Below are 54,341 nucleotides of genomic sequence, written 5' to 3' on the forward strand. Positions count from 1 at the left end.
GCAGATAATGCTGCACAGCGCCATAGCCGAGGAAAAAAGGCTTTTCGGCATAAAAGAGGTGGCCCTCTCTATCAAAGACAAGATGATAAGAAGGCATCCCCATGTTTTTGGCGGCAAAAAGGTGTCGGGCATAAAAGAGATCTGGTCTAACTGGGAAGAAATAAAGAAAAATGAGGCTGTTGCCCGCTCTATCCTCGACAGCATCCCAAAGGCCCTTCCCGCGCTTTACAGGGCGGAAAAATCTCAGAAAAAGGCTTCCAGGGTGGGCTTTGACTGGGACTGTGCGGCAGGGGCCTGGGACAAGGTGGAAGAGGAGCTGCTCGAGATAAAAGAGCTTCTGTCTAATAAAAAGCCGAACAAAAAAAGGCTTGAGGAAGAGATCGGGGACCTGTTGTTCTCTGTGGTCAATGTCGCAAGAAAGACGGGCATCAGCGCGGAGAATGCGCTTCACGGCGCAGTGAAAAAATTCTCAAAAAGATTTTTTCATATGGAAAAATTAGCAGCAGAAAAGAACAGGAAACTTGCTCAGATGAGCTTTGAGCAGCTTAATGCGGAGTGGGAAAAGGCAAAAAAGCACCACTAGGCGGCTTCACACAGATGGCCTGCATTTGTTGTATAATTGGGTTAAAATCATGAAAGACAATTGGAAGAACATCCTTATTTATGGAGCAGCCGCTCTTCTGCTTATCCTTTTCCTGTCGCCATTTTTCGGAGGAGCCAACAAGCAAAAGGAAATATCTTTCTCCGAATTCCTCAACAAGGTTGACGGAGGCACCGTAAAACAGATCACTATTTCCGGAGAGATGATCAACGGGCGCTCACTTGACGGCAGCACATTCAAGACCAGGGCGATCAATTATCCAAATCTTGTCCAGAACCTTAGGAACAAGAGCGTAGAAATAAAAGTCGAGCCTCCGGCAGAGTCCGGATGGTTCGTCAATCTCCTGGTGCAGATAGTGCTTCCTCTGTTGTTCTTTGCAGGGCTCTGGTGGCTGCTTATGAGGCAGGCCCACGGCGCCAATTCGAGCGCCTTGTCCTTTGGCAAGGCCAGAGTAAAGCCCTTTGAGGGCGGACAAAAGGCCACCTTTGCCGATGTGGCCGGCATAGAGGAGGCAAAGGAGGAGCTTAAAGAGATCGTTGAATTCTTAAAAGTTCCGCAAAAGTTCCAGGAGATAGGGGCCAGGATACCGAAAGGCGTTTTGCTGATGGGAGCTCCCGGGACAGGAAAAACGCTTCTTGCCAGAGCTATCGCCGGAGAGGCCGGGGTGCCGTTCTTTTCGCTTTCGGGTTCCGATTTTGTTGAGATGTTCGTCGGGGTCGGCGCTTCAAGGGTAAGGGACCTTTTTTCGCAGGCAAAAAAAAGCTCTCCATGTATTATCTTTATGGACGAGATAGACGCCGTGGGAAGGCACCGCGGAGCCGGACTTGGCGGAGGGCATGACGAAAGAGAGCAGACCCTTAACCAGCTGTTGGTTGAGATGGACGGGTTTGACCCCAAGACGAATATAATCGTGGTTGCTGCTACCAACAGACCTGATATACTGGACCCGGCTCTGCTAAGACCCGGCAGGTTTGACAGGCAGATAGTTCTGGACAAGCCGGACATAAAGGGGCGCAAAGATATCCTGAGCATCCATATCAAAGGCGTAAAATTGGAGTCCGGAGTGGATGTTGAAGTTCTTGCCAGAAGGACCCCGGGTTTTTCCGGAGCGGACCTGCAGAACCTGGTGAATGAGGCCGCTATACTTGCAGCAAGAAGGAACAAAAAGAAGGTTTCCATGGCGGAGATGGAAGAGGCCATAGAGAGAGGGATCGCAGGGCCAGCAAAAAAGAGCAGGGTCATCAATGAGAAAGAAAAGGATATAATAGCCTACCATGAGGTAGGCCATTCGCTGCTTGCCAAGCTGCTGCCCAATTCGGACCCGGTACACAAGATATCCATACTGCCACGGGGCTTTGCCCTGGGCTATACTCTGCAGCTGCCGCTGGAGGACAAATACCTTGTCACAAAAGAGGAGGTCCTTAACCAAATAACCATTCTTTTGGGAGGCCGCGTGGCCGAGGACATGACCTTTAACGAAATGACCTCCGGAGCGCATAACGACCTTGAAAGGGCCACCGAGATGGCCAGAAAAATGGTGTGTGAATACGGGATGAGCGGTCTGGGGCCCAGGACCTTTGGAAAGCCCCAGCACCAGGTCTTTTTAGGAAGGGACCTTGGGGAGCTCAAGGACTACGGTGAGAACACGGCCAAGAAGATAGATGATGAAGTGGACGAGATCATAGAGTCCTGTTATTCAAAGGCAAAAAAACTTATGGCAGACAACAGGGCAAGACTGGATCTGATAGCTAAGCAATTGAGAGAAAAAGAAACACTGGAAGGAGAAGAACTGAACAGGCTTTTTAACTGGGCAAAAGAGAAACCGCAAAAGACGGGACAGGAAGAGGACAAGACCCAGGAGGCCTTATTCTGATGGAAAAGATAATAGAGTGCGTACCCAATTTTTCTATCGGCAAGAACGAAGCTGCAGCGGAGCAGATAATTAGTGCTATTAAGTCGGTAAGCGCGGATGTGCGAGTTCTGGATCATTCTTATGATCCAGACCACGGCAGGCTGGTTGTCACCTATATAGGGGACGGGGACACCTTGAGGGATGCTACTTATCAGGGAGTGAAAAAAGCCGTTGAGATCGTTAATCTGAATTATCACGAAGGGGTGCACCCTTATATAGGAGCAGTGGATGTAATACCCCTGATCCCGCTGAGAAAGGCCACTTTTAACGATTGCATCAAGATAAGGAACGAGCTGTCAAAAAAGATCTCCGATGAGCTGGCTATACCTGTGTTCATTTATGGAAGCATAGCCAAAAAGCCGGAGAGGAACGAACTTTCTTCCATCAGGAAAGGCGGCATAGAGGGAGTATCCGGAAGGATGGCGACCCCCGAAGGCAGGCCGGATTTCGGGCCCGCCAGGCTGCATCCCACTGCCGGGGCGGTTGCGATAGGGGCAAGGGAGATACTGATAGCCTTTAATGTCAATCTTGATTCCAGGGATATTGAGGCCGCAAAAGGGATAGCTGCAAAAATAAGGGCAAAAAACTCGGCGCTGCGCGGGGTCAAGGCCATAGGAGTGGAGCTGTCAAGCAGAGGCATGGTCCAGGTGGCCGTTAATATAATGCATTACAAGTCTGCTTCGATAAAACAGGTTTTTGATGCAATAAAAAAAGAAACAGCCGAAAGGGAGATACCCATACACAGCAGCGAAATAATAGGGCTTATCCCCAAAGATGCTTCTTTTGAAGGAATGAAGGAATACCTGAAACTGGATAATTGGGACGGAAGCAGGATCCTCGAAAACTTTTTATGACAACTGAGCTTCCCAAAGCTTATTCCCACAAGGAAGTGGAAGAACCTCTCTATCACACCTGGGAGCAGAAAAGCTACTTCTCGCCCGACGGACTAAAGGGAGGGACTTTTTCTATTGTTATCCCTCCTCCGAATGTCACCGGCTCCCTTCATATGGGGCATGCTCTTGATAACACTCTTCAGGACATCCTGGTGCGCTACAAGAGGATGAAAGGTTTTAAGTCCCTCTGGGTCCCGGGAACGGACCACGCGGGCATAGCCACCCAGAATGTCGTCGAAAAAGACCTCGCAAAAGAAAAAAAGAGGAAAGAGGACATAGGCAGAGAACAGTTCCTTGAGCGGGTCTGGGCCTGGAAGGAAAAATTCGGCGGGGCCATCACGGGGCAGCTGCGCAGGCTGGGCGCCTCGTGCGACTGGAAGAGAGAGCGCTTTACGATGGACGAGGGCCTTTCAAAAGCGGTGCGCAGGGCCTTTGTCCAGCTCTACAAAGAGGGCCTTATCTACAAGGGCAAAAAAATAATAAACTGGTGCCCCAGATGCAGCACGGCGCTCTCTGATATCGAGGTTGAACACGAGAACCAGAAGGGAAAGCTCTACTTCATAAGGTATTCCAAAGATATCGTTGTTGCCACCACAAGGCCCGAAACAATGCTGGGAGATACGGGTGTGGCGGTGAACCCGAGCGATGAGCGGTACAGAAATCTTATTGGCAAGGTGCTTGAACTGCCTCTTGTGGGCAGAAAGATCCCTGTCATAGCAGATGAGCTGGTAGATCCTTCTTTTGGGACCGGTGCGGTAAAAGTTACTCCTGCCCACGATGCCGCGGATTTTGAGATGGGGGAAAAGCATAACCTTCCAAAGATAAATATCCTTACAAAGAACGGGAAGATCACGCTGGAAGAGCTCGAGAACTTAGAAAAGCAGCGGCTTATCGGATATGTTGGCCTGGACAGGTTCAAGGCAAGGGAAGCAATAGTTGCCGACCTTGAGAAGAACGGGTTTCTTGAAAAGACGCAGGATTATGACAATTCTCTCGGCAAATGCTACAGATGCAAAACCGTGATAGAACCTTACAATTCGGACCAGTGGTTCGTAAAGATAAGGCCGCTGGCGGAGCCGGCCATCAAGGCCGTTGAGGACGGCAGCATCAGGTTTGTCCCCGAAAGATGGGGCAAGGTCTACCTTGATTGGATGATAAATCTTAAGGACTGGTGCATCTCGAGGCAGATCTGGTGGGGCCACAGGGTCCCTGTCTGGTACTGCAGTTGCGGGGAAGTGATAGCGGCGGAGCGCCCCCCCCTAAAGTGCCCGGGCTGCGGGTCAAAGAACCTGCGACAGGACGAGGATGTCCTTGATACCTGGTTCTCTTCTTCTCTCTGGCCATTTTCTACCCTGGGCTGGCCGGAAGAGACGGCGGACCTCAAAGAATATTACCCCACTTCGGTACTTATTACCGGATATGACATAATAACTTTTTGGGTGTCCAGAATGATAATGATGGGGCTCAAGTTCATGGGCAAAGAGCCCTTTAAGACGGTCTATATCCACGGACTTATCCGTGACATCTCGGGCAAAAAGATGAGCAAATCGCTGGGCAATGTTATAGACCCGATAGGTGTTATTGACAGGGTGGGGGCCGATGCCCTCCGGTTTTCGCTGTCCTCTCTGGTCACTGCCGGCGGACAGGACCTGAAACTGTCGGAAGAAAAAATAACGGAGGGCAGGAACTTTGCCAACAAGATCTGGAATGTGGCAAGATTTGTTCTTATGCAGGAGGCCCAGGGACAGAGGACTGCAGACCGGGGACAGGGAACCGCTGACCGTATAGAAAAAGAAGTTCTTGCTTTGGCTGATAAATGGATATTGAGCCGGTTGAACCTTACGATAGGGCAGGCAACTCAGATGCTTGATTCCTATCAATTCGGGGAAGCGGCCAAGAGATTATATGAATTTGTGTGGAGCGAGTTTTGTGATTGGTACATTGAAATGTCAAAACCCCAATTACTCAATAACAGCGAGCCTACCCTGAAAGTGCTGAACCAGGTCCTTTTGACAAGTTTAAAGCTGCTGCATCCGTTCATGCCGTTTGAGACGGAAGAATTGTACGGGAAATTTCCAGTTTTTAGTGACAAATGTCCAAACGGAGAGCAGACGATAATGCTGGCCGAGTGGCCGACAGCAGATGAGTCCTTGATAGATGAAAGCGTTGAGAAGAAAATGGGGCTGGTCTTTGAAGTTATAAGGGCTATAAGGAATCTCAGGGCGGACATGAATATCCAGGCAGGCAAGCCGGTTGAGGTGTTTTTGGAAGCAGGGGAGATGGCCGGGGACCTTTTGGAGGCAGAAGAGTATATCAAGGCGCTTACCAGGTCCGCCAATGTCAAAATAGAAAAGGCTATAGCCAAAGTCCCGCCAAAAAGCGCAAAGACGACCACCGAAAAAATAAACATCTATATCCCTCTGGAAGGCCTGGTGGATTTTGAAAAAGAAGCCTTAAGGCTTAAAAAAAGTCTCGAAGACCTGTCGGCAGCCGCCAAAAAGATAGAGAGCAAACTGGCGACGCCTTCTTTTACCGAGAACGCAAAGCCAGAACTGGTGGAACTGGAAAAACAGAAACTGAAGGAATATCTTGAAAGAAGGAAGGTCCTTGAAGAGAGGATCTCTGTCCTGACCAAAAACTAGTCTATGACCCTATTTATCCTTTCGATCTTAAGAGCCCTGCCGCTTTCCTCATCTATCTCCAGGTAGACCGCATTAAAAATTAAAGGCCCCTTTGATTCCACCTCGAACCTGTGAGGCATCTGCGAGATAAAACGCTGGATTATAGCGTTCTTGTCCACGCCAATGACCGAATCATACGAGCCGCACATCCCGACATCGGTGATGAACGCTGTGCCCTGAGAAAGTATCCTTTCGTCCGCGGTCTGTACATGGGTATGTGTCCCAAGTACAGCGCTTGACCGGCCGTCGGAAAAGTGGGCAAAAGCCGTCTTCTCCGAAGTCGCCTCAGCATGAAGGTCAACCACAATGACCCTGGTTTCCTTTTTCAACTCGCCCATCAAGACTTCCGCGCATCTGAAAGGGCAGTCCAGTTCTTTCATAAAGACCCTGCCCAGGAGGCTGATCACTCCTATGCCTTTGCTGATAAGGCTCCCCCGGCCCGGCGCTCCAGGGGGATAATTGGCCGGACGCACAAAAGCCGGGCATGAGTCTATCTCGGAGGCAAAGTTCTTGCAGTGCCAGACATGATTGCCGCCGGTCACAACATCGATGCCGAGGGAGGTCAGTTCATCGTACTTCTTTTTGTTTATCCCCATGCCTCCGGCGCAGTTTTCCCCGTTGGCTATTACAAGGTCGGGACAGTATTGGGACCTTACGGAAGGGAGAAGTTTTTTTACGGTCTCCCTTCCGGGCCTGCCGTTTATGTCGCCTATAAAGATTATTTTTTTCACTACTTTGCCGTGTCCGAAGCCCGGGTTTCCCTTATCACGGTAACCCTTATCTCGCCGGGGTATTCAAGCTCGGCCTCGATCTTTCTTGCAATGTCATAGGCGAGTTTGGGGGCCGTTGAATCATCTATTTTATCGGGTTTGACCGCTATCCTGATCTCTCTTCCGGCCTGGATGGCGTAGGCCCTTTCCACCCCGGCAAAGGAATTTGCAACTGCTTCCAGTTTTTCAAGCCTCTTTACATAGGCCTCAAGGGTGTCCCTTCTTGCTCCCGGCCTACCAGCAGAGATGGCATCAGCCACCTGAACGATGATCGCCTCGATCGTCTTAGGTTCCTCGTCGTTGTGGTGCGCCGCTATTGCGTGCACGACCTCGGGAGATTCTCCCGCTTTTTGGGCGAACATGGAACCCAGACGCGGATGCGTCCCTTCTATTTCCTGGTCTATGGCTTTTCCTATATCGTGTAAAAGCGCAGCCCTTTTGGCCAGCCTGGCGTTGACCCCGAGTTCCGAGGCTATCATGCCGGCCAGTTTGGAGGCTTCCACGCAGTTGGTGAGCACATTCTGTCCGTAGCTGGTCCTGTAATGGAGCCTGCCCAACAGCTGGATAAGTACGGGAGGAAGATTGTGGACATCGGCGTCGAGAGCGGCTTTTTCTCCGTATTCCCACATGGCGACCTTAACTTCCTGCTTTGACTTTTCGTACATTTCTTCGACCCGCGAAGGATGGATCCTTCCGTCGGAGATCAGTTTTTCAAGCGTAAGGCGCGCTGTTTCTCTCCTCAAAGGATCAAAGCTCGCAAGAATAACGGCCCCTGGAGTGTCGTCAACTATCAGATCAACCCCGGTCGCGTTCTCAAAAGCCCTGATGTTCCTGCCTTCTTTGCCGATGATCCTGCCTTTGAGGTCATCGCTGGGCAGCTCAACAGCCGTAACGGTAGATTCTGCCACATGCTCCACCGCGCACCTTTGTATGGCCGTTATGAGTATCTCCCTTGCCTTGCGGTCGCCCTCTTTCTTTATCTGCTCCTCCTTGTTCCTGATAAGGATGGAGGCCTCTTTTTCTATGTCCTTTTCCAGGTTGGACAAAAGGATGCTCTTGGCCTCGTCCTGGGACAACTTTGCGACCTTTTCCAGCTCCTCGATGTTCCTTATCCTGGCTTTGTCCAGTTCCTCCTTTATTTTGGAGGCCTCTTCGGCTTTTGCTTTGAGAGTTTTTTCCTCGTTTTCCAGCTGTTTTTCTTTTTCGTCAAGATGGTCCTCTTTTTGCCCCAGCCGTCTTTCCAGGTTCGAGAGTTCGGCCTTTCTCTCTTTGTATTCCTTTTCAAATTCCGAGCGCAGGCGCAGTGATTCGTCCTTGGCCTCTATCAGCGCTTCCTTCCTTTTTGTCTCGGCTTCCCTTTTTGCGTCCTCAACGATCTTTTTTGCGCTTTCCTCCGCTATCCTGACCTTTTGGTCCACGGTCTGGCGCTTTATCAGCAGATACGCCACGGACAGCCCGAATACGATGACTGCCGCAAGAACAAGATATATGAACAACATGAGCTCCATTTTAATACCTCCGTTTAATAGCCCGGCTAAATGCCTTTAAGGCCTTACTATTTCTTTTTTTTGGGTTCTTCCTTCTGGTGTTTTGCCCCGGGATTCTGGGCGTCTATCACCTTTCTCACTGCATTTTCGATCTTCACAAAAATGTCCTTATGGTCCTTAAGATACTGTCTGGAATTGTCCCACCCTTGGCCGAGCTTTTCTTCGCCGAACAGATACCAGGCCCCGCTTTTCTGGACAATGTTGTAGCTTACCGCAAGGTCCAAAAGATCGCCTTCTTTGTTGATGCCCTCGCCGTGGATAAGCACAAAGCTTGCTTCCCTGAACGGGGGCGCGACCTTGTTCTTGACCACCTTGACCCTGACCCTTGAGCCTATTATTTTATCCGCCTCCTTTATCTTTTCGATCACCCTTACATCAAGCCTGACCGAACAATAGAACTTGAGCGCTCGTCCTCCCGGGGTCGTTTCCGGGTTCCCGAACATGACCCCGATCTTTTCCCTCAACTGGTTGATAAAGATAACAATGGTCTTTGACTTGCTGATAACTCCGGTGAGCTTTCGCAGAGCCTGGGACATTAGCCTTGCCTGCATGCCCATCTGCATATCGCCCATGTCGCCGTCAACCTCGGACTTGGGTACCAGAGCGGCCACGGAATCGATAACGATCACATCCACTGCCCCGCTGCGGACCAGCGTTTCGCAGATCTCAAGGGCCTGCTCGCCGTAATCCGGCTGCGAGATGAGCAGATTGTCTATGTCCACCCCCAGCTTTTTTGCATAGACAGGGTCAAGCGCGTGTTCGGCGTCTATGAACGCGGCTATGCCCCCTTTTTTCTGCGCCGCCGCTACCACATGCAGCGAAACCGTGGTCTTTCCGCCTGCCTCAGGACCGTATATCTCTATAACCCTTCCCCTCGGCAGACCCCCGACGCCTAAAGCCGCATCAAGGGATATGGAACCCGTGGGGATGGACTCTACCGTGAACCTGGTGGAATCCCCCATCTTCATTATCGAGCCCTTGCCGTAATTCTTCTCGATCTGCGAGATCGCCAGCCCCAGAGCCTTGGTCTTTTCGTCAGCCATATCGTTTCCCCTTTCTTTGGTTTATATGTTCTTTACAGCAATTTCGGCGCCACCTCGACTCTGGTTCGACTCGGGCACTTCGTTCCCTCGCTCACCATTCGCTCGGTGCAAGCATCATTTTCCGTCCATTTGCTGACCTGTAACATGTAGCCACAAAAGGCCCATCGCGGCCTGAGAGGCCTTTTCCCTTATCTCTTTCCTGCTTCCGGAGAGCTTTAACTCCCTGCATTCGGTCCCCTTGTCGGAGGAGATGGCCACATAGGTCAGTCCCACCGGTTTGGGAGGGGTTACCGTGGCGGGTCCGGCCACTCCTGTTGCCGAAAGCCCTATCATGGTCTTGAATTTCTTTCTTATATTTTCGGACATTGCCCTGGCAGTTTCTTCGCTAACGGGCCCGGAATTAGCTATTATGGAAGCAGGAACCCCGAGTTCGAGCACTTTTACTCTGTTGGTGTAGCAGACAAGGCCTCCCACAAAATACTCCGAGGCCCCGGCCACTGCTGACAGCCTTTCGCAGATCAGTCCCCCTGTCAGTGATTCCGCAACGGAAACTGTCAATCTTTCTTTTTTCAGGGTCAGGGCTATCTCGTCATCTGTTATCTTCCCGATAGCCGATAGTATTTTTGTGTGAAAGTCCTCAAATGCCGAATTCTTGAGCTCTTCAGCCATTATCTGGCCCTCCGAAGGGACCTTCTATCTGAGAATAGAAACCTTTAAAATAGTCCCAGCCGGAAACAAGGCAGAGCAGAAATGAGACCCAGAAGAACAGATATCCAATACCCCAGTTAAGGACCAGGAAAAAGACAGAGGCCATCTGAAAAGCGGTCTTCCATTTTCCCATCGGGGAGGCCGCAATTATGCGTCCTTCTTTTGCCGCCCAGGTCCTGATCCCCATAACAAGCAGGTCTCTTGCTATTATCGCCAGGACCACCCACGAAGGCAGCTTGCCAACCTCAACAAAGACCAGAAAGGCTCCCAGGACAAGTACTTTATCGGCAAGGGGGTCCAGCAGTTTACCAAGTTCGGAGACTTGGCCTGTTTTTCTGGCAAGGTGTCCGTCAAGCGCGTCGCTGAGGCACAATGCCAGGAAAAGAGCGGCGGCAAGATAAGGGCTCCAGGTCAGCGTTTGGGCAAGCAAAAGGTATACGAACAGGGGAATTAACAGGAGCCTTGTCAGAGTTATCCTGTTAGGTAAGGTCAAATCCCGCAGCCCGGCCGCAGTTATTTGGTGGAACGATTTTTACCGTTCTTTCGGCAAATTCCAAGGCCTTTATAATTCTCATATATGTTATCCCGTTATGAATTCCACCATGAACAAACAAAAAACTTATCCTGTTATCCCCTTGATCACAGGTATGAATTTAATGCTTTAATCAATTATAGCATTTTGGGCGTAAAATTCAATGGGACAGGGGGCTTAGCGGTAGTTGACAAATTGCAGTTCTATGGGCAGGGAGGCCTTCCTTAGCGAAACGATGACCGTTTGAAGATCGTCCTTGTTCTTTCCCGAGACCCTTATCTGGTCCCCCTGGATCTGCGCCTGCACCTTCAACTTGAGGTCTTTGATGAGCTTTATTATGTCTTTGGCCCTGTCCTGAGGGATCCCCTGCTTAAGCTTTATCTCCTGTTTGGCAGTCCCGCCCAGGGCGGATTCTATCTTGCCGTATTCAAGGAATTTGATCGAAATCCCCCTTTTTATCAGTTTGTTCTGGAGTATGTCGTTTACGCTTTTAAGCTTGAACTCATCTTCAGATACCAGTTTAAGGACCTCTCCCTCAAGTTTTGCCTCGCTGATGGAGCCCTTAAAATCGAACCTCTGCCTTATTTCCATCATGGTCTGGTTAAGGGCATTGTCCAGCTCGGGCATGTTTATTTTTGACACTATGTCGAATGAACTGTCTTTTGACATGGCAAAATTATAACACATGCTAGCTGCGCCCATGCGGCCTATTGCCCGTACGGGACCTCATGATGATATAATAATAAAAGGAAACAGAATGGCATTAATAGTTCAAAAATACGGGGGGACCTCTGTCGGCTCTGCCGAAAGGATACAAAAGGTTGCGGAAAAGGTCGTAAAGACCAAACGGGCCGGCAACGAAGTGATCGTTATAGTGTCCGCGATGGGGCATACCACGGACGAACTGGTATCCCTGCTAAAAAAGATCACCAATAATCCCGATCCAAGGGAATACGATATGCTGCTTTCTACCGGAGAACAGGTATCCGCGGCTCTTCTTGCTTCGGCGATCATTGAACTTGGCGAAAAGGCCGTGTCCTTGACGGGCGGTCAGGCGGGGGTCATTACGGAGGACATCCCTTCCAAGGCCAGGATAAAATCCGTTAAATTTGACAGGCTCAAAAAAGAGCTGGCACAGGACAGGATCGTGGTGGTCACGGGCTTTCAGGGGATAGACAGCAAAGGGGACATCACAACCATTGGCAGGGGAGGGTCCGATACCTCTGCTGTTGTTATAGCGGCCTCTCTTAAGGCCGATGTCTGCGAAATATACACGGATGTGGACGGGATCTACACCACAGATCCCAGGGTGGTGCCGCAGGCAAGAAAACTTGAGAGGATCTCCCACGATGAGATGCTGGAAATGGCCTCGGTGGGGGCCGGAGTAATGCATCCCAGGGCCATAGAATGCGGAAAGATCTACGGCATAGACATACATGTCCGCTCAAGCTTTAATAACAAAGAAGGCACTATAATCACAAAACTTTCCGCCAAGGAGGTCAAGGAAATGGAAAAAAGAGGCCTGGTCACGGGCATTGCTTTTGACAGTGATGTAGCCAAGATAGGGGTGCTTCAGGTTCCGGACCGTCCAGGAATAGCTTCGAAGGTGTTCTCTGCGCTGGCGCAGGAGAACATAAGCGTTGACATGATAATCCAGAGCATTCACGGGGGCAATGTTGCAGACCTTGCCTTTACCGTTTCGGGCGGAGAGGTAAAAAGAGCCCTTCAGGTCATCAAGGCGGCAAACGAAAAGATCGGAGCAAAAGTAATAGTGTCCGATGACAGCGTAGCAAAGATCTCCCTCGTAGGGGTGGGAATGGTGGGAGCCCCGGGGGTGGCCGCAAAGATGTTCGATACTCTGGCAAAGAACGGCATAAATATACAGATGATAAGCACTTCCGAGATCAGGATCTCCTGTGTTGTCGACGGCAAGCAGGCCAAAAAGGCCGTGCAGGTACTGCACGAAGCATTTGAGCTGGCTCAATAAAGGACAAGGACGAGAACAAGGGCAAAACGGGGTGTAGCGCAGCTTGGTAGCGTGCACGGTTCGGGACCGTGAGGTCGTGGGTTCGAATCCCACCACCCCGAGATCTGGTGTTTTATGAAAAAAGACTATTTTACTATAATCCTGATCCCGCACTCGTCGGAAAAGGCGACCTACTGCCTTAAAGTCCCCAGATGGCTGATCCACGCAGCGCTGTTTATTTTTGTATCCTCTTCGGTCATCTTTACAGCTTCTTTCTTGTATTCCACAAGGGTTACCAGAAAACTTGTCTCCTATGAAGTGCTCAAGGAGGAGGCAAAGGGACAGGACAAAAAGATACAGCATGTTTCAAAACAAGCTGATATCTTAAAGACAAGGCTTGAGGAACTTACTTCAAAAGAAGAGCAGATACGCAGAATGCTGGGGTTGGGCAAAAACAGCAGAAAAGAAAAGGGCCTGCCGGAGGAAAAGGAAGGGACCGTCAACGAAAAACTGGACCGCCTTAACAAAAAAGTCTCTCAAAGGAGCACCAGCCTGGACGATCTCAGGCGTTCGGTAAAAGAGCTCAGAGAAAGATTTTCGAACACTCCGTCCGTCTGGCCGTCGTGGGGCAGGATAATGTCGACATTCGGCTACAGGTCGTTCCCCTGGAGGGGCTTCCATTCCGGCATCGACATCAATGCCTCGCACGGCTCGCCGATAAGGGCCACCGCTGACGGGACAGTGTCCCTTTCTTCCTGGAAGACGGGATATGGAAAAACAGTGATCCTGGACCACGGGTACGGCTTCCAGACCCTTTACGGACATTGCTCATCACTTTTGGTCGGCGCCGGACAAAAAGTAAAGAAGGGGCAGCTGATAGCCAGGATCGGCTCTACAGGCTATGCAACGGGCCCGCATGTCCACTACGAAGTCATAAAGAACGGCAGAGCAGTGGACCCCTACCCGTACCTTAACCTCAACTTTATGAGCGCCGGAAGACAGCAGTAAGGAGGGACCAATATGGGATTCTTTGAAAAGCCGGGCAGGGAAAGAGTTCCGGGCATCATAGAGACCATAATAGGAAAGAGCGCGTCTTTGAAGGGCGAGATAGAGACCAAAGGCTCCATCAGGGTTGACGGAACGCTTGACGGCAGCATTGCCGCAGAGCAGGAAGCGATGATAGGGGAAAGCGCAAAGGTCAAAGGCAATGTCAAAGGACTGCGCGTTATAGTTGCGGGCGAGGTCAACGGCAATGTCAGCGCAAAAGAAAGCGTGGAAATTAAAAAGATGGGCAGGGTGTTCGGGGACATTTCCGGCAACACTCTGACCGTTGACGAAGGCGCCTCCTATAAGGGGAAGGTCACCATGGGGATCGCCAAAGAGATGGAGGATGATCCCAAAGATGTGTTCTCGGACAAGGTCAAAGAGATAATCGGCCTTTGAACATGGCAGGCAAACTCTTTGTCGTGGCCACTCCCATAGGCAACCTGAAAGATATTACTTTTAGGGCGATCGAAACGCTCAAAGCATCGGACCTGATAGCAGCGGAAGACACCAGACAGACAAAGATACTGCTTGATAATTACGGCGTAAATGTTCCCTGCACTTCCTACCACAAGTTCAACCTTGCACAAAAAACAAGGTCGATCATTTCTCAGCTGACACAAGGAAAGGCCGTATCCCTGGTTTCTGATGCCGGCACCCCGGGGATATCGGACCCCGGGGAAGAACTGATAAAACAAGCCATAGAAAGCGGCATCGAAGTGGTGCCTATCCCCGGGGCTTCGGCCGCCCTGACCGCGCTGTCGGTATCAGGATTTTCGACAAAAAGATTTGTGTTCGAAGGCTTTCTCCCTCACGAAGGCAAGAGGCGCAGAAGGGTCTTGCGGAAACTGGTCGAAGAAGACAGGACGCTGGTCTTTTATGAATCACCGCACAGACTTTTAAGATCCCTGGATGACATGCTTTCTATACTTGGGGACAGAAAGCTCTGCATAGCAAGAGAACTTACTAAAAAATTTGAAGAGATATTCAGAGGCACAGTAAAAGAAGCCATCTTTCATTTTTCTTCAAAAGAGGTTTTGGGCGAGTTGACAATCGTGCTATAATCCCATTTGCGTACAGGAAAAGGGAAGGTCGTGCAAATCGGCCACACTCCCGGTGCTGTAAGCGGGGACGAACCTGTTAAACCACTGTCCATCGACAGGCTCAGGACGGGAAGGAACAGGGGAGAAAGATCCGCGAGTCAGAAAACCTTGCCTGTATAGTACTGTTTCCCGAATGCCCCGAGGTAGGGCAAGGAGGGCTGCGATGAAGAGATTTGCCGCGCTTGTGTTCCTCGCTTTGATGGTCGTCCCCGCAGTTTCGCTGGAGCCCGAGGTCTATTACGGAGAGCTGGTGGTGGTGACCGCGCTTAAGAGGCCTGTTCCGTTATCAAGGCTCATGGAAAACATTTCCATAATAGATTCCAAAGAGATAGAGCTGTCCGGAGCAAAGAACGCCGCGGATATTTTGAAGAACCGGTCCATAGTCTATGTGAAGAGCATGGGCGACCTTTCGGGCATGAGCTCGCTCAAGATAAAAAGCGCTTCGTCCGAGCAGGTTCTTGTTCTTTTGGACGGAGCAAGGCTTAATTCCTCGCTGCTTGGCATGGCTGACCTTAACAATATCCCGGCCTCCTCTATCGAGAGAATAGAAATAGTTGCCGATCCCATGTCCGGTATCTGGGGCGCAGATGCCATGGGAGGTGTGGTCAACATAATAACAAAGCGCTCGCAGGATAAGCCCTTGCATGTTTCTGTTTCGGCAGGAAGTTTTGGCCAGGTGGATTCTTTTATAGCGGCTTCCGCCAAAAGCGGACCTTTCAACTATTATCTTTCCTACGGATATCTAAAGTCTAACGGATGGCGCGTTAACAGCGATTACTCCGGAGGGAACCTTTCGCTGGATATAAATGCCGGAGAGACCGCATCGCTTAATTATTCGGTCTCAAATTCGCAAAGAGGCAATCCGGGGGTCCCGTCCTCGGACACCGATCCTTCTTCCGCCTCGACCCCCAACGACCGGCAGTCGGACCTCATCTCAAAACTGCTGGTAAAATTGGACCCGGGAGCAGGAAAAGAGGGCTTCCCGGTCATAAATATCTCTCAGCTGGAGTGGCAGCAGAAAAGCCATTATGCGGACTGGTTTGTTCCTACTGTTTTTTATGATGACACCTATTTAAGCAGGATCTCGCAGGCCGAGCTGTATACCACAATAAGCGCGCCGGCAGGCTCCAAGCTGACCGGAGGAGTTGAGTTCAGAAGAAATCTGGGGGAAAGCTCAAAAACACCGAACCACGCCATTGATAACGGGGCCGTCTATGTTAACGGGCAGACAAGGGAAGGGCTCCCGGCGGCCATCAGCTACGGACTGCGCTACGACATGAATTCCTCGTTCGGGAATGTGCTGACCCCGAAGGTGGGATTGATAATGGGGGCGGGTAAAGACACCACATTCAAAATAAATCTGGCCACGGCCTTCAGGGCGCCCACAATAAACGAGCTCTATTGGAACGATCCTTCTTTTTTCACTTTCGGAAATCCCAACCTTAAGCCCGAAAACTCCAATTCGGCCGGTATTACGCTGGAGCAGAAACTCTTAGGCTTTCAGGCGGACTTCAACTACTACTACACCAGGATACGGGACATGATCAAATGGTCGCAGACCGGCCTGATGAGCTGGCAGCCTGTCAATCTTGACAGCGCCAGGGTCGAAGGTTTTCAATTGGGCCTAAGGAGAGAATTATTGGAAGGGCTGCAGTTTAGTGCAGGCTGGAACAACGAGGTCTGTGCCGACGAAAGCACTCAAAAAATACTAACTTACAGCCCCAGGAATAAGATAAACGCGGCGCTGGAGTACAGCGCCGGCGGCTTTTGCGCAAGAGCGGCTTACAGGTTCGTTTCGGATGTTTATACCAATGCCGCAAATTCGGCCTCAATTCCTGCCTATCAGACAGTTGACCTTGGGCTTTCCAAAAAACTGTTTGGCGCGGCGGTCTCGCTTACCGTTGAGAATCTTTTTGACGAAAGCTACTGTGAATCGGTCGGGACCAGCCCGGTGGACTGGAAAGAAAGGGGATATCCCATGCCGGGCCGCAGGATAAGCGCCGGCATCAAGATATAGTGTTGACCGGCAGGGTTTTGTAGAGTAAAATTTTAAAAGGAGAAAAAAATGAGATACAGAGAAAGAAATTCCGGTTTTGGCCTGGTATCGCTTTCCGCCGTTGATATGACCACGATCTTTGCCATGTTCCTTTTTGTCATGCTTGCCTGGGGAGTCGCAAAGATGGAAAGGAACCTGGTCAGGCCGGAGCCCGTTACGCCTGTTTTTACTATAGCGGACAGCCTGATAGTGTCCCCCGTGGTAGAGCCAAAGAGCGCAAAAGACGCCGCCAGGGTGGGCAGTTTTGTAAGCCTGGGCAAGGCCAAGGAAAAGACAGCCGCCAAGCAGGCTGCCTCGGCCAGGACCAATGACGCGGTCCTGTCAAAGATAATCCCTGATGCGATGCTTCCTTCAAACACCTCTCTGGGTGCGCCCAAGATCATCTACAAGACCATGCCCGATTATCCGGTAAAGGCGGTGGAGCACGGAATCTCGGGCCTTGTCACCGTGCGCGTCTATATCCTTAAGAACGGCAGGGTGGGCGAAGCTATGGTAAAGCATTCCTCGGGCCACGAAATGCTGGACAGGTCCGCGCTTTCGGCGGTTTCCCAGTGGGTCTTTGCGCCGGCCTTGGTCAATAAGGAATCAAGCGAGGCCTGGTTCGAGGTCCCCGTCAAGTTTGAGCTGCTAAGGTCATAACTTGGACCGGCGGCTCCGCACGGATGAGTTTGATTATGTTCTTCCGGAAGAACTGATAGCCAAGGAACCGGCCTCCAAAAGGGAAGGCTCAAGGCTGATGGTGCTTGACCGGGATGCTGGAACTCTTGTCAACAAGAATTTTTTTAACCTCCCATCATATTTAAAAAAAGGCGATGTTCTTGTCCTGAATGACACAAAGGTTATACCTGCCCGCCTGAGCGGGATAAAAACCAAAGGCGGCTCTTCAAAAGAGGGAGAAAAAGGGGCAAGGGTTGAGGCTCTTTTTCTTAGAAGACTGACCCAGAACACCTGGGAATGCCTGGTGCAGCCTGCAAAGAGGATAAAAAAAGGCTACGAAATAGAGTTTGACGGATTAAAAGGCCGTGTTGTCGAAGAACCAGATACCCAGAGAAGGATCATCGCGTTTGAGCCCGGAGCGGATATCCTTTCCCATCTCAAGTCCAGGGGCCAGGTCCCTCTGCCTCCTTATATAAACGAAAAACTTGGAAAGGACGCGGACAAGGAAGAATTGGCGCGCCGCTATCAGACAGTATATGCAAAAGCGGAGGGCGCCTCTGCCGCTCCCACCGCCGGGCTCCACTTTACCCCGGAACTTCTTAAGGAACTTGAGGACAAAGGTGTCAAGGTCTGTTATATCACGCTCCACACGGGAGCGGGCACCTTTAAACCGGTTTTTTCGGAGTTCGTGGATGAACACACTATGTTCTCGGAAGAGTATATTATTCCTGAAGGGACGGCATATGAAATAGCAAGGGTCAAGCTTGCGGCGAGCGGAGTCGAGCCGGGGCAAGGGTCAAGCTTGCGGCGAGCGGAGTCGAGCCGGGTCAAGGGTGGCAGGGTGGTGGCAGTGGGGACAACGGTCACCAGGACCCTGGAGGATTGTTTTTTGAAGCACGGAAAGATCACTGAGGCCAAAGGCGAGGCCGGCCTGTTCATCTATCCTCCTTTCAAGTTCAATGTAGTGGATGCCTTAATAACCAACTTCCACTTTCCAAGATCGACCCTGCTGATGATGGTGAGCGCATTTGCCGGCAAAGAGTTCATCCTTAACGCCTACCGGGAAGCGGCAGAAAAAAAATACAGGTTCTTCAGCTTTGGAGATGCGATGTTTATTGTATAATTACTGCATCATGTTCAAATTCGAGATCCTCTCCCGCTCAAAAAAGTCAAAGGCCCGCAAAGGAAAACTTACTACTCCGCACGGCATTGTCGAGACCCCGAATTTTGCTCCGTGCGGCACACAGGCCACCGTAAAAGCGATGACCCCGAAGATGCTGAAAGAGATCGGTACGCAGATGATCCTTGCTAATACATACCATCTTTTTCTGCGTCCCGGACAGGAACTTATCAAAAAAGCGGGCGGGCTCCACAAATTCATGGCTTGGGACGGCCCTATCCTGACCGACAGCGGAGGCTTTCAGGTCTTTAGCCTCTCGGGCTTGCGCAAAATATCGGAGGACGGGGTCATGTTCTCGTCCCACATCGACGGCTCCAAGCATTTCTTGAGCCCGGAAACGGTTGTCGAGGCCCAGCTTGCTTTTGGCTCCGACATAATGATGCCACTGGATGAATGCCCCCCATATCCCTGCGAACATTCATCAGCGAAGAAGGCAGTGGAAAGAACAACGAGATGGGCTGTTAGAGCCAAAGATGCGCAACACAGAGCACGGAGCACAGAACACGGAACACAGGGCGTATTATTTGGTATCGTGCAGGGATCAACATTCAAAGATCTAAGAAAACAGTCGGCGGAAGAGATTTCGGCCCTTGGATTTCCAGGGTACGGGATAGGAGGGCTCAGCGTAAGAGAGCCCAACGAGGTCATGTACGAAATGCTGGAGCATCAACTGCAATATCTGCCGGAAGAAGCCCCAAAACATCTTTTGGGGGTAGGCTATGTGGAAAACATAAGGGCAGCCGTGAACATGGGGGTGGACCTTTTTGACTGTGTGGAGCCTTCGCGGCTTGGCAGGCACGGGGCCTTTCTTTCCGGTGAAGGCAAAGGGGTCATCAGGAACGCAAGATACGCAAAAGACCTTTCTCCTCTTGTTGAGGGCTGCGACTGCTATGCCTGCACCAACTTTACCAGGGCCTACATAAGACACCTTTTTGCCGCCAACGAACTATTGGGGGTCATGCTGCTGACCATCCACAATCTGAGGTTCATGGCAAGGACAATGGAAGAGATAAGAAGTGAAATTTCTGGCTGACTTCCACATACATTCCAAATACAGCAGGGCTACATCAAAGGACATGGACCTTGCCCATATATCGGAGTGGGCCGCGCTGAAGGGGATAGACCTGGTGGGTACAGGGGATTTTACCCATCCGTTCTGGCTGTCGGAGCTCAAAAAAAAACTTAAGGATGACGGCAGCGGCCTTTTTGAACTGAGCGGCACAAAGTTCATGCTCACGACCGAGATCTGCAATATCTTTCACCATGACGGAAAGCTGCGAAAGGTCCACACGATGATCTTTTCCCCGTCATTCAAAGATGTCGACAGGATAAACGCGCAGCTGTCAAAATTTTCGGACCTGCTTTCCGACGGCAGGCCGGTCTTTACCATCCCCGCCAAAAAAACGGCGGAGATGATCTTTTCCGCCTCAAGCGAGGCGATGATAGTGCCGTGCCACATCTGGACCCCGTGGTTTTCCGTGCTGGGCTCTTCCGGCGGCTTTGACAGCGTGGAAGAGTGCTTTGAGGAATACACCAGGAATATCTATGCCGTTGAAACCGGGCTTTCGTCGGACCCGGCAATGAACTGGCGCGTTTCCGGCCTTGATAAGTTCAGCCTGATCTCCAATTCGGACGCCCATTCACCTTCAAAGATCGGAAGAGAGGCCAATATTTTTGACGCTCAACTTACATATAAAGGCATCTACAGGGCTCTAAAAGAAAAAGAAACCGGCAAATTGGTCTCAACCGTTGAATTCTTCCCTCAGGAGGGTAAATACCACTTTGACGGCCACAGGAACTGCAAAGTGTGCTTATCCCCCAAGGAGACCAAAAAGAAGAGAAAAAAATGCCCGAAATGCGGCAAGCCGGTCACCGTAGGGGTCATGAACCGGGTGGAAGAATTGGCTGACAGGGAGGAAGGCTTTATTCGAAAGAACGCGGTGCCTTTTAAAACCCTGGTGCCGCTTGGCGAGATCATCGGACAGGCCTTGGGCAGGTCAAGCGAAAGCGCGGCGGTGCAAAAAGAATATGCAAACCTTGTCTCGAGGTTCGGCAGCGAACTAAACATACTGCTTGATAAGCCGGCGGAAGAGTTGTCCGGGTTTGTTGGCGAAAGGACGCTGGAGGGGATACTCCGCGTCAGGAACAAAGAGATTAAAATATCTCCCGGCTATGACGGAGAATACGGGACCATAAGTATTTTTGACACATCAGGTCCAAAGACCAACAGGGAGCAGATAGGGCTGTTCTAGCGGCTCATCTGCGCAAGCAGCAATATCGCCACTTCCTGTACCAGTTCGTTGTAGCCGCCCTGCTTCACAGGCCCGCCTATCTCTCCGGCTAGGTTCCTGACGCACAGGCCTGCGGCCGCTGTCGCATACGCTGCAGCCTCCAGAGGAGACCTTCTTTCGGCGATCGAAGATAGGATCCCGCCGGCAAAGACATCTCCCGCGCCAAGTCCGGAAACAACGCCCTGCTCCCTTATGTACTCTGAGGACGGCACATAGAACAATCTGCCGGTGTAGCCGCTCTTTGGAAATACCAAGTCATTGCCGATGTACCAGTAAGAACCCTCCGCTCCGTCGGTCACTACAAGATTTCTAAATCCCTGCGACATGAGAGCGGACACGCATTCTGTTACATGCGCCAGACTATCCACCCCATCCATCGGTCCCACGCCGGATATCCCGGCTGCTTCTTCCCTGTCCATGACGAGCAGATCGATAACTCTGGCGGGATCGTTCCCCAATTTCCATTGTTTGAAAGGATCGCTTTCGTCATGGTGAACGGTGTTGAGAACTGTGGTCAATCCATGTCTTTTTGCGGAGGCCATGAGGGATATAACCCCGTCCGGGTGCAGACCCTGCATCAAAAAATTGCCGCCCACGGCGAACACCCCGTCGCGGGCCCACGGCTCCGTAAAAACGCTTTCCGGAAAATGAGGAACGCCTACGATACTATTGGCCCCGGGTTCATGCAAAAAGGTCCTTGACTCGGCCGCACCTCCCGACCCATTCTCGAATTTTTCGTTGATGACAAGAGTGTATGAGGTGGGAACTCCGCTAAGCTTTAGCAGAGTGGAAGGGTCCATATTATAGCGCCGGTATTCTGCGGCCAGGACGCTGCCGATGTCATCATTTCCGATAGCCCCGTAAAACCGCACCTGTCCTCTGTCGGGCAGCAGGGTCTGGAATGCCGCGCGAAAGCTCGAAGCTCCCGGGCCTCCAATGCTGCCCGGAAGACGGCTGACCGGGCCCCAGCCGTTCTTTTCGGACACATCGTTAATAGAAAGGCCGTGGTTTTCCCTGAGCCAGCCTGACAACCGAAGTTCTCCTCTGCTCAGTCCATTTATGCCGGCAACGCAGTTTTGGGTTGCTCTTGCCTGATGAGCAGAAAGCGCCTTTCCCGCAGTGGCCGAAAAGTCATAGCAAATATGTCCCAGTCCAAGCACGGTCCTTCCCATTGTTTTCCCCTTTCCTGATCTTATAATGCTGACAGGCAGTTGTCGACGGGAATACTATAGGATTTCATGGGATCTTACGAAAGAGGGGAACAGCTTTGATGTCAGGGCATGCTGATATGATGGGACAGCCTTCTGTAAAGTTCTGTTCCTGTATCTCCCAGAGCGGCTATTTGTCCCATTATGTCGAACAGCTTGTTGACCCCTCTTCTTTCGGCCATTTTAGAAAGGATCTCGCCGAGCGGGGAGTAATACCAAAGAGCGTCCTTTTCGGGAAGCAGCGGCACCGGCTCCAGATTTCTGGAGTAAAGAGCATCCTCCAGAAGAAAACCGTGAAGTCCCTTGCTCAAGTGATGGTCAAGAGCCGTGATAGGGTCTTTGTCAAGATAAAAAGGAAGCCTCGCAAGAATTTTTGCGCAGTAATCGGGCTTGATGTCGCCCAGATGGTCATAGTACAGCCAGGCGGGCATGCGGGTACAATTAAAAGACATTCCGGAAAGCACGGAAGCCATCACAGTTCCAAAACCCGGCTGGGTTACGGCAACATCGATGAACAAAGGTTTTGAAAGACGGGACATTACGGAAAAGCTGCTGACCGCTTGCACGGTCAGGCCGACAATGGTTTCAAAGATGTCCTGTCTTTGTGCGGGCAGATCGTTCCTTACATATCTGTCCGCCCAAATCCCGGCCTTGAACATATTCCTGTAAATGCCAATACCTTCTCCTGGCAGATGGGACGGGATGGGCACATGAATGCGTGTTGTCATATAACGCTCTATTAAACTATCGTCAAATTGCGCGCTTGATTTCAAATTGCCGCGGTATCAAGTATAAGCGGTTGTAATAAGGCGGGCTAGAATATATAATAAGAAAATCATGGGCGAGAACCTTATAAAAATCAAGATACTGGGAGGGCTTGCGCTTGTTGCCCTTTCTATACTCATAATATACAACCTTCCTTTAACGCTGGGGCTGGATATTCAGGGCGGCACCAGGCTTGTGCTCGAAGCGCGGTCAACAGAGTCTGTAAAGGCGGGGGATGACGCAGTTTCGGGTGTTATGGCCGTGGTGCGCAACAGGATAGATGCCCTCGGAGTTACGGAGCCGATAATCCAGAGAAAAGGGGCTAACCAGATAGTGGTGGAACTGCCCGGCGTAAAGAACCCGGAGCATGCTATAAAAGTCCTTGGCGAAACGGCTCTTTTGGAATTTGCCGAAGCCGAATGGTCCCCCGGCGACGAAAGCGTGCTGACTAAGGAAAAAGTGGAGCAGGTCTACGGCAAAGGCGCAAGGTTGGACAAGGTCATCTCCTATAAGAACGGGGAGCCAGAGAGCGAAAGGCCCATCATAATCAAGAACACCGTTCTTACCGGGGCCGACCTCAAAGGCGCCTGGCCCAGCGTGGACGAATACGGAAATCCCGTGGTGGACATAGAGTTCAACGCCAAAGGGGCCGGCATCTTTGCAAATGCCACGGAGCGCAGCGTGGGAAGGCCGATCGCCATACTCCTTGACAAAAAAATAATCTCGGCCCCGACCGTAAGAGAACCCATTCCTTCAGGCAAAGCGCAGATCTCAGGCAACTTTACCATAGAAGAAGTGCAGGACCTTGTGGTCCAGCTCAAGGGAGGGTCCCTTCCGGTCCCTGTTGATGTGGTCGGCACCAAGATAGTAGGCCCTACTCTGGGCAGAGATTCTCTGGATAAGAGCAAAGTTGCGGGCGCGGTTGGTTTTTTGGCTATAGTGGTCTTTATGATATTGTATTACAGGCTACCTGGTGTCTTGGCGGTCATATCGTTGCTTATCTATTTCTTTTTAACCCTGGCAGTCCTTTCAGTTCTGCGGACCACGCTCACTCTTCCCGGCATAGCGGGTTTTCTGCTGTCTATCGGCATGGCGGTGGATGCCAATGTGATAATTTTTGAAAGACTTAAAGAAGAGCTTCAACTGGGCAAAAATCTCAGGATCGCGGTGGATGTCAGCTTTAAAAGAGCTTTTGCCGCTATTTTGGACTCAAATGTGACAACAGTTATCGCTGCAGTAACCCTCTTCTGGCTGGGCACCGGGACCATAAAGGGCTTTGCGGTAACGCTTATCGCGGGTATTGCGGTCAGCATGTTCTCCGCCATCGTTATAACAAAATTCATTATGGACCTTATGATCGACTGGAAAATGGTTGATTCGGCAGATTCAGGTCTTCTTTACAGAGGCTTTGGAAAAAAATGAACATTATAGGAAAAAGAAATCTGTGGTTTGTAATATCCGCGGTCCTTATAGCCCTGGGCATTTTCGGGTTTTCCTATAACATCCTTGTCCGCGGCCAGGCCATGAACTTTGGCATAGACTTTACCGGAGGATCGATCACAACACTGAGGTTTGAGCAGAACGCAACTGTAACTTCGAGGCTCGCGGAGGTCCGCGGGGTCCTTTCATCATTCAAGTTCAAAGAGAGCGTCATTCAAAAAGAGGGCGATAACGACATCAGCATAAGGACCGAACCTCTTGACGCGGATGTGCGGGCTCAGATGATGACAGAACTTGAGAAGACCTTTGGCCGGGTCGAACTTCTGGAGGCGGATACAATTGGACCAGTAATAGGAGCCGAACTGCGTTCGCAGGCTTTTTGGGCCCTCCTGATAGCCACCATTGGTATTTTGATCTATGTTTCTTTCAGGTTCGAGTTCAAATACGCAGTTGCAGCTGTTATTGCCCTGTGGCATGATGCTTTCATAACAGTAGGACTCATAGCTCTTCTCTATAGGTCGGTTGATACGGCCTTTATCGCGGCGATACTAACTATAATGGGGTATTCCATCAACGACACTATCGTGATTTTTGACAGGATAAGGGAAAATATCATCAATCAGAAAAAAGGCAAAGTTTCCTTTGCCGAGATAGCCAACACAAGCGTCCTTCAGACCATGGCAAGATCGATCAATACGGTTATCACCGTCCTTTTTATGAACATCTGCCTCTTTTTATTCGGAGGGGCCACCCTCAAAGATTTTGCGCTCACGCTCCTGATAGGTTTTACACTGGGAGGTTATTCTTCCATCTTTATTGCTAGCCCGGTCCTTGTGATGCTGGAGGGCTCTCTTGGCAAGCCAACGAAAAAACCGTCGTGAGCTGGATGGCCACAGGCACAGCGCCGGCGGCATACTGATAATAGCGCTTGCCCTTTATATCCTGCTTGCCACGGTCTCTTCCACGACCTCTCCCGCTTGGACAGGTTATCTGGGCCTTTATATAGTCAAACTGCTTCTGGAAAAGACATTCGGGTTCGGGGTTTTCCTTCTCCCGCTGCTCTTGACCTTTATGGGGGCGATAATGCTGACCAGGCAGGAGCCAAAATCTCTTAAGATACGGCTTTCCGGGTTCATCATCTTTTTTCTGACCTTTATCTGTGCCTGCCAGATGTTTTTCCCCAATTATTACCTGAAAGCCGAATTATTCTGGGTAAAGGGCGCCGGAGGAGCGCTCGGCTATCTTCTTAATTTTGTTCTTTCTTCCCTTGTCGGCGCTGTAGGTACAGTGATAATACTTTCCGCCTTTCTTGTGATCTCCATGATACTGGTCTTTAATATTACTTCCTTTGAGGCTTTTGAGGAATTGTTCGACAGACTGCTCCCAAAAAAGGAGGCAGCTTCTCCAAAAAGGAAACCAAGAAAGGTCAGCATCCAGGGGATCCCTTCCGAGGACAGTTTTGACAAGAGCATTGCCTCGCAGCTGTCGATGATCAAGGAGATAAAACCGCCTGAAGAGGCGGCGCCCAAGGCAGAAGAACCGGTAAAATTTTCGGAGCCTAAAGAGGATAAGCCTGTCAGGCAGTACAAACGCCACTCCTACAAGCTTCCTCCGCTTGATCTTTTGAACACGCTTACCGAAAAGGAAAAACAAAAGGCCATGCGCCTGAGGGAACTGACGGAGCAGCGCAAGAACGACCTTGAAAGGGTGCTGCAGAGCTTTGGGGTGGCCGCTCAGGTGGTCAACATCAGCATAGGGCCGGCAGTTACCAGGTTCGAGGTCCAGCCGGAGCCCGGGGTCAAGGTCAGCAAGATAGCCAATCTTGCCGATGACATCGCCCTTAATCTTGCCTCCGGAGGGGTAAGGATGGAGGCTCCCATACCCGGGAAATCGGTCGTGGGGATAGAGGTCCCGAGCCAGGCGGTCACTCCCGTGCATCTGGGCGAGATCGCAAGAACGGTGGAGTTTTCGCAGAACCCGTCAAAACTGATGATAGGCATAGGTAAAGACATCGCCGGGACCCCGATATTCGGCGACCTTTCAAAAATGCCGCACATACTGATAGCCGGGACCACGGGCTCGGGTAAAAGCGTTGCCATAAATTCGCTCATCATCAGTATTCTTTTGCGCGCAAGGCCGGATGAGGTCAAGTTCATAATGATAGACCCCAAGATGGTGGAGCTGTCGATATACGAAGACATTCCCCATCTGATGGCGCCGGTAGTTACCGACCCCAAAAAAGCGGCCGCCACTTTAAAAGAATGGGTAATAAGGGAAATGGACAGAAGGTACAAAGAGTTCTTTAATGCCGGCGTCCGGAACATAGAGGCGTTCAACAAAAAAGTCGACAAGTTCGAGGGCAGCGGCAAAGAGGACGAGTTCATCCCCGAAAGGCTCCCGTATCTGGTGGTCATTATCGATGAACTGGCGGACATGATGATGGTGGCGGCGGCCGATGTTGAAACCACCATCTGCAGGATAGCCCAGATGGCAAGGGCAACGGGCATCCATCTTGTGGTGGCCACCCAGAGGCCGTCGGTTGATGTCATAACCGGGCTTATCAAGGCCAACATACCTTCGAGGATCTCGTTCGCCGTGGCCACACAGATAGATTCCAGGGTCATCCTTGACATGAGCGGGGCCGAAAAGCTCCTTGGCAAAGGCGACATGCTTTATTCCCCGATAGGTTCCATGAAGCCGATAAGGGTGCAGGGCTCTTATGTGAGCGACGAAGAGATAGAAAAGATCACCAACTTTGTAAAAGCGCAGGCCTCCCCTGAATATTCGGAGGAGATCTTGAACATCAAGGCCAACGGCGATAAAAAGCCGGTAGGCGCATCGGAAAGGGACGAGCTGTTCGGCGAGGCGGCAAAGATAATAATCGAGAGCGGACAGGCTTCGACCTCGCACCTGCAGCGCAGAATGAGGATAGGCTATAACAGGGCCGCGCGCCTTATGGACGAGATGACCGATGCGGGGGTAGTTTCCCAGCCCGAAGGAGAGAACAAGCCGAGAAAGATACTTATGACCCTTGCGCACCTTTCCGAGATGGGGTTTTCAAACGGCGAGGCAAAGCCCGACTTCCCAAAGTTCTAGGATGAAAAAAGCATTCCTTTTTCTGCTGATATTGCTGTTGTCGGCCCCGTGCCTTAGCATCCCGGTTTCCGTTAAAGACGAGGACGGGACCGAGTTCTTTTCTATTTCCGCGCCAAAGAGGATCATCTCCACAATGCCCAGCAATACCGAGATACTGTATGCTCTGGGGCTGGGCAAAAGGGTCATAGCGGTCAGCGACAGGTGCGACTTTCCCCCTGATGCAGCCAGAAAGAAAAAAATAGGTTCCGTCAGCCTCAATGCGGAAGAGATCATCGCTCTTAACCCCGACCTTATAGTAATGCTTGGCAGCGCCCAGAGAGCCCAGATAGAAATGTTGAGAAAGTATAAACTGCCTATCTTTGTGATAGATCCGCGCTCTCTTGAAGAGCTTGCCTCATCAATCCTGCTCCTGGGAAAGATAACCAGGGCCGAGAACGCTTCCAGAAAGATAGTCTGGGACCTGAACAATAAGATTGGCTTGATAGAAAAAGCAAGGGACCCCGAGCGCAGGCCCAGTGTGTTCGTGGAACTGTGGCACGAGCCGGTAATTACGGCTGGGAAAGGGACTTTTATATCAGATATTATCTCGGTATGCGGAGGCGTCAACATCGGGGACAAGGCCGGGGAGGGATACCCCTCCTTTTCCATAGAAAGCCTTGTTGTTGAAGACCCCGATTACATAATTGTCGCAGGCAGCTCCTCTTCGGACATTAAAAAGATCAGTTCCGACAGGCGCCTTGCAAAACTGTCGGCAGTAAGGCATAACAGGATACTTCTTATAGATGCTGATATTATAACCAGGCCGACCCCTAGGCTTGCCTCGGCGCTCGGGCTTATCAATACTTTTATAAGCAGGGGCCATGAATAACCGGAAGCAGACTTTCTTATTCATTACTTTACTCGTTCTTTTGTGCGGATCGGTTTTTCTATCCCTTGTTTTAGGAACGGTCTTTTTGAACCCTTTTGACGGCTCGCCTCTTGCTGGCACGGTACTATGGCAGGTCAGGTTTCCCAGGATCATCCTCTCCGGCCTTGTCGGCGCGATGCTTGCGGTGTCGGGAGCAGTGCTTCAGGCGGTCCTTAAGAACGATCTTGCTGACCCTTATATACTGGGAATTTCTTCGGGCGGAGCCCTGGGAGCGGCGCTGGCCATTGTATTGAGCCTTCCTCTGGCTCTGATATCATCAGCCGCCTTCCTTTCGGCTTTTGCCGCGGTCCTGACAGTGGCATTTATCTCAGGAGCGGGAGGCCGTCGAGACCCTTCTTCCCTGATACTTGCCGGAGTTGCAGTTTCGTCCTTTTCAGGGGCGGTCCTTGCGCTTATGATAGGGGCTTCGGACAAATTAAGGTCGGTATACTTCTGGATTCTCGGGAGTTTTTCATTTGCGGGTATGGAACAGATCTATGTATCGGCAGTTTGTCTTTTTGCAGGGCTTTTTGCCGCGGTCCGGTTAAGCAGGCAGTTGAACGCTTTTCTTTTTGGGGAAGAAGAAGCAAAGTCCCTTGGAGTTGATACCGTTTCGGCAAGATGGGGCCTGCTTTTGGCGGCATCTTTGATGTCCGGGGTTTCGGTGGCCTTTTGCGGAGTGATAGGGTTTGTCGGATTGATGGTCCCGCATATGGTAAGGACCATCTCAGGTCCAAACCATCAGACCCTGATACCATATTCTGCACTGGGGGGAGCCATTTTTATGGTCCTGGCCGATACTGCCTCAAGATGCCTCTTTGTCCCGTCGGAAGTCCCGGTGGGGATCATAACTGCCCTTGGGGGGGCTCCATTCTTTATCTACCTGCTTGTAAGAAGCAAGAGGGCGTCATGAGCCTGTTAGAAATAAGAGAATTGTCGTTTGCCTACAAAAAGGACCCGGTACTGAAAAATATATCTTTTTCTGTCGAAGAAGGGCAGTTTATCGGGCTGCTGGGCCCCAACGGGGGAGGTAAAACCACCCTGCTGCGGGCAATAGGAGCCCTGGTCCCCGTCAAGGCAGGCCGGGTTTTTATCGCTAAAAAGGATGTAAGCGCCATCAAAAGGAGCGAGACAGCCAGGCTTGTTTCATATGTTCCGCAATTGTCAGCCCCTGTCCCCGGATTTACCGTTAACGAAACGGTCCTTATGGGAAGAACTCCCTATCTTAAAGGCTTTTTTCAACCTTCTAAACGGGACCTCCTGGCAGTAGAGCAGGCCATCGAAAGAACGGGACTAACCCCTGTAAAGGAATGGGAGGTTTCTTCCCTTAGCGGAGGTCAGTACCAGAGGGTCCTTATAGCAAGGGCCTTAGCGCAGGAGACCCCGCTGCTTCTGCTGGATGAGCCCACGGCTCACCTGGATATCAGGTTCCAGTCGGAAGTGCTTGCCCTCGTCAAGAGCCTTAAAGAAAAAACGGTCATGGCTTCTTTTCATGACATCTCTCTTGCAAAAAAATATTGCGGCAGGGTCCTGCTGCTTGACCGCGGCTCGGTCGTTGCCGACGGGGAACCCTTAAAGACCCTTTCCGGCCAGACAATAAGGTCCGTTTTTAGCGTAGAACCCTGACCTATTTTCCCCCCTACTTGCCTGATATCTCTGTCCAAAACTGACGATAATACTAATAGAGGGGATTTGCGATAGTTCCCGCAATGCAAAAGGAAGACCATGAATAGAGCAAATTATCTTGGATTTGTTTCCTGCGGAGCGCTTGGCTCCAGCCTGATGCATACTGCGGTCTTTAGAGAACTGCGGAGAGCATTTCCGGATTCAAATATCGGGATCGCTTCTGATCGCAGAGGGGTGGAACTGTTCAGGCACAATCCTTATGGTATAAAAGTATTTGATGTGATGGGGCCCGCCGCACAGCTTGACCGCGATTTTTTTGAGACTTTAGTCCGTATCAAACAGGAGGATTATAACACGGCTTTGGTCTTTAGTCTGAGCGAACCTTATTACATGAGGGTCAGCCAGTATCTGGGCGGATTTGAACACAGGGTCGGGCAAAACGGCGGCGACACGGTAATACTTAATAACTATTACGACAGATTTCTTAACACGCCCGGATATGAGCAAAAGTTTCTGGAAAAATTTGGTTTCACGGACGCTGCTGCTGCGGCCTCCGACTCTTATTTCGGCAGATATAATCTTTCATTCCTTGAGCCTCTGGGGGTTAAAGCGGAGGAACTGTCCTGTCGTCCAGAGATCTGGAGCAGCGCAGATGACAGAGAAGCCGTTGAAAGCCATTTTCGGGAGTTGGGGGTGCAGGAAGAAGACCTTTTAGCGGGCGTCAATATAGGCGGGCGTCAGGGGAACAATTTGTGGAACACCGACAATTACAGCGAATTGATAAAAGGGATGTTTTCGGAATCCGGAGGGCTTGTGCGCGGAAGAGCTCTAAAGGTCATGATCAATTATGCTGCCCACGAGATGTATACATTCACTGACATAATAAGATCTTTGCCAAGGACTCTGCCGGTGTACGGAGTTCCCAAAAATATGAGCACAGGTCAGCTTGCCGAGGCCGTTGGGAGGTGCAATTTCTTCATTTCCACAGATACCGGCGCTGCGCATGTGGCGCAGGCAAGAAAGGTGCCTTCGCTTGTATTATACCCGGATGAACCAATGAGAAAAAGATGGATGTGCCCGGATGCGCAGGTGCTTCCTCTTACCGGTAAAGGCCATGTGAACGATATAGCCGTGAATAAAGCCCTTTTGGCATCCCTTAATGCGATCCTTCAATGGGCGGTGCTGGGATCGAACCAGCGAGCTCCTGCGTGTGAAGCAGGCATTCTACCACTGAACTAACCGCCCGAAGATGGTGGTGGTAAGAACGGATCTTCGAACCATCTCATTGATTATACCTAATACTATTCACGGCTGCAAGAAAAGGGATATCGGCAGGCTTTAGCTTTCAACGGAATATGGTGTGAAAAGCTTCCCTAAACCGGAACTAAGCCTATATAGGCTACCAGCGCGCCATACCGCCTGCACGCACAGCCACTTGTAAGGCGCACCTTCCTTTTTTATTTATTATTTCCATTGGACCTGTCCATTAAAAAATATGTACACATTAATATTTGCACGCGCACTGCACGCACATCGCACATATTAACGCTTTACATAGGATCTTTGTATGATCGCACACAGCCACCGGATAGATGTATTTTGTACGGCACATCACTAACTTTTAGACAGAAAGACAAGGCTTTCTATTTAGGCGCAAAAGACAACGATGAACATTAAAAAACTCTGTAAATACGCTCATTTTAGCTCTAAGAATGTCGCTCCGCTCTTTATTTCTTCCACATCCTAAAGTCCTTATCTTCGTTCAATGGCGACTGCCAATCCACCTAAACCCGCCACCGCCTACGGCGTCGGCTTGGTTTTTCCCCTCCGATACAATTTGCCCTTTTTATTCTTGCCATCGAGATTTTATTCCGGCGGGCGCGTACCTTAGCCCCAATAGAATAAATTCGCGCCCGCCGAGCAGAAAACACTTGATTGTTTATGCCTTTTATTGGTATGATTTAGGCAATTAAAGCTATGGCAAAACTATTGTTCGTTCTTGTAATGCTTCTATTTGCTCCGATATGGCTTCCTTTAATGGTCGTGTACGGAATGATAATCGGGCCGATAGGATATGCGATCCTTTTTTACCAGAAATTCTATGAAGACTATCTGCTCGAGAAAAAACTTTACAAGCATTATCTTGTTTTGAAAAAAGTGGGAAGATGGGAGGATGAGAGAAGAGATCCTTATACCGGATCACGGGAAAAGAATGTGCCTCCTTCTTCTCCGAGAAAAGCCGCTTTTGATGTGGCAATATTAACCGCCCTAATGTTCGTAGTCATGTTCCTGTTTGGTGTTATTGCCGGACCAATAAAAGCGATCATACTTTTCTGCCGCCGGATGTATTTCATGGCTTTCCCAGATGAGATACTTGTAAGGAGAAAAAAGAATGTTTAAGCCTTTGATACTTGTAGTCGATGATGAAAAAGATTTTGCAGATCATTTGGCCGAAACTATCCGCGGTTCGGGGAAATACGATGCAAAAATCGCTAATTCCGCTAAACAGGCATTCATGGAGATTGAAAAGAATAAATGGTTCCTTGATATTCCAAAGAATCGAATAGCCTGCATAATCCTTGATATAAAAATGCCGGAGATGGACGGCATGCAGTTCCTGGAAAAGCTTTGGGAGATAAGGAAAGAAGAATACGAAAAGAGCAGTTCCGAATTAAATCTGGATAAGATGAAGTCTTTCATCCCGGTTATAATTCTAAGCGCCTGGGAAGACGATGAAAAGTGGAAACGGACACCCCGCAAGCTCGCTTATCTAAGAAAACCTGTTAAAGAAGAAGAATTGTTTGCAGCTCTCGATAGAATAACTATCGGGGGTGAGCAGGAAATAGAAAAAATGAAGATCGAAGTGCATGATAAGGGCAAAGAACGAGGCTTTTTGAAATAGCTCAACTAAACTGCCGGAAGTATTATCTTGAATATCGAACCCTTGCCTACCTGGCTCTGAACTTCAATCCTTCCTTTCAGCTCTTCGATGATCTTATAGGAAATACTTAAGCCTAGGCCTGTTCCATTTTCCCAGGTGCTGAAGAACGGATCGAATATCTTTTCGAGGTTTTCCGGCGTTATGCCGGTCCCTGTATCGGAAACCTCAATAACAACCTTTGCGGACCCATTTTCGTTCGTCTCATATGTCTTTAGCATCAAATTTCCGCCATCCGGCATGGCTTTTATGGCATTGCTTGTCAGATTGATCAATACTTGATGAAGATCGTCTTCTATCGCCGATATATCAGGCACAGGTTTAAGGTCCGTTGAAATATTGACATTTTTAGAAGAAACAATACCGATGATATATTGTTTGATCAGGTCATTAACATTAAATACCCTATTTACGGCCTCTTTTGCTTTTGATAAGTGCAGCATCTTATCGATTATGTCAGCGATCCTATCCACATGCTTTATATGCAGGTCCCTCCACTCCTGCAAGTACTTAGCATCTCTAGGTTCTTTTGCCATGAGATTCATTCCCATTCTTATTACGCCTAAAGGATTTCTTATTTCATGCGTGACTCCTGCTGTGAGAGTTCCGAGCGAAGCCAATCTTGCCGATCTTCCAAGCATCTTTTCGGTTTCAAACAGTTTTTTCTGTGTGGAATCAAAATCATGCTTAATCTTTTCGAATGGTTTGATCCGCTCAATAACCGTCGCGATCTGCGGAGCAAGCACTTTAAAGACCGCGATTTCATCACTGCTGTAAGTGTTTTCCGAAAGTTTTCGGCCTATATAAAGCAGTGCGATCAATTTATCAGCGGAATATGAGGGAGCAATATATTCAACATTCTTTTGCAGAGTTTCTTTTAAACCTTTTGGAAGTCTAGAAATCTCGGCAATGAGCTTGTTTGCAAAAAAGTATTCTTTAAGGGGATCATTTGAAAGATGAGCAATGTTGCTTTTAACGCTTTCGTTTGATGGATAACCCTCAAGTAAATGCAATTCCAGTAATGTTGATTCAATATTATTGACCCGGATAGATTCCAACGCGCTCGACAAAGCGTCAAGACTTACGATAGAAGATAACCTTTCAGCCACATCAGCGCTTGTTTTGGCGAGGTCGAATCTCCCCTGTAAGAATAATTTATCAGAAGAGGTTTGGATGAACATTCTCATTCTTTCGAACGCAAAGCCTACAAAAATGCCATAAGCGATGGTCATCGAGACAAAGCCGATATCGATATTTTGTGAGATGAACATTCGATAGGAGGTTACAAGCGCAATATATGATATGCCCAAAATCAACATAGCAGTGCCATAGGCGATGGATTTGCTGACAATGACCGAAATATCCAAAAATTTGGTTTTTGTTATCGCGTAAGCCAGAACCATTGTAAAAAGCCAGGTGAAGCAGTTTGCATAAGGAAATATCGGTATTCCATACACGGGTAAAAACGTCGATGAGCTTCCAATCACTCCGATAACGGTGCTTACAAATAACAATATCAGCCGATCTTTTTTGTTTCCATTTTCATTTTTGATGTTTATCGCTAGCCAGTAAATTGGAAGCAAAAAACAGATAAAATATTCCGCCAAATAGAAAACGTAGTATTTGCCGGCCATGGGGAAGAAGGCGAATCCTGAAATTGGTGACACAGTGGCAATGAAGTCACGCGAGAATATGTTTAAATAAACCAATAACAATGCGAGCGCAAACATTATTCCGGTAAAATAACGACGCGAAATCCCAAGCATGCTCATAACAAAGAGCATATAAAACGGCGGGATCAATATCGCGAAGCCATGAAGAACAATGGACCAATACATTGCCCCGTTGTAAGTTGTAGAGAGGGTATGTTTATAAAGGCCGAATTGCCAGGCTGCCGTTATTAACGACATAACCGAAAAGCTTATGTTTGCTTTTTTCCTTAAGCCTCCCCCAGCCAATAGAAGAAAGGCCAATGCTATACAGGCGACGGAGGTCCATAAGTTTATGTATGCGTAAATTTGAAGATTCATTTTTTCAGGCTAAGGAACCAATAGTTTCCACCTTCATGGGTTTGGAAAATAGAGCTCTCAGAAATATCCGGGAGATTCTTTGTCCACCTCATTATTTGATCTTTCTTTCTGTATATTAAAATCCAATCCCCAAGGAAATCATAATAGGCTCTGTGGGAGCTGTATTCTTCTGAAGCATTGCAAATGATCAATTCGCCGCCCGGCTTTACAAATGAAAAAAGAATCTTTAGTAGGCGTTCGCTTATTCTTTCACTAAGGTAATCAAAAAGGCCGGAGCAATATACGAAATCCTGACCGCTTAGCCTTTCTTGCATATTTTTATCTTTTATGAGACCCATTATATCCGCTCTGATCATTTCGAGCTTTATACCTTTTAAGTCATTTTTTTTAATCTGATCTTCTATATAATCAAATACCTTTTGCTCAAAATCAAAACATGTGAAAGTTATTCCTTGCGGGATATCGTATTGCCGGGTTGCCTCGAACAGCTCTCTGATAGAGCCGCACGCGATGCTTGCGATATTGCGCCCACCTTGCTTGATAACGCTGTAAAGTTTTTCTTTGAGGAACTCTTTTCTTTTTATATTGGACATAGAGATTGGAACGTTACAGCTATATCTATTTACCAGCATATCAAAGGTACTTTCCCCAAGGAATTTTCCCGTTGTTGGGTTGTAATCATACATATAATTCATGACAATGAAATCACCCGGATATCCCAGGGGCTTTTTATTTATTTGGAAATTTACTGCGGGGCTTAATAAGAACTTGCTTAGTTTGTCGTAGTAATAACTTTTATACCCATTAAATGTTTCTAGACTATCCGACAATCTCTCTTTTGTAATAAACTTCCATATTTCTGAAAAGTGCAAATCAAAGACTGCGGAAACGGATTCAAATATCTTAAGGACTCTCTCTTGCCTGGTTTTGATCGACGGGTTATGGTCGTCAAATGTGTTGCATTCAGATTGCAAAGTCTTAAGAAAGGAATAAAACGTTTCTGTTTTTTCTGTGAACCAATTATCTATTATTGCCATAAACGATAATTCTGCCTTTTCACGTTAAGCTCTCAACCAATAGAAATTTGCTTATATTATACTCATAAACACCGCGATTGTCATTAATTTTTGTTCGGCGAAGTTTTGAGGCGGAAATAAAATTGACGTTTATTCTCCGAATCTTTCGTAAATAAACGCTATCACAATTCCGGCGGCAGCTAATCCGGCAAATTGCATGATAATATCCGCGACGATAAAAACATCCGCGACTGCCACTGCCATGTGTTCCCAGAACATCCTCATGACAGTATTGAAATACCAAGCTACTATTCCCGCGAGAAGACCTTTGGAAATAAAGTTTCTTCCGGGAATGCTTTTTTGAAGCGCCGAATATATAAAAACGCAAGGAATAGCCAATATTATATAGCCCAGATAGAGCATAACCATCCACATCAATGTCGGATGCAACACAACCTCTTTATAGAGGCTATAATTTTGCCATGAATGCACTACTTGACGGCCGTATATCAATATTAATCCCAAACTAAAAATAAAATTGGCAAGCGTGCTAAAAACGACATACACTATCGCTCCCACAATTCCAGCGATTATTGCTTTCCAGATTTTCATGTTATTACCTCCGGCTTCTTGACTTAAATTATAGGACATTTCAACAAGTTGTTCAATATTTTGCTTATATTATGGATGATTTTTGGACTATAAGAATTGTGGAGTGAGGAGGAAATGAAAGGATTGCAACAAATCTATTTAGCCTGATAGATATTAGAAGTTGAAAATAGCGCGACTATGTGTAGTGGCAACCATTCAATTTCAACATTAAGATTCTTTTCATCTTGTTTTTTCATTCGCATAATACAGGGAGTTACCGTCTTTTCTTTAATACCAGAAACCAGTTCTTCAATGTATTTTGCGCCTTTAACAGCCTCTGCCAACCTATCTTCAATCAGCAATAGATTGATTTTTTTTAGACAATTCATCATTTCAACAAGATGAGCATTAACATCAAATCTCTCAGGGAGCTTTTGAATTTCATCCCTTAGAAGTTTTTTCCAATCATAATTTGTTAACAATTCGTCTCGATTAAACTGAACTAATATTTGATGCGATTCATCTTTAAATTCGGGGGCAATCACTTCCGAATTAATATCTATATTCCCAACAGGCATGCCACAATGTTGAGCATATGATCTTAGGTTGTAAACAAACCTATATGAAAATACATTATCATAGGCATCGGAACAGGATTTTTTAAATCGCAGAAACCTGTCCGAGTCCTTCCCATAATGTCTTTTAAGATTAGTTTCGGAATGATCAAGGAAAGTTCTAATAGATGACAACAAATTGAGCATGTGTCTATTTATTTCTATAATAATATTTTCCATCCCTATCCAACTCATGGATTGATTCTTCTTATATGCTTCCATAAGATTGCCAAGAAATTTGTTGTAATCATCATAATTAGCAACGACTATCAGAAAAAGCTGTTGATCTCTCGAGAGAGCCGCGAGAGCTTTCCTCGCTTTAACAATCTCTTCATATTCAGAATCGTCAATTTTACGAATCTCATTGATTTTGCCGTCTTCTATCGTTCCAAGAACCCGTTCCACACTTATATCTCCTTCCTCGCTAGAAGGCATTGTAAGAGCGGCATCACTTATTATATCTGTCATATATCCTCCTCAAAGACTCATTCCCTCTGCTCCCATAAATATTGCAGATCTTATCTGCATCGGCTTTATTCCCATATTGATAAAGTTTTTCAACCAATGCTTGTATTACCTCCTTTTTGTAATCCGGGGTAATCGATGCCAACATTTCAATATAGATTTTGCCCACATACCCAGCACTTTCTTTTGTTGTTAATGCTTCAAGCGATTCGATAAAGAATGGTGAGCTAAAATCCGATCCGACATGAGGGGCTACCTGCAGCAGCCATTTTGAATTTTCCTCATTTATTTCATCCAACAAACATGTTAATCTCGACAGATCTGACATGAATTTCGGATAATCCTCTTTCAACTTATCCCTTATTATTGCCTCTCTCTCGAACAGCCACCTCCAAAAGTCTATTATTCTTATTTTTGATTCTTGTATTTGCTTAAGTTCTTCAGAATCATTCTTCACATTCAGATACTTTCTTTGCATCCACAAATAAGACAGGATTTCCTGTAATTGTTTATATTGCCATCTATCAATTACTTTCCTGAATAGCTTGGTTTCATCTGAAAGCGGTTCACTTCCTCTGATATAACCGATCGCTATATGATTTAAAAGGGCCCGGGTATAATTATTATCAAATTCAAGATCAAGAGCCCGCTCATAATGGAACCTCATTTTTTCATATAAATCCACATATACTTTCCCTCCGGACAAATACCCCTGAAAGAATGATATCCAACGAGGATCGTCTTTTGACATACCCTCAACTTCCTTAACTTTGCCTTCCGCCCATGTCCTATTTAAATAAAACAAATTAGGCATATAACGCCCAAAGAAAGTGTATGCTTCATCGATAGTCGTTTCGCCTTTTTTGAATAATTTATCATATTGTGTTGAATAATATGCGTCATCCTTTTGAATATTTTTCTTGTTATCAAGGCGAACTTTCCTTAACATAAGAAGAATTTTTGCTTCAATGATCTTTCCTATTGTAGTATTTATAGCTCTTGACACGGGATCCGGATAACTCGGCTCTTTTGCCGGTTTTGATTCATTGAACATCAGATCAAGCAAATTGTTTGCCTGATCAAGATACGCTTCAGAAAAAGCCCAGGAATCATCTTTGCAGCCTTCCTCTATTAGTTCAGCAAAAGAATTAAACACCCAGACATGTGTATCAAGGTATTCTTCCCTCTGCCCTGCTTTTGCCTCATCCCAAAATGTAGGCTTGTTTATATATTCACCTGCAAAATCAAAGACCTTTTTCCAGTCAAATTCCTTCTTTGCCTTCCATCCTTCAGCAAGTCCGCACAATACATTATGAACATACAAATATTTGGCATTTTTAAAGAGCACAATGTCTTTGACAAATCTGTCAGGGTCTTGCATCACTGCGGACTTTAGTGTATTTGCAAGCCCCTCTTCCGAAGGTCCTTCCCATTTATCACCTTTAAATGAGTTTAGATCCTCTATCAATTTCGTAGTATCCATCTTCATCATTTCCTCTGCTGTCAATGGGGATTTATCCCCGTGATCCATTACCCTTATGAATTTTTTACCTGGCGCCTTTGGTTCTGCCCCAATTTTCTTCACAAGCTCTTCATATCTGCTTTTAAATTCCGCGACATCCTTTAATGGAAGATATTTCCGGAGTTTCCAGCTGTCCATAAATTGTTTATTGTCGTCGGTCCTATAAACCGGATGTCCCGCCTCAATGAGCTCACCTATTCTAATTTTTTGATACTTTGCAAAGCTTCCTATGTTGTTTTTAAATAAGTCATACATCTCGTTTTCATAGTCGCTTTTATAGATAACATTCTCAATCAAATCTTCCTTGAAGTAGATGTCCAATATGTCTTTATACTCCTGCCAGTATTTGTTGATAATAAACAGAGGGATTCTTTTAAATATTGTAAATTTATACTCTGTAATCAGCTTGTTCAATATTTCCTTCCCTTCCGGTTCATTGTTTTTGCATTTTACCGTTAGAATATCCTTCAAGATCATAGTCAGCTGCTCTTTTGCATCGGTAATGCCTAATTCAAGGTTTGAGTCTAATGATTTTAGCCAGATATATGACAAGTCATCATAAAGAGCCCCATAAAGCTTCGCAAGCTTCTCCTTCACTTCCACTTCATTACAGGCTTGTTTAATTTCACTATTTTCTTGTACTTTGGTTGATATCCTATCAACAAAAGAGGTCAGGTCAAGACAGCTCTCCACTGAAAAACTATCAAGCTCAATTCTACTTCGGTCGTGCCTTTCAAAGATCGTTAATTTTACCTTGTTGTCCGTTGCGGGTGGAGTAATTTTATTGATAGAACACTTAAAATCATATTCTTTTACGATTGAATCTTCACCTACAACTCTGCTGATCATAACCTCATAAACATCTTCTGCAATATCAACCGAAAATCGGTTTGATTCGTAAAGCAACATCTGTTTAATCTTATCGGCAATATGATAGACCAACTGTTTGCTACATAGCTTGCCTATCTTTTCATTATTGTCCTGAAATGCTTTTTGAAGCCAATATTGATCAACGACTGTCACATATTCATTGTCTTGATTTAAAAGCTCCTTGCTTGCCATGGTCATTGGCTTCAGCTTGATTTCCACAAGCTCTTTTAATATCTTCTCGGCAATATGGATATCATCGTCACATGTCGCTAAGAATTTTGGCAGTAGTTTTTCAGCAATTTCACCCGATGGCAATCCTATATCAAACCTCGAATGAATCCATTCCCTGATCCAATCCTTACTAATATCTATATTTTTACTTTTTAAAAACTCTACTATATCCACGCTTGGCAAATTAACAAGGATTTTGACGAAATACCACCATGTCCGGTAGTTATCCAATTTATGATTATTCGATGCACTATATTTTGTAATCACTGAAATTATATCCAGCAACTTCCTGCTAGCATTTTTGATGTCCATCCTTGAAATTTTTTCCAGATAAGGCAAAACATTCCATTCAGGAATAGTATAATAACCTTTTTTGTCAGCTGGCTTAGCGACAGGGGCTTTCTCAGAAGAAAAATAACCAAGCCCATTTAGCCACCAAAACCAATCAACGGTATTTATTTTGGTAAAGAAATAATTTCTGATTGGCGGACTAGAGGCTATAAAGAATGTTAAATATATTTTATCGGTTAAGGAGGGCTTATCTTTTGCTAATACTGAGTCCACTATATTAACGATAGAATAATAACTGTTAAACATTTGCCAATTCACCTCCTATTGTTCCTGATATAATGCTTGACTCAACAAATCGACTATCAATCCACTGTGATATTTCAGGAATAAATCTGTCGGTTTCACCATATTTAATCAATGTTATGTTGTATAGATCCTTATAAACAGCTTCATTTTCATCTGTATATTCATGGCTAGGTATTAATGCAAAGTGTTTTATGTCAGAACCTTTTGATTTTGTCGCACCAAACAGATTAAGCAATTCCTTGTCCCTAAAGCCATATCCTATGAATAAAACGGAGTAATTTGATATTATTTCTTTGATATATTTACTAAATTCTGACTGCTCATATAACCTTATATACTGGGACTTGAACCAAAGTGCGGCCTTAAGATTTAAACAATATCCGTGTATATGACAGATGACACCTGAAACAAACTTATTCATCACATAATTACATTCTTCATACAATACTTTGCCAGGGTCAAATTGTTTTGTTCTCTCAAGACAGTCATCAATATTTGTTGTAATGATTTTTGGAAAAGGCTTAACTTTTTTAAGGTTCATAACTAATGGGACATACTTTTCCGAATAAAGCTTATCATCTGGGTATAGGCTGCTTGATAATATTCCCCAAAAATCATCTATTCTTTCTTTATCATCAAATTTCCCGCGACAAACCTCCATCCACTCTTCATTTAAAATACTTTTAAGTACTATTTGTTTAGGAAAAGCTTCCTTCATGACGTCGTGATTATTAAGCTTTTCAATAATTGTATTCCAGTCATAACAACCGGCAATTTTTGATATGCCGGCTCCAATAAATAGCACTGCCTTTTCGTTTGCTATATGATCAAGCCAATAGTCTAACTCATAATTCATACATTCTTTTTCTTGCCAGCCATTCGCCCTTTCTCATCCATTATCCTCTCAAGCAACTTTTCCTCACTCTCAAACCCCCGTTCCTCTTTTTAGGCAAGATCGGCCTTTGTGATAACCAGTTCTTCGCGGAAAGTTTTAGCGAGTACCGATTGGGAAATTTTATACCCTCAACTCGTTTATAACCACCCATTCTCCGGGCGATCTTTGATATTTCCAGCATTTCCAACCATTTCTTGGCTTATGGGCAACTGCAACGGCAGCTTTAGATGGGGAATTATAAAGCCTGCCTTTATATCGTATTTTTCCGCTTCGAATAACATTTGCCCGGTATGTAGTTCCCTTATATACATATTTAATATTGAATGTTTTATTTGTATATTCCTTAAGAATTGGATATCGACCTTTCGCTTTTTTTCTCACTTGCTTAATTCTGATTTTATTCCCGTAGATCAATTGGTCTTCTATGTTCCTGTTGTATTGCCATACTTGCCGCCCGAATTGCTTCTTTAGATCTTCCGCCCTATAGAATTTTGTTTTTTGCCTATTCCCTTTAGGGTCAGCAATGCGCAGCACTAAAGCTTCGAGTTCTTTAATGTGTTCATCCTTGAGAGTAATATAGACACTGAACCTGTCCCATGCATTAGCATGTCTATCTTTCCTGTGTTGGTTCAGCCTCGTGATCAGATTATTTGATGCAATACCGACATAAGAAAGTTTATTCTTTCTATATAGCGCATATACGCCATGCCTTCCTTTAATAAATCTTCTGATTGTATCCTGAAAACTTTCCAGCGCGTCACGAGATATGTCTTCAAGATACTGGCAAACAAGTTGCTTAGACATATAGCCTCCTTATTTTACAAACTCATTATTTTCTTCTACTATTCATTATTCACTCAACCTCTTATAAACTTTTTTAAGCATGTAGTCTTTCACAACCGATGCGAACGCTTTATCATCCATTATTTTATTAAAGATATCCTGATTCTGATCCATGCGCTCGACCAATTTATCACCGAACATATCATCAAAACCATACTTAAAATTGTCTATGGTGTTGTTTTTTGCCTGAACTCCAAGCTTTTCATCAAGGACCATCTCTTCCTCTATCTGGTCAAAGAAGAGTTTATCCGCTTCAGTAAAATCAGTCCCGAAACGGTCATTTAGAAGTTTTATTATTTCAGATAAATGCGCGTATTCTTCTTTATCCTCTTTCGTGCCTGCTTCGGACATCGGCTTTATCGCCGCCCCTGAATCTTTTTGCAGTTCGATCTTCCCTTCGGTGATTTTTTGCAGGCGGTAATATTCAAGCGCGACCTCATCATCAAGGTGGTATCGCGACCCGTTTTCTCTTGGAGGCAGTTTTTTAAGCAAATATCTTGAATAGGTATAATACTTCTCAAGATCGATATCCTGAAATGGGATTATTTGCGATAAAAACGCGTACAACCTGATAAAAACCCCAAGGGTGTTTTCGAAATCATCTTTTTGCCCTTCATCTTCGATTGCTTCAAATCTGGCTACTGCAATATCTACAAGAGCGTTTAACTGCGCATGTTCGTTCTTTGTGTGTAATTTCTTATTTTTATAGAATACAGAACAAAAAGCATCAACATCCGGCTTGAGAACGACCTGAAACGAATCGATCTTTGTTTTAAGATCATATAGCTTGTTCGGGTCGGTCGTTTCGGTCAATTGTGTCTGCTCATAGTACGGTTGGAAAGCCGCCAAAATGTCATCTCTTTTATTTACAAAATCAAGAACAAATGTATCCTCTTTACCAGGGCATGTCCTGTTAAGCCGGCTTAATGTCTGGACCGCTTTTACGCCATCAAGCCGTTTATCAACATACATAGTATGTAAAAGCGGTTGATCATAGCCGGTCTGATATTTCTCAGCGACAAGCAGTATCTGATATTCAGCACCCGCAAATTTGTTAGGCAATTCCTTTTCTCCGAATCCGTTCATCCTAGCCTCTGTATATTCGGGGGGTATACCATCAAGCAAAACCTTTCCGGAAAATGCGACAAGCGCTTTGATATCTTTATAACCCTTCTCCGCAAGATACCTGTCAAATTCATGTTTGTAACGCACGACATGTTCGCGCGAGGCAGTAACCACCATTGCTTTTGCCTTGCCGCCTATCTTTTTCATGGTTACCTGTCTGAAATGCTCGATAATCACTTCCGTTTTCTGAGCCAGGTTATAAGGATGCAGGGTTAAGAACCTTGCAATTGCTATAGCAGCTTTCTTTTTATTAACATTCGGGTCTTCTTCAATTTTTTTTGAAAGCTGAAAAAACAACTGATATGTCGTATAGTTTTCAAGCACATCAAGAATAAAGCCTTCCTCAATGGCTTGCCTCATCGAGTAAAGATGAAATGGCAGCGGTTTGCCATCAATCCCTTTTTGTCCAAATACTTCCATTGTTTTTGCTTTCGGTGTCGCAGTAAACGCAAAGAAACTTAAATTCTTCTGCGGACCTCTTTTTTGCATCAGATCTCGAATCTCATCTTCCGTATCTTCTTCTGCCGTATCATCGCTTACCGGCTCTTTATCGTCGACGGAACCAAGAACATGCTTCATCTTTGTTGCTGATTCACCGCCTTGTGAACTATGCGCCTCATCAACTATCACGGCATAATTGCGCTTTGGAAGATCTTTAACTTTATCCAGAACAAAAGGAAACTTTTGCAACGTGGTAATGATAATATTTGTTCCACCAGTCAATGCTTTTGCTAATTGAGTCGAATCCTTGTCTATCTTTTCCACTACTCCGGTTTTGTGCTCAAATTGGTAGATTGTATCCTGTAATTGTTTATCAAGCACAACACGGTCCGTAATAACTATTACTGAATTAAATATACGTTTATCGTCTTGATTATGTAAGCCGGAAAGCCTATACGCCAGCCAGGCAATAGAGTTGCTCTTTCCACTTCCGGCACTATGTTGGATAAGGTAATTTTTGCCGGCGCCATTTTGAAGCGCGTCCGCGGACAATTTCCGAACTGAATCAAGCTGATGATAACGTGGAAAGATCATATTCTCTTTTTTTATTTTTCTGCCTTCAAAAGCAATTTCGAGCAGCTCAAGATGGATAAATCTTCCCAATATATCAATCCAACTGTCTTTAATCAAGATTTCTTCCCATAAATAAGAGGACTTGTGGCCTTTAGGATTTGGAGGATTTCCTGCACCCATGTTATGACCTTTATTGAAAGGCAAATACTTTGTTTTACTGCCTTGAATACGAGTGGTCATATAAACCTCATCGGTATCAACTGCAAAGTGTACAAGCGCGCGTTTCTTAAATTGGAACAGAAGATCTCTGTCATCCCTGTCGTACTTATATTGTCGTTTGGCATCATCAACATTCTGACCGGTAAAAGGGTTCTTTAGCTCAATTGTCGCGACAGGAAGCCCATTTACAGACAAAACCATGTCAATTGATCGCTCATCTCTTGTGCTGAAATGGACCTGACGGGTCACTGTAAGGATATTTTTGTCGTATAGTTTCTGTGTTTCAGGGTTCAGTCCGCTAACCGGCCTGAAATATGCGAGTTTAAACTTTTTTCCGTAATCCGTAATGCCATTACGCAGGCAATCAAGCATTCCACGTGTATCAAGCTCCTGATTAAGGCGATATAACAACTTCTTTTCTATATCTGTCCCATGAATCTTTGTTAAGCTATCCCATTCGTCTTTTTGAGTACTTTTGATAAAACCGAACAAGACTTTTGTATCAAGGGCAAGTTCACGGTTAAAGTCGTCCTTATTCCCTTGAACATATCCACCCTTATGTTCATCAAGCAGACTTTGCTCAATTTCCTCTTCAAATTTCTTTTCGTTAATAATATTCATATTGCAAATCTATCATATAATAGGTTATACTGTATGCAGGCTTTACCAAGTAGAGCCGTCGGCATTTCTTAAGAGTTGTTGGCCCGAAACTAACAGCTCTTTTCAATTTATAAGCTCCTTCAACTTATCATCTGTTATCGGCACGCATTTTCGTTTTTGTTTCTCATACATCTTGGTATGGTCTCTGCCAAAATCAAAAAAACTTCCAATCTGCATCTTGCCGGTTCCCGGACGAACTCGCAAATACATTACACAGTCAAGATCAACACAAAAGACGGCGATTGAACCCGAGTCAGGTTCATGCATTACCTCAATATCAACCTCTTCATTTAAAATAGGTTTAATGAAGTTCATCTTTTTTGCTCTTCTTTTGCTAAATCTCCCTTTCTTGCTTAGTTCACTTAGAGGCTCAAAAAATATATGGTCAAATGATTTATCATCAAATAAAATAGGTATTCCGCGTAAAGACAATGTTTCGCCATTAACAAAGTTTGTCATATATTCTTGCCTATAATCATCTTCCGAATCATGGATAACGACTTCAACGCTTTTTCGCATTTTCACTTCTCCAGATAAACATATTGAATTTTTCCTCGCTTAGAGGAGTGCTTATTACAAGTTTTGATCTGCCTAGTTTTTCCCTTAAATACTTAACGATGCCGTACTTAATTGTATTCCTGGGATGATCATTTGCCGCATAGCCAACCATCCCCGTAAAATAATCCGCAACTTGCAATAATATGTTTTCATGAGAATTATACGCCTGCAAATGCGCAATACTGCATTGCTTTCTATGCAAAAGGATATAGCTTTCCAGATATGAATGCAGCGCTCGCGCGCGGTTCTTGTCCCTCGTCGGCTTCTTATCTAAAAATATATAGTATTGCTTACAATCCAGTAATTTTTGCCGGAGCATTAAATTGTAAAACTTGAAAAACGCCAGTTCTTTGTCTTCGTTATGAAATTGCGCATAATCCAAACCTTTTTTGTTTACGATAATGCAGCGAAAACCGATTCTTTCATCGGAAACAAAGTAATCAATCAACGACTTATACAATTCAAGGTAGCGATCACTCGTTTTTGACCACTTTAATTCGTATGAGAAATTATTACTGGCAAATATTCCTTTGATCTTACTGACAATCTCTATCTTTTGATCCCGTGGTATTATCAATGCGCCTATGACCATTTTTTGAGAATCCGTGTTTTCAACACGGGATTCATCACAGTAAATATTATATTTTGGCAATAAAATATCGACCATTTCTCTTTACGTCTCCACCTTCTCAGTTGCTTTAGTAGATTTTGTATATTTATGCTTACAATTAAAGAGATTATTTATCAATTCCAAAACGGACCATTCCCTCAACAATTCCTCCCTTTTTGACAAGAATTTCTCTTTTATTCTGCTAATGACTTCCGGCCTAATGAATGAAATCTCTCCCATTATCCGGTAAATTTCTAATGGCCCTTTAATTCCGCCCTTTTCATTGCATTCAGTAATCAAGCGAATATAATGCTCATAAAACAAGTTGAATATATCGATGTCGTCAAGATCAACATAAGAGTAATTGTCGTTCAATATTTCCAGCATTTTAGTGTTATTATATTTCACCAATTTCAAATACTCATTAGAGATATCAATTGTTTTGTCAACCTCACCATCTGCGCACTCTTTTCCCAAAAACACTTTATCCCCAGCATCTAGAGTGTTCTTGCTTAGTTCAATCGCCTTTTCACTAAGCGAGATATGCCAGCGCATCGGTCCATAGAGTTTTTTAATCTGCTCTTCCAAAAATCGTTTGCTTTCTTTATATTCATTTTGTTTCCAAACACAAATCTGAGTAATAATAGCTGACGTAATGCCACCCCCCAAAAAACTCACAATAAGAGTTGTAGCATCCATTTCTTTTACCCCCTCACATCAATCTTTCCCGTAACCACTTCAGAAATCAAAGCCGTCCGGAATTCTTTTAACAGGTCTATGGATTTCTGCTCTCTGACAATTTGCAAGTCGATTTGTTCGGTTTTTTGATCAAGAAAGATGGCAATGTCTTTCTGTTCTTTCAATGAGGGAATAGGTATTAATGCGTTACTAAGTGCATAGTTGCTTAAGCCATACCGTGTAACGCCAGAAGCTTCGATCTTAAACTGATAGTTAATACAATTTGCATATAACAAATAGAAAAGGAATTTTCCGTTCATTAAGTTCGAAAAAGGACGAATCAGGGCTAGATGATATCCACAAATCAAATTTGGAAGCTCCGATGCCACATAAGCCGGAATAGCAATATCCATCCAGTCTTCTGAATCTTTAGTCACAAGAACATCACCGATTCTCAATTGAAAGTTTTGTATTTCTTCCGATGTAGCAGATGCTTCCATAAAATCTAATTCTGGCGATATTATGTCATTGTAATATACGTTAACATAATTGCAGAGACGAACCAATACTTCGCCTTCCTCAGTTTTTTTATTTACGCTGCTGAACTTAACCGAAGCATTATACTTTATCTTTTTTATCACCCAAGGCCTCGACACCTTCCCTAACCACTCAACCCCAGAATCTTTCACTCCCACATGTGGATCAATGCCTTTTGTCACCGCCTTATTAATGATCGCTGACCGTTCTTCCTTGAGAAGTTCAATCATGTGCTCTTTTTTGGCGATTAAACCGTCAATCTGGACAGTTTTAAAGTCAAGGAATTTGCCGATCTGCTCTTGTTCTTCATCAGAGCATTTTGGAATGAAGAAGGAACGAAACTTGCTTGTATCGACAGAAGGCACAGCTCCCGGGTTACAACACCATTCCATTCGAATCAAACACATGAGGTAATAATAATATTTCAAACCCGCGGATCCATTGTCTGGAATAATTGCCATCATATTATTATCAACAAGACAATCACAATCACTAATTTTACGATGGTTTTTCTTGAGAGCTTCTCCTATTTTAGCCAAGAGAATAGAATTGCGCGGAACAATATTCCATTTATTTATTCTAACATCGGACATATCGACATAATTATTTGCGCTATCAATATAGATCCCTGACGTGTTTATGTCGCTACATTTATAGAAAGGCAATTCACCCTCCTGTCTCCCCTGAAGTTCATCAGGAAAGCCGTTGCCTGAAACGACATCAAATACAAAACGAGTACGAATAGTGTCCCAATGGTTTGGAATTTCACCAATATATTCTGTTTTTGAATCTTTATAAGCAGAATACCGTTTCATATATTAAGAACCTCTCCTAACAGCCCTTCTGTTTCTTTTTCAAGATCAATAATATCTTTACGGATTTCTTCAAGATTGCGTAGCGGCTTGTATTTATAAAACTCTTTCGTGAAATTGATCTCATATCCGATTTTATCTTTGCTCCTATCCATCCATGCGTCCGGCACATGAGGCAGCACCTCACGCTTGAAATATTCGTCGATATCATCCTTCAACGGCACGTTTTCACAATCTCTTAAGTCAGAATCCGGCTCCGGCTTCCCGTCCTTGTCTAAACACACATCAGCAGTTTCGTCACGATCCGACAATGCTTCAATGATCGCATTTGCAATAGGAGCTTTCAGTTCTAACCCTGCCTTATCTAATGTGGAATCAATTAATTTTTCAAATTTATCCCTATTTTTATATATCTTTGTGCCATCGATCTTTGATAAAACATCCTTTATCTGTTGTTGCAACTTTTTCGTTTCCTCAATCTCCGCAATACCTTCCTTGCCCTTTTTCTTTGATTTAGCAAGGCTAATAAAAGCGGTTTCTTGCTCTAATCGATCAATTCGTTCCTTTGCTGCCTGAAAGTTCAGCCGCAATGACCGCTCGACAGTTACGCGGGTATATCCAAAATATTCGTTAGAAAATATCTTGCAGAATTCGCCTGTCTTGAATCCACCGTATATCTTTGTAATTTGTGATATTTGCTCATCACCGATCTCATTACGTTTATTGCCAAGACTTTTTGTCATTTTCTGAAAGAAACTTGTTGCATTAACAAATTGGATCTTGCCTTTGCGTTCCTTGTCTTTTCGGTTTGTGACTATCCAGATATAGGTCGATATCCCGGTGTTATAAAAAAGCTGGTTCGGCATAGCAACTACAGCTTCAAGCATGTCATTTTCAATGATCCATCTGCGAATTTCACTTTCTCCACTTCCCGCGCCACCTGTAAACATTGGGGAACCGTTGAATATAATGGCTATACGCGACCCGCCATTCTCCGGCTTCATTTTTGATATCATGTGCTGAAGAAACAAGAATGATCCATCGTTAATTCTAGGAAGTCCGGCTCCAAAGCGGCCGCTCATGCCAAGTGTTTCATATTCCCACTCTATCTGTTCCTGTATTTTTTTCCATTCCACACCAAAAGGCGGATTTGATAACATATAATCAAAATGATCCTGCTTGAAGCCATCCTCTGTGAATGAATTGCCGAATGCTACGTGATCTGTGTTTTGTCCTTTTATGAGCATATCAGAATTGCATATCGCATATGATTCGGGGTTCAATTCTTGTCCAAAGACACGCAAATCAGCATCAGGATTAAGCTCCCTTAAATATTCTTCAGCTACCGATAACATTCCTCCAGTCCCGCATGCAGGATCATAGAGAGTCTTAACGATGCCTTTCGTAGTTAGTATCTTCTTGTCATTTAAGAACAGCAGATTCACCATGAGCCGTATTACTTCGCGCGGTGTAAAATGTTCTCCGGCCGTTTCATTGGACAGGTCAGCAAATTTTCTAATGAGCTCTTCGAAGATATAGCCCATCTCAATGTTTTGGACTTTACCGGGATGCAGATCAACCGAAGCAAATTGAATGACTATTTGATACAGCAGATTGGCCTTATCGAGTCGTGTTATTTGGGAATCAAATTCAAAGTGTTCGAGGATTTCCCTGGCGTTTTTTGAAAAGCCGTTAATATAATTACGCAAATTAGCTGCGATATCATATTGATCCGCTGTCAATCTCTGAAAGTCGTATTTACTTTTATTGTAAAATGACAGGTTCGCCTTTTTCTTGAGCACTTTTTCCGCAGCTTCTGGCGATAGCTTTCGGCTTCTAATTTCGGGAAGGAATGACAGAACTCTTTGTTTTGTTGGCTCAAGGACACAATCAAGTCGACGTAAAACTGTTAAAGGGAGAATTACTTTTCCGTACTCGGACTGCTTATAATCTCCACGCAAAAGATCAGCTATGCTCCAAATAAAATTGGCTTGGTCTTTGAAATTAGAGATCATAAGTATAATCGTATTTTAGCACCCTAAGCGGGGTTAATCAAAAGAGGAATAATTAAGATCTCACCCAAAATCCACCACCTCAAACGCATTCGTCCCCTCCACCCCCACTTTCAAGATTTTGATATCTTTCCCAATTCTCGGCACCCTCTTCCACTTCCCGAAAAACTCCTTTGAATTATCAAACCCGCGCAACATTCTCTCCGCGAATTGGCCCGTCCTATCTATTACCGCAGGAGCGCTTTTTATATCAAACGGCTTGATATCCGCGAGTCCGGGATTCAAAATACGCAAAGAAATATTCTTCTTCTTGAATATCTCGTCATTCAAAGACGCCTTCAACTGCGGATAAGAGCTGACAAGATCAACATACCGGAGAAATACATCGGCAATGTTCTTATTGCTGTAATCTATATCGCCATCCGCAAGACACCCGAGATCTACGGCAAGGATTCTCTTTACACCAGGTATTTTTGCGGCGGCAGTAATGGGACAGTTCTCCACCATCCCTCCATCGCATAGCGCGTGAACCTTATTGTTAATTAGCAGTTTCTTTGGTTTAAAGATCATCGGAAGCGAGATAGCCGCTTCAAGCGCGTCTATAAGCTTCATTTTGCCTCTTGGACCAAAAACGATCTGTCTTCCTGTATTGATATCGGATGCCGTTATATAGACTGGTTTCTTAAGATCGTCAAAGGTCGCATCTTCAATGCCGGCATGGCGCGCCATATCCCGCGCCAGTATTTCTGCCGTGAATATCCCACCCTTTGAAAAAACATCCACCGCAAGCATTTGCGGCCAGATATATTTTTTCACGAAACTTTTATACAGTTCAATTGCTTCGTCCGCATCTTTACAGAAAGCAAGAAGCACCGCCGCGACAGCTCCCACCGATGTGCCAACATAAATGTCCGGCTCAAAGCCTTTTTCAATAAAGACTTTTGCTATAGCAAGATGCGCGGCTCCCTTTGAGAAGCCGCCGGAAAAGACGAAAGCTAATTTACCACTTCCTTGTTGCATTATAGATTCCCACCGCAACGGCAGTAGCTGTCAGCACTTTATACCAGTTATCCTCCCACCAATCAGGTGATTTGCCGATCGGGACTTCGTAAACCCCGCCATGTTCGATTGAGATGGGCGAACGGCCGTTCGCCCCTACAGGATTATCTGCATACGCGCGGGCTTCGTCTATCGACTTTGCTGTCTTAACATCCCAATCCTTCTTTTTATAATCACGCTGAATTATATAAATGGGCTTCGGCGTCAGGTTAATGACAAGATTAGGATCTTTGATATACGCGCTGTATTGTTCGGTTAAGAATTCATGCAGACTGCGGAGAGTTTTGCCCTGGACCACGACAAACCCAAGAAGAGGAAGACATATCTGGCCGTCGGGAGTTATGGTTGCCTTTGCGGCAAGTTCGGAGTGATTCAATATTTGGATATCGAGAGTGTCATAAGGACCGATCACATACTCCGCGGCAAAACCCATAGGACACATGGTTAGCAGGAAGCTCCCAATCAAAATCATCGATATTATTCTTTTCATTTTTACTCCCTCCTTATTGCCGAATTAGTACATTTCCGGAAAAATTCAATGTTCGTGCTTTCATCTTTAGATTAGCTTCTTCGATCTTCACATTAGTTTCGGCAAGCTGGCTCCGTAGTTCTTCAAGCTTTGCGCCGCGCTTTTCAGCGGTGTCCTGATCCGATAATGCTTTTCTGCCAAGTTCCGTCAGATCGCTGTTTGATTGAAGCTCTGCAATCTGATTGTTTAAAGTCCTTGCTTTGGCGCGCAGACCTGCAAGCTCGGCTGTGTCTTTTTTCATCTGAATATCGTATTTTTCAGTCAGGCCGATCTTTTCAATCTCGGATTTACTTGCATAATTGAGAATGAGGCTTGAGCCCTTCTGATCGATAGTTTTATAAGTGCTCACCTGTTTTGGAATCGTTACGTCAATTCCTTCGGGAAGATTGATTGTTCCCGATATAAGAGCTTTGTCAGGTATCTGCTCCAAAAGCTCATTCCGGGATTTATCTATAAATTCACGCTGTTCGATCTTAATAGGGATATTTGTCTTTCTTATTTTTACCTTCGAGGCGGTAATGTCGGCGGAGTGTTCTTCGTTTAATGTGTACACAACACTATTGAAGAGGATTACAAGCTTTTTATGGTCTGTATCAAGTATCTCGGCTGTACCCTGGACGTTTTCCTTCGTGCTTTCAAAATAGCCTTTAAAGTCGATATAAGCATGGGTTTTCATCGATTTGAATTCTTCTATGGCGGAGCTTGGAGTCGCTATGAGCCAGTGTACGGAGCTTGAAACGCCGTATTTTGAGACAGGAAAGGCCAGGAACATCAAAAACACCATAACGGTAAAGATTATTATTTCCACTTTTGAGCCGGAAGGCGGGCGATACCGAGGATCTCTGGGGATAACATCCCTGCCGGGGTCGGGCCAGAACATTTGGGCACCACGACGGTTGAACATATCTAATATAAGATGGGAGAAATAACTGATAGAGAAAGAGGCGATCCAGCGCCAGGGAAGAATATCCAATTTCCAATGTCCAATGACCAATGAAGGAATAATTATTAAAACTGCAAAAATGATAGTTGCAATAATCCAGCCGATGAGGGAGTGAGTTATTGTACGATGGCCAAAAGCGCGCTCGAGGCGGCTTGAGACGGGATAGAGTATTTTGCCAATGACAGACCTTGGATGATCGATATCGGGGATGATTGAACCGAGAATGGCAAATAGAATGATCGTCCAATGAAGGCCCCACTGAACGCCGAAGAATGCCAGGATGACGAGCGTTAAAAATATTCCAAATACGCTATGTGTTGGTGCTAACATACTTCACCTAGTCCTTAAGAATCTGATTCCGCCGACAAGAGCCGCCATGCCTAGGACAGCAAGAATATAGCCCTCGGGACTCTGCGCACCGAGATTGATGAAACGGGAGCTTGTCGCGATGCTCCAGAGCACAATAATGACCGGAGTCCAGTCTCTGTATTTGATCCCGGCTTCGTGATAGACCTCGCGCGCATCTTCCTTCTTTACGACGGAAAGATGGCTGACCTGGCCGACCATCTCGACTATTGCCAGAGGCAGGCCGTTTGAAATTGATAGTATTCTCGTTTCAAGAAGCTCATAGTCCGCAATCGTGAGGCCGCTTGTTAGGTGTTTTATCAATTCTTTCGAGGCTTCGCGGTCAAGCGGCAGAAGATCAATGCGCCTGAATTTCCACCAGAGCTCTTTTAGGCGGCTCGGAGTTTCTTCCGTGGCGGCTAAGATAGTGAAGCTGTCGAAGAGCATTAAAAGGATCTCTATATCAGAAGCTTTTACACTATCGAGGTTGTCAATTATTAAAAGGTCTTTTTTATCCCGGCCCTTGAGCGTGTTTGATAACAACTCAACGATCTCCTTCGCGCTTGAGCGGGATTTTGAGGGCAGGCGCTGGGCCCAGTCGG

At 46.1% G+C, this 54,341-nt stretch carries 45 protein-coding genes, 2 tRNA genes and 1 riboswitch; of the genes, 21 read left to right on the plus strand and 26 right to left on the minus strand.

The genetic code is table 11. The features are described from left to right. The 4 genes from WC490_04230 to WC490_04245 form a co-directional block, all read left to right on the plus strand. The coding region (locus tag WC490_04230) for a MazG family protein (protein ID MFA5097816.1) at nt 1-583 on the plus strand (583 nt) is incomplete at its 5' end. Between the two features lie 49 nt (nt 584-632). Then, nucleotides 633-2,474 (plus strand): ATP-dependent zinc metalloprotease FtsH, encoded by a 1,842-nt coding sequence (gene ftsH, locus WC490_04235; protein MFA5097817.1) that lies wholly within the window; start codon nt 633-635, stop codon nt 2,472-2,474. After that, on the plus strand, nt 2,474-3,367 hold the full coding sequence (gene ftcD, locus WC490_04240) for a glutamate formimidoyltransferase (GenBank protein ID MFA5097818.1): 894 nt from the start codon (nt 2,474-2,476) through the stop codon (nt 3,365-3,367). Before ftsH ends, ftcD begins: the two co-directional genes overlap by 1 nt. Continuing rightward, entirely contained in the window at nt 3,364-6,048 is a 2,685-nt protein-coding gene (locus WC490_04245) for a valine--tRNA ligase (protein MFA5097819.1), read from the plus strand. The genes ftcD and WC490_04245 overlap by 4 nt, the downstream gene beginning before the upstream one ends. Here the strand turns inward: WC490_04245 and WC490_04250 are convergent. The 6 genes from WC490_04250 to WC490_04275 all read right to left on the minus strand — a co-directional run bounded on the left by WC490_04250 (nt 6,045) and on the right by WC490_04275 (nt 11,356). Further along, complete coding sequence (locus tag WC490_04250; GenBank protein ID MFA5097820.1) at nt 6,045-6,818, minus strand: TIGR00282 family metallophosphoesterase; 774 nt, start codon at nt 6,816-6,818, stop codon at nt 6,045-6,047. The two genes, WC490_04245 and WC490_04250, sit on opposite strands and share 4 nt — an antisense overlap. Further along, nucleotides 6,818-8,365, minus strand: coding sequence for a ribonuclease Y (rny, locus tag WC490_04255; GenBank protein ID MFA5097821.1), 1,548 nt, complete (start codon nt 8,363-8,365; stop codon nt 6,818-6,820). The genes WC490_04250 and rny overlap by 1 nt, the downstream gene beginning before the upstream one ends. A gap of 47 nt (nt 8,366-8,412) precedes the next feature. Next, the gene (gene recA, locus WC490_04260) at nt 8,413-9,447 is read right to left on the minus strand and encodes a recombinase RecA (GenBank protein ID MFA5097822.1); all 1,035 of its coding nucleotides are present in this window, start codon (nt 9,445-9,447) and stop codon (nt 8,413-8,415) included. Between the two features lie 114 nt (nt 9,448-9,561). Next, the gene (locus WC490_04265; GenBank protein ID MFA5097823.1) at nt 9,562-10,116 is read right to left on the minus strand and encodes a CinA family protein; all 555 of its coding nucleotides are present in this window, start codon (nt 10,114-10,116) and stop codon (nt 9,562-9,564) included. Continuing rightward, nucleotides 10,109-10,648: a CDP-diacylglycerol--glycerol-3-phosphate 3-phosphatidyltransferase gene (pgsA, locus tag WC490_04270; protein ID MFA5097824.1), complete on the minus strand. Its 540-nt coding sequence runs from the start codon at nt 10,646-10,648 to the stop codon at nt 10,109-10,111. Before pgsA ends, WC490_04265 begins: the two co-directional genes overlap by 8 nt. A gap of 216 nt (nt 10,649-10,864) precedes the next feature. Next, entirely contained in the window at nt 10,865-11,356 is a 492-nt protein-coding gene (locus WC490_04275; GenBank protein ID MFA5097825.1) for a YajQ family cyclic di-GMP-binding protein, read from the minus strand. Between the two features lie 88 nt (nt 11,357-11,444). Between WC490_04275 and WC490_04280 the strand changes: the two genes are divergently transcribed. From WC490_04280 to WC490_04320, 9 genes are all read left to right on the plus strand, one after another. Then, complete coding sequence (locus WC490_04280) at nt 11,445-12,674, plus strand: aspartate kinase (protein MFA5097826.1); 1,230 nt, start codon at nt 11,445-11,447, stop codon at nt 12,672-12,674. 27 nt (nt 12,675-12,701) lie between these two features. Beyond that, nucleotides 12,702-12,775: transfer RNA gene (locus WC490_04285), tRNA-Pro, on the plus strand. A gap of 13 nt (nt 12,776-12,788) precedes the next feature. After that, nucleotides 12,789-13,661 (plus strand): peptidoglycan DD-metalloendopeptidase family protein, encoded by an 873-nt coding sequence (locus WC490_04290; GenBank protein MFA5097827.1) that lies wholly within the window; start codon nt 12,789-12,791, stop codon nt 13,659-13,661. 12 nt (nt 13,662-13,673) lie between these two features. Next, nucleotides 13,674-14,096 (plus strand): polymer-forming cytoskeletal protein, encoded by a 423-nt coding sequence (locus WC490_04295; protein ID MFA5097828.1) that lies wholly within the window; start codon nt 13,674-13,676, stop codon nt 14,094-14,096. A 616-nt stretch (nt 14,097-14,712) separates the two neighbouring features. Next, nucleotides 14,713-14,931: riboswitch (cobalamin riboswitch) on the plus strand. Nucleotides 14,932-14,963: 32 nt separating this feature from the next. Continuing rightward, nucleotides 14,964-16,817, plus strand: coding sequence for a TonB-dependent receptor (locus WC490_04300; protein MFA5097829.1), 1,854 nt, complete (start codon nt 14,964-14,966; stop codon nt 16,815-16,817). Nucleotides 16,818-16,865: 48 nt separating this feature from the next. Next, nucleotides 16,866-17,495 carry an energy transducer TonB gene (locus tag WC490_04305; protein ID MFA5097830.1) on the plus strand — a complete coding sequence of 210 codons (630 nt, stop codon included), beginning with the start codon at nt 16,866-16,868 and terminating at the stop codon, nt 17,493-17,495. Nucleotide 17,496: 1 nt separating this feature from the next. Beyond that, nucleotides 17,497-18,636, plus strand: a complete 1,140-nt coding sequence (gene queA, locus WC490_04310) for a tRNA preQ1(34) S-adenosylmethionine ribosyltransferase-isomerase QueA (protein ID MFA5097831.1) — start codon at nt 17,497-17,499, stop codon at nt 18,634-18,636. Nucleotides 18,637-18,646: 10 nt separating this feature from the next. Then, nucleotides 18,647-19,726, plus strand: coding sequence for a tRNA guanosine(34) transglycosylase Tgt (gene tgt, locus WC490_04315; protein ID MFA5097832.1), 1,080 nt, complete (start codon nt 18,647-18,649; stop codon nt 19,724-19,726). Beyond that, nucleotides 19,710-20,945 (plus strand): endonuclease Q family protein, encoded by a 1,236-nt coding sequence (locus tag WC490_04320; protein ID MFA5097833.1) that lies wholly within the window; start codon nt 19,710-19,712, stop codon nt 20,943-20,945. Before tgt ends, WC490_04320 begins: the two co-directional genes overlap by 17 nt. On the opposite strand, the gene WC490_04325 is transcribed toward WC490_04320, so the two are convergent. Together WC490_04325 and WC490_04330 are read right to left on the minus strand one after the other, a co-directional pair. Beyond that, nucleotides 20,942-22,156: a carbohydrate kinase family protein gene (locus tag WC490_04325; GenBank protein MFA5097834.1), complete on the minus strand. Its 1,215-nt coding sequence runs from the start codon at nt 22,154-22,156 to the stop codon at nt 20,942-20,944. The two genes, WC490_04320 and WC490_04325, sit on opposite strands and share 4 nt — an antisense overlap. 101 nt (nt 22,157-22,257) lie before the next feature. Next, on the minus strand, nt 22,258-22,920 hold the full coding sequence (locus WC490_04330) for a hypothetical protein (GenBank protein ID MFA5097835.1): 663 nt from the start codon (nt 22,918-22,920) through the stop codon (nt 22,258-22,260). A 109-nt stretch (nt 22,921-23,029) separates the two neighbouring features. On the opposite strand from WC490_04330, the gene secD reads away from it, so the two are divergent. From secD to WC490_04360, 6 genes are read left to right on the plus strand one after another with little or no spacing between them, the layout of a single operon-like run. Next, a complete protein-coding gene (gene secD / locus WC490_04335; protein MFA5097836.1) occupies nt 23,030-24,379 on the plus strand; it encodes a protein translocase subunit SecD in 1,350 nt (449 codons plus the stop codon). Beyond that, a complete protein-coding gene (gene secF / locus WC490_04340; GenBank protein MFA5097837.1) occupies nt 24,376-25,278 on the plus strand; it encodes a protein translocase subunit SecF in 903 nt (300 codons plus the stop codon). The genes secD and secF overlap by 4 nt, the downstream gene beginning before the upstream one ends. Then, complete coding sequence (locus WC490_04345; GenBank protein ID MFA5097838.1) at nt 25,250-27,493, plus strand: DNA translocase FtsK; 2,244 nt, start codon at nt 25,250-25,252, stop codon at nt 27,491-27,493. The genes secF and WC490_04345 overlap by 29 nt, the downstream gene beginning before the upstream one ends. Nucleotide 27,494: 1 nt before the next feature. After that, nucleotides 27,495-28,361 (plus strand): helical backbone metal receptor, encoded by an 867-nt coding sequence (locus WC490_04350; GenBank protein MFA5097839.1) that lies wholly within the window; start codon nt 27,495-27,497, stop codon nt 28,359-28,361. Further along, nucleotides 28,354-29,313 (plus strand): iron ABC transporter permease, encoded by a 960-nt coding sequence (locus tag WC490_04355; GenBank protein MFA5097840.1) that lies wholly within the window; start codon nt 28,354-28,356, stop codon nt 29,311-29,313. Before WC490_04350 ends, WC490_04355 begins: the two co-directional genes overlap by 8 nt. Further along, entirely contained in the window at nt 29,310-30,026 is a 717-nt protein-coding gene (locus WC490_04360; GenBank protein MFA5097841.1) for an ABC transporter ATP-binding protein, read from the plus strand. The genes WC490_04355 and WC490_04360 overlap by 4 nt, the downstream gene beginning before the upstream one ends. 1,173 nt (nt 30,027-31,199) lie before the next feature. Here WC490_04360 and WC490_04365 read toward each other — a convergent pair. Then, nucleotides 31,200-31,271, minus strand: a tRNA-Val gene (locus tag WC490_04365). 732 nt (nt 31,272-32,003) lie between these two features. Between WC490_04365 and WC490_04370 the strand changes: the two genes are divergently transcribed. Both WC490_04370 and WC490_04375 read left to right on the plus strand, forming a co-directional pair. Next, nucleotides 32,004-32,426, plus strand: coding sequence for a hypothetical protein (locus WC490_04370; protein MFA5097842.1), 423 nt, complete (start codon nt 32,004-32,006; stop codon nt 32,424-32,426). Beyond that, nucleotides 32,419-32,928 (plus strand): response regulator, encoded by a 510-nt coding sequence (locus WC490_04375; GenBank protein ID MFA5097843.1) that lies wholly within the window; start codon nt 32,419-32,421, stop codon nt 32,926-32,928. Before WC490_04370 ends, WC490_04375 begins: the two co-directional genes overlap by 8 nt. A gap of 5 nt (nt 32,929-32,933) precedes the next feature. On the opposite strand, the gene WC490_04380 is transcribed toward WC490_04375, so the two are convergent. The 17 genes from WC490_04380 to WC490_04460 form a co-directional block, all read right to left on the minus strand. Further along, the gene (locus WC490_04380) at nt 32,934-34,994 is read right to left on the minus strand and encodes an ATP-binding protein (GenBank protein MFA5097844.1); all 2,061 of its coding nucleotides are present in this window, start codon (nt 34,992-34,994) and stop codon (nt 32,934-32,936) included. Further along, nucleotides 34,991-36,031 (minus strand): class I SAM-dependent methyltransferase, encoded by a 1,041-nt coding sequence (locus tag WC490_04385; protein MFA5097845.1) that lies wholly within the window; start codon nt 36,029-36,031, stop codon nt 34,991-34,993. Before WC490_04385 ends, WC490_04380 begins: the two co-directional genes overlap by 4 nt. Nucleotides 36,032-36,160: 129 nt before the next feature. Continuing rightward, nucleotides 36,161-36,622, minus strand: a complete 462-nt coding sequence (locus WC490_04390; protein ID MFA5097846.1) for a hypothetical protein — start codon at nt 36,620-36,622, stop codon at nt 36,161-36,163. A gap of 134 nt (nt 36,623-36,756) precedes the next feature. Continuing rightward, a complete protein-coding gene (locus tag WC490_04395) occupies nt 36,757-37,683 on the minus strand; it encodes a hypothetical protein (protein MFA5097847.1) in 927 nt (308 codons plus the stop codon). Next, on the minus strand, nt 37,664-40,900 hold the full coding sequence (locus tag WC490_04400) for a hypothetical protein (protein ID MFA5097848.1): 3,237 nt from the start codon (nt 40,898-40,900) through the stop codon (nt 37,664-37,666). Before WC490_04400 ends, WC490_04395 begins: the two co-directional genes overlap by 20 nt. Beyond that, nucleotides 40,893-41,756, minus strand: coding sequence for an SIR2 family protein (locus WC490_04405; protein MFA5097849.1), 864 nt, complete (start codon nt 41,754-41,756; stop codon nt 40,893-40,895). Before WC490_04405 ends, WC490_04400 begins: the two co-directional genes overlap by 8 nt. 159 nt (nt 41,757-41,915) lie before the next feature. Then, the gene (locus WC490_04410) at nt 41,916-42,599 is read right to left on the minus strand and encodes a hypothetical protein (protein ID MFA5097850.1); all 684 of its coding nucleotides are present in this window, start codon (nt 42,597-42,599) and stop codon (nt 41,916-41,918) included. A gap of 45 nt (nt 42,600-42,644) precedes the next feature. Further along, nucleotides 42,645-45,617: a type I restriction endonuclease gene (locus WC490_04415; protein ID MFA5097851.1), complete on the minus strand. Its 2,973-nt coding sequence runs from the start codon at nt 45,615-45,617 to the stop codon at nt 42,645-42,647. 102 nt (nt 45,618-45,719) lie between these two features. Next, entirely contained in the window at nt 45,720-46,175 is a 456-nt protein-coding gene (locus WC490_04420) for a hypothetical protein (GenBank protein ID MFA5097852.1), read from the minus strand. Then, nucleotides 46,159-46,881 carry a DUF3800 domain-containing protein gene (locus tag WC490_04425; protein ID MFA5097853.1) on the minus strand — a complete coding sequence of 241 codons (723 nt, stop codon included), beginning with the start codon at nt 46,879-46,881 and terminating at the stop codon, nt 46,159-46,161. The genes WC490_04420 and WC490_04425 overlap by 17 nt, the downstream gene beginning before the upstream one ends. Before the next feature lie 6 nt (nt 46,882-46,887). Further along, entirely contained in the window at nt 46,888-47,523 is a 636-nt protein-coding gene (locus tag WC490_04430; protein ID MFA5097854.1) for a hypothetical protein, read from the minus strand. A 5-nt stretch (nt 47,524-47,528) separates the two neighbouring features. Further along, complete coding sequence (locus tag WC490_04435; protein MFA5097855.1) at nt 47,529-48,854, minus strand: restriction endonuclease subunit S; 1,326 nt, start codon at nt 48,852-48,854, stop codon at nt 47,529-47,531. Further along, complete coding sequence (locus WC490_04440) at nt 48,851-50,866, minus strand: class I SAM-dependent DNA methyltransferase (protein MFA5097856.1); 2,016 nt, start codon at nt 50,864-50,866, stop codon at nt 48,851-48,853. The genes WC490_04435 and WC490_04440 overlap by 4 nt, the downstream gene beginning before the upstream one ends. Before the next feature lie 60 nt (nt 50,867-50,926). Next, entirely contained in the window at nt 50,927-51,883 is a 957-nt protein-coding gene (locus WC490_04445) for a patatin-like phospholipase family protein (GenBank protein MFA5097857.1), read from the minus strand. Then, nucleotides 51,864-52,412: a polysaccharide biosynthesis/export family protein gene (locus WC490_04450; GenBank protein ID MFA5097858.1), complete on the minus strand. Its 549-nt coding sequence runs from the start codon at nt 52,410-52,412 to the stop codon at nt 51,864-51,866. The genes WC490_04445 and WC490_04450 overlap by 20 nt, the downstream gene beginning before the upstream one ends. 13 nt (nt 52,413-52,425) lie before the next feature. Further along, a complete protein-coding gene (locus tag WC490_04455) occupies nt 52,426-53,724 on the minus strand; it encodes a metal-dependent hydrolase (protein MFA5097859.1) in 1,299 nt (432 codons plus the stop codon). A 3-nt stretch (nt 53,725-53,727) separates the two neighbouring features. Next, nucleotides 53,728-54,341 (minus strand): hypothetical protein (locus WC490_04460; protein MFA5097860.1); only part of this gene is annotated, 614 nt, incomplete at its 5' end.

The organism is Candidatus Margulisiibacteriota bacterium (assembly GCA_041650635.1).
Classification (GTDB): domain Bacteria; phylum Margulisbacteria; class WOR-1; order JAKLHX01; family JBAZKV01; genus JBAZKV01.

Excerpts from the sequence above, each read along its gene's own strand:
- WC490_04405 (MFA5097849.1), bottom strand. The coding sequence starts at position 41,756 with ATGAATTATGAGTTAGACTATTGGCTTGATCATATAGCAAACGAAAAG.
- secD (MFA5097836.1), top strand. The coding sequence starts at position 23,030 with ATGGGCGAGAACCTTATAAAAATCAAGATACTGGGAGGGCTTGCGCTT.
- WC490_04275 (MFA5097825.1), bottom strand. The coding sequence starts at position 11,356 with ATGTCAAAAGACAGTTCATTCGACATAGTGTCAAAAATAAACATGCCC.
- WC490_04245 (MFA5097819.1), top strand. The coding sequence starts at position 3,364 with ATGACAACTGAGCTTCCCAAAGCTTATTCCCACAAGGAAGTGGAAGAA.
- WC490_04445 (MFA5097857.1), bottom strand. The coding sequence starts at position 51,883 with ATGCAACAAGGAAGTGGTAAATTAGCTTTCGTCTTTTCCGGCGGCTTC.
- WC490_04325 (MFA5097834.1), bottom strand. The coding sequence starts at position 22,156 with ATGGGAAGGACCGTGCTTGGACTGGGACATATTTGCTATGACTTTTCG.
- WC490_04300 (MFA5097829.1), top strand. The coding sequence starts at position 14,964 with ATGAAGAGATTTGCCGCGCTTGTGTTCCTCGCTTTGATGGTCGTCCCC.
- tgt (MFA5097832.1), top strand. The coding sequence starts at position 18,647 with ATGTTCAAATTCGAGATCCTCTCCCGCTCAAAAAAGTCAAAGGCCCGC.
- secF (MFA5097837.1), top strand. The coding sequence starts at position 24,376 with ATGAACATTATAGGAAAAAGAAATCTGTGGTTTGTAATATCCGCGGTC.
- WC490_04410 (MFA5097850.1), bottom strand. The coding sequence starts at position 42,599 with ATGTCTAAGCAACTTGTTTGCCAGTATCTTGAAGACATATCTCGTGAC.
- WC490_04455 (MFA5097859.1), bottom strand. The coding sequence starts at position 53,724 with ATGTTAGCACCAACACATAGCGTATTTGGAATATTTTTAACGCTCGTC.
- WC490_04425 (MFA5097853.1), bottom strand. The coding sequence starts at position 46,881 with ATGGTCGATATTTTATTGCCAAAATATAATATTTACTGTGATGAATCC.
- WC490_04420 (MFA5097852.1), bottom strand. The coding sequence starts at position 46,175 with ATGCGAAAAAGCGTTGAAGTCGTTATCCATGATTCGGAAGATGATTAT.
- WC490_04375 (MFA5097843.1), top strand. The coding sequence starts at position 32,419 with ATGTTTAAGCCTTTGATACTTGTAGTCGATGATGAAAAAGATTTTGCA.
- WC490_04370 (MFA5097842.1), top strand. The coding sequence starts at position 32,004 with ATGGCAAAACTATTGTTCGTTCTTGTAATGCTTCTATTTGCTCCGATA.
- recA (MFA5097822.1), bottom strand. The coding sequence starts at position 9,447 with ATGGCTGACGAAAAGACCAAGGCTCTGGGGCTGGCGATCTCGCAGATC.
- WC490_04355 (MFA5097840.1), top strand. The coding sequence starts at position 28,354 with ATGAATAACCGGAAGCAGACTTTCTTATTCATTACTTTACTCGTTCTT.
- WC490_04450 (MFA5097858.1), bottom strand. The coding sequence starts at position 52,412 with ATGAAAAGAATAATATCGATGATTTTGATTGGGAGCTTCCTGCTAACC.
- ftcD (MFA5097818.1), top strand. The coding sequence starts at position 2,474 with ATGGAAAAGATAATAGAGTGCGTACCCAATTTTTCTATCGGCAAGAAC.
- WC490_04400 (MFA5097848.1), bottom strand. The coding sequence starts at position 40,900 with ATGTTTAACAGTTATTATTCTATCGTTAATATAGTGGACTCAGTATTA.
- WC490_04330 (MFA5097835.1), bottom strand. The coding sequence starts at position 22,920 with ATGACAACACGCATTCATGTGCCCATCCCGTCCCATCTGCCAGGAGAA.
- WC490_04440 (MFA5097856.1), bottom strand. The coding sequence starts at position 50,866 with ATGATCTCTAATTTCAAAGACCAAGCCAATTTTATTTGGAGCATAGCT.
- WC490_04395 (MFA5097847.1), bottom strand. The coding sequence starts at position 37,683 with ATGACAGATATAATAAGTGATGCCGCTCTTACAATGCCTTCTAGCGAG.
- ftsH (MFA5097817.1), top strand. The coding sequence starts at position 633 with ATGAAAGACAATTGGAAGAACATCCTTATTTATGGAGCAGCCGCTCTT.
- WC490_04390 (MFA5097846.1), bottom strand. The coding sequence starts at position 36,622 with ATGAAAATCTGGAAAGCAATAATCGCTGGAATTGTGGGAGCGATAGTG.
- rny (MFA5097821.1), bottom strand. The coding sequence starts at position 8,365 with ATGGAGCTCATGTTGTTCATATATCTTGTTCTTGCGGCAGTCATCGTA.
- WC490_04435 (MFA5097855.1), bottom strand. The coding sequence starts at position 48,854 with ATGAAACGGTATTCTGCTTATAAAGATTCAAAAACAGAATATATTGGT.
- WC490_04290 (MFA5097827.1), top strand. The coding sequence starts at position 12,789 with ATGAAAAAAGACTATTTTACTATAATCCTGATCCCGCACTCGTCGGAA.
- WC490_04295 (MFA5097828.1), top strand. The coding sequence starts at position 13,674 with ATGGGATTCTTTGAAAAGCCGGGCAGGGAAAGAGTTCCGGGCATCATA.
- WC490_04430 (MFA5097854.1), bottom strand. The coding sequence starts at position 47,523 with ATGGATGCTACAACTCTTATTGTGAGTTTTTTGGGGGGTGGCATTACG.
- WC490_04415 (MFA5097851.1), bottom strand. The coding sequence starts at position 45,617 with ATGAATATTATTAACGAAAAGAAATTTGAAGAGGAAATTGAGCAAAGT.
- WC490_04385 (MFA5097845.1), bottom strand. The coding sequence starts at position 36,031 with ATGGCAATAATAGATAATTGGTTCACAGAAAAAACAGAAACGTTTTAT.
- WC490_04265 (MFA5097823.1), bottom strand. The coding sequence starts at position 10,116 with ATGGCTGAAGAGCTCAAGAATTCGGCATTTGAGGACTTTCACACAAAA.
- WC490_04360 (MFA5097841.1), top strand. The coding sequence starts at position 29,310 with ATGAGCCTGTTAGAAATAAGAGAATTGTCGTTTGCCTACAAAAAGGAC.
- WC490_04350 (MFA5097839.1), top strand. The coding sequence starts at position 27,495 with ATGAAAAAAGCATTCCTTTTTCTGCTGATATTGCTGTTGTCGGCCCCG.
- WC490_04305 (MFA5097830.1), top strand. The coding sequence starts at position 16,866 with ATGAGATACAGAGAAAGAAATTCCGGTTTTGGCCTGGTATCGCTTTCC.
- WC490_04280 (MFA5097826.1), top strand. The coding sequence starts at position 11,445 with ATGGCATTAATAGTTCAAAAATACGGGGGGACCTCTGTCGGCTCTGCC.
- WC490_04380 (MFA5097844.1), bottom strand. The coding sequence starts at position 34,994 with ATGAATCTTCAAATTTACGCATACATAAACTTATGGACCTCCGTCGCC.